Origin of the sequence: Microbispora sp. H10885, assembly GCF_014161415.1 — a bacterium.
Taxonomy (GTDB): domain Bacteria; phylum Actinomycetota; class Actinomycetes; order Streptosporangiales; family Streptosporangiaceae; genus Microbispora; species Microbispora triticiradicis.
Genome location: NZ_JABBWY010000006.1, coordinates 173,015 through 229,660 on the forward strand (window position 1 = coordinate 173,015; position 56,646 = coordinate 229,660).

The window sequence follows — 56,646 nt, forward strand, 5'->3', positions numbered from 1 at the left end:
CCGGCCCCCCGGACCGTACGCTGGCCCCTGGCCGGGGAGGGAGTCCATGGCGGGGGCGGGCGTGATCAACGAGTACGTCGCGGCGCTGGGGCGTGCGCTGCGCGGGCCGTCCGGCGTGCGGCGCGACCTGCTGGCCGAGGCGCGCGACGGCCTGCTGGACGCCGCCGAGGCCTACGAGTCCGGGGGCCTGCCGCGGGCCGAGGCCGAGCGGCGGGCCATCGCCGACTTCGGCACGGTGGACGAGATCGCGCCCGGTTTCCAGCGGGAGCTCGCGGTGAGCCAGGGCAGGCGGACCGCGGCGCTGCTGTTCCTGAGCGTGCCGCTGACCGCGTTCCTGTGGGCGGTGATCTGGCGGATCTTCCCCGAGACCGCGCGGATCGAGCAGGTCAAGCCGGGGTGGTTCGGCCTGCTGGCCAGGGCGGTGGACCTGCTGCAGCTCGGCGTGGGGGTCGTGGGCGGGCTCACCCTGCTCGCGCTCGGCCGCGGCCTGCGGCGGATCCGCCGCCCCGCGCTGGTCACCCGGCGGCTGGGGCTGTTCGTCTGGGTGCAGACGCCGCTGGTCGCGGCGATGGGCCTGACGCTGGCCGCGGCCGCCCGGGGCCCGGTGGGGTTCGGGAGCTATCTGCCGGGCCTGGCCGTGTCGGCCATCAGTTATCTCTTCGCCGGATCCGCCCTGTTCAGCGCGGCCCGCTGCCTGCGCTGCACGACGGCGGTCACCGCGCTCAGCGCAGCGGATCGAGAACGCTCCCTATCGCGCTGGTGAACGAGCGCCAGGCCGACCGCTCCCCCGCCAGCGCCTTACGCCCCGCGTCGGTGAGCCGGTAGGTCCGCCGCCTGCGCCCGCCGTCGGCGGCCCACTCCCCGGCGAGCAGCCCGGCCCGCTCCAGGCGCCGCAGCGCCGGGTAGACCGTCCCGGTCGGCACGTCGAGCGCGCCGCCGCTGCGCTCGCGCAGCGCCTCGATGATCGCGTAGCCGTGCAGCGGCTCGCGCTCCAGCACGGAGAGCAGCAGGGCGTCCATGTGGCCCCGGAGCGCGTCGGCGTTCACGATCGCAGCCTATCCAGGTTCGTCACGGCCCCAGTCTATATGTAGGCTGTCTATATGTAGGCTGCCTACACTTCCCCCTGGGAGAATCATGGATGTCGTCGATCTCGCCCGGCTGCAGTTCGCCGTGACGGGAAATCTACATTTCCTGTTCGTCGTGCTGACACTCGGACTGGCCCCCCTGGTGGCGATCATGCACACCCGCCTCGCCATCAGCGGGAATCCCCTGTACGAGCGGATGACCCGCTTCTGGGGACAGATCTACGTGATCAACTACGCGCTCGGCATCTTCACGGGCCTGGTGATGGAGTTCCAGTTCGGGCTGAACTGGAGTGGGCTGACGTCCTACGCGGGTGACGTGTTCGGCACGCCGCTCGCCCTGGAGACGCTGCTCGCCTTCTTCCTGGAGTCCACGTTCCTCGGATTGTGGATCTTCGGCTGGCACCGCCTGCCGCGCGGGCTCCACGTGGCGTGCATCTGGCTGGTGACGCTGACGGCGTACGCCTCGGCCCTGTTCATCATGGTCGCCAACTCGTTCCTGCAGCACCCGGCGGGCGCGGCCGAGGAGGGCGGGCGGCTGGTGCTGCGCGACTTCGGCGCGCTGTTCACCAATCCCAGCCTCGTCGCCGCCCTCCCCCACGTGCTGGGCGCGGGAGTGTGGGCGGGAGGCTCCGTCGTCATGGGCGCCAGCGCCTATCACCTGTTCCGGCGCACCGCCGAGCGGGAGTTCTTCACCCGCTCGCTGCGCATCGGCGTGCTCACCGCGTTCGTCGGCTCGTTCGTCACGGTCTGGTTTGGCTACACCCAGTTCGAACAGGTGCAACTCGTCCAGCCCGGCAAGTTCAAGGGCGTGATCCCGGCGCTGGGCATCAGCCTGATGATGGGCCTCGGCCAGCTGGTCCTGCTGGTCGTGTGGGCCGCGCTGCCGCTGCTGTTCCGCGACCGGCTGGTCCGCTGGCGCTGGACCCACCCGGTGCTGATGGTCATCGCCCCGGCCCCGTTCGGCCTGGTGATCGCCGGCTGGCTCACGCGCGAGGTGGGCCGCCAGCCCTGGCTGGTGTACGGCAAGCTCTCCGTGGCCGACGCCCTCACCCCCGGGCTGACCCCGGCGGCGATCACAGCCTCCTTCACCGCGTTCGCCGGCGTGCTCGGCCTGCTCGCCGTCGTGGACTGGGCCCTGATCATCCGCGCCGTACGGCGGGGCCCCGGGGAGGTCGCCCTCGGCGCTCCCGACCACTCCGCCGATCCCTCTCCCGCCCCCGCCCACTCGTTCTGAGGACCCCGCAATGGAGATTGTCTGGTTCGCGACGTTCGCCGTCCTGCTGGCCGGTTACTTCGCCCTGGAGGGCTTCGACATCGGGCTCGGCGTCCTGCTGCCCGTTCTGGGGCGCTCCCCCGCCGCCCGGGACCGCCTCGTCGGCGCGATGGCCCCGTTCGTGCTCGCCAACGAGGTGTGGCTGATCGCGCTCGCCGGAGTGCTGTTCGGTGCGTTTCCGGCGTTGGAGGGCCCGGTCCTGAGCAGCCTCTATCCCCTGGTCGCCGTCGTGCTGCTGGCCTGGATCGTGCGTGACGCGGGGCTGTGGTTCCGCCGCAGGGCCGGCGGCGCCCGCTGGCGGCTGGTGTGGGACGGCGCGGTGTGCGCGGGCTCCGCCGGGCTGGCCCTCGGCTGGGGAGCCGTGCTGACGGCCGTCGCACGCGGACTGCCCGCCTCGTCCCTCGACCCGCTCGGCCTCGCAGGAGGCGTCGCGCTGCTGGCGCTGCTCGCCTGGCACGGGCGGACGTTCGCGGCCTGGCGGCTCGACGGCGCGCGGGGCGGTTCGCTGCTGCTGTCGGCCTGCGCCGCCGCGCTTCCCGCGGTGCTGGTGGCGGCGGGGGCGGCCGGGCGGATGCTCGGCGACGCCGCCCCGGATCAGACACTGACGGTGCTGGGTGTCATGGTGGTGCCGTTCGTCCCGTTCCTCGTGGGCGCGCAAGTATGGGTGTGGCGCACCTTCTCGAAGGGCGCCCTGCCGACGTTCTTCTAGATGGGTGACCGGTGCACAAGGATCTCCTTCGGCTGGCCCGCGCCGAGCGGAGCGTCCGTCTCCACCTCGTCTGCTGCCTGGCGGCGGCGGTGGCGGCCGGGCTGCTCGTGCTCGTGCAGGCGGAACTGCTCGCCGGGGTGCTGTCGGGCCGCTTCGCCGTCGCCGCGCTGCTCCCCCTGGCGCTGGTGGTCGCGGCGCGCGGGCTGTTCGGCTGGGCACAGGGGGTTCTCGCGGGCCGCGCGGCCACCGCGCTGAAGTCGGCCCTGCGGCGGCTGCTGCTCGGACGCGTGCAGGATCTCGGGCCGTCGTACCGGTCGGGTGAGGTGGTCACGCTCGCGGGGCGGGGGCTCGACGCGCTCGATCCGTACCTGACCGGCTATCTCCCGTCGGCCGCCGTGGCCGGGGTCGTGCCGTTCGCGGTCGTGGTCCGGCTGTTCGCCGCCGATCTCGCCACGGCGGTGATCGTGGTGCTCACGCTGCCGCTGATCCCGGTGTTCGGGGCGCTCGTCGGGTGGACCACCAGGGCGGTGACCGAACGCCAGTGGCGCGCCCTGGCCCGCCTCGGCGGCCACTTCCTCGACGTGGTGCGCGGCCTGCCGACGCTGCGCGCCTTCGACCGGGCCCGTTACCAGGCGTCGGTGATCCGCGAGGTCGCCGAGGCGCACCGCGCCGCGACCATGCGCACGCTGCGGGTGGCCTTCCTGTCGTCGCTGGTGCTCGAACTCGTGGCGTCGCTGTCGCTCGCCCTGGTGGCGGTGCCCGTGGGCCTGCGGCTGCTGTCGGGCTCGCTCGACCTGCGCACGGCGCTGCTCGTGCTGCTGCTGGCGCCGGAGGCGTACCTGCCGCTGCGCGCGATGGGCACCCGGTTCCACGCCGCCATGGAGGGCGTCGCCGCCGCCGACGAGGCGTTCGCCGTGATCGCGCCCCCCGGACGGCCCGGCGAGACGGACGACACCGGCCGCGCAGCCGTACGGGAGGACGCGCCCGCCGGGGAGCCCCCGGTGACGGCGGAAGCCGCCGCGCCCGCGACGGAGACGCGTGCGGAGCACGCCGCGCCGGCCGCGACGAGACGGGCGAGGGGCACCGCTCCGCCCGGCGGGCCGGAGCCTCCCGAGATCCGGCTGGAGAACGTGACCGTGCGCTATCCGGGACGGGCCGAGGCCGCGCTCGACCGGGTCACGCTGGTCGTCGAGCCGGGTGAGCGGGTGGCGATCGCTGGCCCGAGCGGCGCGGGGAAGAGCACGCTGCTGCACCTGTTGCTCGGGTTCGTGACCCCCGACGAGGGACGGGTGATCGTCGGCGGGGAGGACCTCACGAGCCTCGACCTCGGCGAGTGGCGGCGGCGGCTCGCGTTCGTGCCGCAGCGCCCGCACCTGTTCGCGGACTCGGTGGCCCGAAACATCTCGCTCGGCTCGGCCGCCACGGCCGAGGAGATCCGGGCCGCCGCCGAGGCGGCCCAGGTGGCGGAGTTCGCCGAGTCCCTGCCCCAGGGGTACGACACCCCGCTCGGCGAGCGGGGGGCGAACCTGTCGGCGGGTCAGCGCCAGCGGGTCGCGCTGGCCAGGGCCTTCTGCCGCACCGGCACCGAGGTGCTGCTGCTGGACGAGCCCACGGCCCGGCTCGACGGCAGGAGCGAGGCGGCCGTCGTGGCGGCCACCCGAGGGCTGGCGCGGGGCCGTACGGCGATCATCGTCGCGCACCGCCCCGCGATGATCGAGCTGGCCGACCGGGTCGTCCGCCTCGACGGCGGCGCCCTCGTCGTCCCCGCCTCAGGGCCCGCGCCTGAGCCGGGCGAGCGCGAACCGCGCGACGAGGCCGCGCTCGCCCGCCCGCGCGCGAGACGCGGGGACGCGACGGAACCGGCGGAGCGACGCGGGGAGGCGGGATGAGCCGCACGAGGACGGACGGCCCGTCGCCGCTGTCGGTGGTCGCCGTCGCCGGGACCGGGCGGCGGCTGGTGCTCGCCGCGGTCGCCGGGTCGGCCGCCGACCTCGCGGGGGTGGCGCTCATCGCGTCGGCCGCCTGGCTGATCACCAGGGCCGCCGAGCAGCCGCCGCTGGCGGCCCTGTCGGTCGCCATCGTGGCGGTGCGGGCGTTCGCCACCACCCGGGGGGTGTTCCGCTACGGTGAGCGGCTGGCCGGGCACGACGTCGCGCTGCGCGCCCAGGCCGGCACCCGGGAGCGCCTCTACCGGGCGCTGATCCCCGCCGGGCCGCTGCCGCAGCGCGGCGCCGACCTGCTCAGCCGCATGGTGGACGACACCGACGCCGTGCAGGACCTGCTCGTGCGCTGCCTGCTCCCGGCCGTCGCCGCCCTGGTCACCGGGCTCACCGCCGTCGTGATCGCGGGCTTCCTGCTGCCGGTCGCCGCGCCGGTGCTCGCCGCCGGTCTGCTCGCCGCCGGACTGGCCCTGCCGGCCGGCACGGCCGCCGCCGCGCGCCGCTGGTCGGCGCGGATCGCCCCGGCCCGCGCCGACCTCGCCGCCCGGGTGGCCGACCTGGTGCACGGCGCGGCCGACCTCGCCGCGTACGGCGCGCGGGACGAGGCCCTGTCGGCCGCGATGGACGCCGACGGGCGTCTCTCCCGCCTCGAACGGGGACAGGCCCGGATCAACGCCGCGGCGCTCGGGATCGGCGTGCTGGCCCAGGGGCTGACCGTCGCGGCGGTGGTCTGGGTGGCCCAGGGCGCCGGACTGGACCGGGTCGCGACGGCGGTACTCGCCCTGACCTCGCTGGTGGCCTTCGAGCCCGCGCTCGCGCTGGGCGCCGCGGGCGAGCGGTTCGCGGCGGTGCTCGCGGCGTTGCGCAGACTGCGGGAGACGGCCGCCACTCCCCCGGCGGTCCGCGAGCCGGACGAGCCGGCGCCGCCGCCGGAGCCGCCGCTGACGGTCGAGGTGGAGGACCTGGTGGTGCGGCACGGCGGGCGCGAGCCCGCGCTGAACGGCGTGAGCCTGACGCTGACGCCGGGCCGCCGGGTCGCGGTGGTCGGGCCGAGCGGCGCCGGGAAGAGCACGCTGCTGTCCGCGCTGATGCGCACGGTGGAGATCGAGTCGGGGGCGATCCGCCTCAACGGAACGGATGTGCGCCGCCTGTCGTCCGACGACGTGCGGGCGCGCGTCACCGGCCTCACCCAGGACCCGTACGTGTTCCAGGCCTCGTTCACGGACAACCTGCGCCTCGCCGGGCCGAGCGCCTCCACCGGCGAGATCGAGGCGGCCGTACGCCGGGCCCGCCTGGACGCGTGGGCGGGCCGCACCGGGTGGGACACGGTGCTCGGCGAGGACGGACGCACGGTCTCCGGCGGCCAGCTTCAGCGGCTCGCGCTGGCCCGGGCCCTGCTGTACGACCCGCCCGTGCTGCTGCTGGACGAACCGGCCGAGGCGCTGGACGAGGAGACGGCCGACCTGCTCACGGCCGACCTGCTGGACGCCACCAGGGGCCGCACGACGCTGCTGGTCACCCACCGGCTGCGCGGCCTGGAGCAGGTCGACGAGATCGTGGTGCTGGAGGGCGGCCGGGTCACCCAGCGCGGCACCCACGCCGACCTCGTCGGCGCGCCCGGCTACTACCGGGACCTGTGGGAGTCGGAGGCGCTGACCCGGCGCCGCGCCTGAACGCCGATCGCCGGCGGGCCATCCCCCCGGAGGCCCGCCGGCGACGATCGTGGACGCCGTCAGTTCGTCGGCGAGTTCTCGGCGAGCGTGGCGGTGATGGTGTTCTCCTTGCCGTCGCGGGTGAAGGTGACGGTCACCTTGTCGCCGGGACGGGAGCTCCGGATGATGCCGAGGACGGCCTCGGCGCTGTCCACCAGCTTGTCGTTGATCTTGGTGATCAGGTCGCCCTCCTTGAGGCCGGCCTTCTCCGCGGGGCCGCCCGCCGTGATCGAGCTGACCACCGCACCCGGCGCGCCGCCGACCGAGTCGGCCACGCTCACGCCGAAGAACGCGTGGGTCGCCTTGCCCGTCTTGATCAGCTGTTCGGAGACCAGCTTCGCGGTGTTGATGGGGATCGCGAAGCCGACGCCGATGTTGCCGGAGCTGGAGCCCGAGGTGGCGATCGCGGTGTTGACGCCGACGACCTCGCCGGCCGCGTTGACCAGCGCGCCGCCCGAGTTGCCGGGGTTGATGGCGGCGTCCGTCTGGATCATGCCGCCGATCGTCGTGCCCTGGCTCTGCTGCTGCTGTTCCTGCTGTCCCATCCCCCAGGGGAACTGCGGCTGCTGCTGCTCCTCGGGGCTCTCGGTCAGCGTGCGGTCGAGCGCGCTCACGATGCCGGAGGTGACCGATCCCTCCAGGCCGAGCGGGCTGCCGATCGCGAGCACCGCGTCGCCGACCTGGAGCCTGTCGCTGTCGCCGAGCGAGGCCGGGGTGAGCCCGGAGACGCCCTGCGCCTGGATGACCGCGAGGTCGGTGGTGGGGTCGGTGCCCTTGACGACGGCGTCCGCCGTCTTGCCGTCGCTGAACTTGACCCTGACCGTGCCGCCGCCCGCTCCGCCGGCCGTCACCACGTGGTTGTTGGTCAGGATCAGGCCGTCGGCGGACAGGATGACACCCGAACCCTCGCCGCCGCCCGCGGAGGTCTTCACCTCGATCGACACGACCGAGGGCATGATCGCCTTGGCCACCGCCGCGATGGTGTTGCCGGAGGAGTTGGAGACCCCCTTGACCACCGGACTCGCGATCACAGGCCGGTCGCCGTTCACGCCGTTGGCGACGAGGGCCCCGGTGACCCCGCCGCCCAGCGCCACGGCCACAAGGGCGAGGCCCGCGCCCGCCTTCTGGCGAGCGGTCAACGTGCCCTTCCGCACCGGAGGCGCCGGGAACTGTGCCGTGTCATAAGGACCGCTCCCGTGCGAGCCGTACGCCTGGTAGGCCCCGGTGTACTGCCCGTGCTGCGGCGGAGTGCTGCCGAACTGGCTCCAGCCGTGGCTGGGAAGCACATCGGTGTTCTCGTTGCCGGGAACGTGCTCAGGTGAGCTCATCGCCATCCCCCTCAATGGATCCGCCGGTCATCCCGGCTCTCCGCCGGTACAGGTAATACGATGACGCATAGGCGATAAGGTCACGTTAAGCGATCAGCGACGGGGTTCCCCGAGCGCCCTACGCGTACTTTATGCGAGGCCGCCGGATGCTCACGGCTCAGGCCGTACGCTGCCGGTACTCGTCCCTGAGCAGCCGTTTGTAGAGCTTGCCGCTGGCCTGGCGGGGCAGTTCGCCGCGGAAGTCGACCGACTTCGGGCACTTGTAGTGCGCCAGGCGCTCCCGGCAGTAGGCGATGAGCTCCGCCTCCAGGGCCGGACCGGCCTCCGCCGGGTCGAGCGGCTGCACGACGGCCTTCACCTGCTCGCCCATCTCCGGATCCGGCACCCCGAAGACGGCCACGTCGGCCACCTTGGGATGCACCGCCAGCACGTTCTCCGCCTCCTGCGGATAGATGTTCACACCGCCGGAGATGATCATGTAGGAGCGCCGGTCGGTGAGGTAGAGGAAGCCGTCCTCGTCCACGTACCCGATGTCGCCCAGGGTGGTCCAGCCGCGGCCCTTGGGGTCCCGCGCCGACGCGGTCTTCTCCGGGTCGCCGTGATACTCGAACTGCGGCCCCTTGGAGAAATAGACGGTGCCGCGCTCGCCCGGCGGCAGTTCGTCGCCGTCCTCGTCGCAGACGTGGGGGATCCCGAGCAGCGGGCGGCCGACCGTGCCCCGGTGCGCGAGCCAGTCCTCCGGCGAGGCGTACAGGAAGCAGTTGCCCTCCGTCCCCGCGTAGTACTCGTGGATGATCGGGCCCCACCACTCCATCATCCGCTCCTTGACCTCGACGGGGCAGGGCGCGGCGGAGTGGACCGCGCAGCGCAGCGACGACAGGTCGTAGCGCTCGCGCACCTCCCGCGGCAGCTTGAGCATCTTGACGAACATGGTGGGCACCCACTGCGCGTGGGTGACCCGGTGCCGCTCGACGAGCGCCAGCGCCTCCTCCGGGTCGAACCGCTCCATCACGACGACGGTCGCGCCGAGGCGCAGGAAGGTCAGGCAGTACCGCAGCGGGGCGGCGTGGTAGAGCGGCGCGGGCGACAGGTACACGCTGTCGGCCGCCGGCGCGAACAGGCGCTCGACCAGCCGGAGCAGGACTCCGGGCGCGTCCAGCGGCGCCAGGCTGATCGGCGGTTTCACCCCCTTGGGCCGGCCCGTCGTGCCGGAGGAGTACAGCATGTCGATGCCCTGGCACTCGTCCTCGACCGGCGTCGCGGGCTGCCCGGCCACGGCCTCCTCGTACGACGCGAAGCCCGGGGCGACGCCGTCGAGCATGAGCCGCACCTCGACGCGGGGCGTGGCCTCGGTGACGGCGCTCGCGACCTCGGCGAGCCGCGCCGAGGAGATGAAGACCCGCGCCCCGCAGTTGTCGACGATGTACGACAGCTCGTCGGCCTGGAGGCGGGAGTTGATGGCCGTGTAGTACAGCCCGGAACGGTGCGCGGCCCACGCGATCACCAGGAAGAGCGGATGGTTCTCCAGCATGAAGGCGAGGTGGTCGCCGGGGCGCAGGCCGGCGGCCCGCAGCAGGTGCGCCAGGCGGTTGGACTCCTCGTCGAGCTCCCGATAGGTGATCACCCGGCCGGAGCCCGCCATGATCACTGCCGGTTTGTCCGGCGCCGTCGCCGCCATCGCCCCAGGGTGCATGACCGAAAGTTACTCGGTCCGCCACCGGCGCGGTAGGCGCGAGTTCCCGATGGTGCCCGCTCAGCGCTCCAGCGTCCGGTAGGGGTCGCGCAGCGGCCTGGCCCGCTCGGCGTACGCGGCCTTGATCTCCGTCATCTTCGGCCCCGGGGAGTAGAAGCGGCCCTTCGTCTCGCCGTACGGCTGGAGCCATCCGGTGGCCGCCAGTTCACGCAGGTCGCGGGCGGCCTGGCCCTGGCTCAGCCCCTCGTCGGCCTGGTACATCCCACGGCGCAGCCGCCGGGAGACGAACACCTGGTAGAGCGCCGAGACCGTGCGCGGGTGCAGGCCCTGCTCCCCGGTCCGCTCCTCCAGCAGCATCCACACCTCGCCCGCCTCCGCGAGCCGGCGCCCCACCCGCTGTGCCTGCATGTGGTGGCAGCGCAGCACGAACCGCACCCACGAAAGGGTGTCACCGTGCGGGCTCCACCGGCCGCGTCCAACCAGGCCGAGCACGTCGTAGTAGTCGTAGGTGGTGCGGCCCTCGCCCAGCCACTCCTCGATCGAGGCGAACTCCGGCGTGGTGATCTGGTCGCGGCCGAGCACGAGCGTCTGCAGCGCCCGCGACATGCGCCCGTTGCCGTCCCGCCAAGGGTGGATCTTGACGAGGTTGAGGTGGGCCATCGCTCCGCGCACGTAGCCGGCGGCGTCGAGATCGCCCTCGTTGAGCCACTCGACCAGTTCCGCGAGCAGGCCGGGCACCTGCTCGTGGTCCGGGCCCTCGTAGACCACCTCGCCGGTGGCCGAGTCCCGCACGTAGATCCCTCCGGGCCGGACCGTGCCCGGGGTCTTGTTCACGTGGTGGCCGATCATCATGAAGTTCAGCGCGTGCAGCAGGCCGGCGTCGTAGCGGAAGGCCCATGCCCGCGAGAGGGCGCCGATGTAGGTGAGCGCCTGCTGGTACCCGGAGATCTCGCGGGCGACGGCGGCCGGCGTCTCCAGGGGGTCCTCCCCCGACATGATCGACTCGATGTCCTCGACGCTGGCGTGGTAGCCCTCGATGGAGTTCGACCCTTGGATCGCCCGCGCCTGCAACTGCCGCCGCAGCAGGCCGTCCCAGCGGTGCGCCTCGGCCAGCCGGTATTTCAGGTCGCGCCGCATCTCCTCGATCTCGGCGAGCACCTTCTCGTCCGCGGCCTCCAGCGCCGGTGTGCCGTACAACATGGGGCCATGACAGCACGAACGAATCATCCAGTCAAGCGACTGGATGATTCGTCCATTTATGTGCGCATCAGGCCACGGAGACGACCGAGCCCTTGAACGTCTCCTCGATGTACTTCTTCACCTCGGGCCCGGTCAGCAGCCCGACCAGCGTCTTCACCCGCGGGTCGCTCTCGTGCCCCTGCGCGACCACCAGGCCGTTGGCGTACGGGTTGCCCTCGGCCTTCTCCAGCACCAGCGCGTCGGAGGACGGGTCGAGGTCGGCCTCCAGGGCGTAGTTGCCGTTGATCACGGCGGCGTCCACGTCGTCGAGCGAGCGCGGGAGCTGCGCGGCCTCCAGCGGGCGGAAGGTCAGGTTCTTCGGGTTGCCGGCCACGTCGCGCTCGGTCGCGGCGGTGCCCGCGCCGTCCTTCAGCGTGACCACGCCGTTGTCGGCGAGCAGCTTGAGCGCCCGGCCGAGGTTGGTGGCGTCGTTGGGCACCGCGACCGTGCCGCCCTGCGGCAGCGAGGCGAGGTCCTTGACCTTCCGCGAATACAGGCCGAGCGGCTCCAGGTGCACCGGGGCGACGAAGCTCAGCTTGGTGCCCTTGGACGCGTTGAAGTCGTACAGGTAGGGCTTGTGCTGGAAGTAGTTGGCGTCGAGCCGGCCGTCCTGGAGCTGCAGGTTGGGCTGGACGTAGTCGCTGAACTCGACGAGCTCCAGCTTCAGCCCCTTGGCGGCGGCCAGGTTGTCGGCCACGTACTTCAGGATCTGCGCGTGCGGCACCGGGCTCACGCCGACCTTCAGCGGGGCGTCCGCCGCCGCCGAGCCGGTGGCGGTCGCCGTGCCCGGCGACGAGGATCCGCAGGCGGACAGCACGAGCGCGACCACGGCGGCGATGACGAGGCCGAGCGTTCTACGCATGGGAAAGGACTCCTTCTATGGGTTAACGGTGGGAAAGCCGGCGGGCGACGGCGTCGCCGAGGGTCTGCGCGAGCTGCACCACGACGACCAGGACGACCACGGTGACGACCATGAGCGTGGTCTCGAACCGCTGGTATCCGTAGCGGACGGCGAGGTCGCCGAGGCCACCGCCGCCGATAACTCCGGCCATCGCGGAGTAGGAGATGAGGGTGACCACGGTGACGGTCAGCCCGGCGACCAGGCCGGGCAGCGCCTCGGGCAGCAGGACCCGCGTCACGATCGTCACCCGGCCCGCCCCCATCGCCTCGGCCGCCTGCACGACGTCGCGGCCCACCTCGCGCAGCGCCGTCTCGACCAGCCGGGCGAAGAAGGGCGCCGCGCCGATCGTGAGCGGGACCACCGCTGCGGTGGTCCCGATCGTCGTGCCGGTGAGCACGCGCGTCAGCGGAATGACCGCGATCATGAGGACGATGAACGGCAGTGACCGCCCGACGTTGACGACCAGGCCGAGCACGCGCCGCACGGCGGGGGCGGGGAACAGCCCGCCGCGGTCCGTCCCGGCGAGGCAGACGCCGAGCGGGAGCCCGAACAGCACGGTGAACAGCGTGGACCAGCCCACCATCACGGCGGTCTGCCCGGTGGCCTCCCACAGCAGGGGGCTCATCTCCGACCAGGTCACGCGGCCTCCTCGACCAGCAGGCCGCGCTCACGCAGGCCGGCGAGGGCGGCCGCCGCACCGGCTCCGGTGATCCGCAGCCGCAGCCGGCCCGCCGGAGCCCCCGCCACCTGCTCAACCGAGCCGCCCACGACGGCGACGTCCACGTCGTACGTGCGCGCGAGACGCGACAGCAGGGTCTCGTCCGCGGCGAGGGCGACCGTCACGGTGCCGGGCTCGGCGGGCGGCAGCGGGAACAGCTCGGCCGCCAGCCTCGATCCGGGGGTGGCGAGCAGGCCGGGAAGGGAGCCCGCCTCCGCGATCCGCCCGTCACTCATGATCGCCGCGGAGTCGCAGACGGCCTTGATGACGTCCATCTCATGGGTGATGAGCAGGATCGTCAGCCCCAGCTCCCGGTTGAGCCGCCGGAGCAGGGCCAGGATCGACTGGGTCGTGGCGGGGTCGAGCGCGGAGGTGGCCTCGTCCGACAGCAGCACGGACGGCTCGCCCGCGAGCGCCCGTGCGATGCCGACCCGCTGCTTCTGCCCGCCGGACAGCTGCGCGGGGTAGGCCGCCGCGCGGTCCGCCAGGCCCACGAGGTCGAGCAGCTCCGCGACCCGCCGGGCCCGGGCGGCCCGGCCGACGCCCATGACCTCCAGCGGGAAGGCCACGTTGCCCGCCACCGTGCGCGACGACAGCAGCGCGAAGTGCTGGTGGATCATGCCGATGCGCTGCCGGGCGCGGCGCAGATCGGCCGCGCCGAGGGTGGTCAGCTCGCGTCCGTCGACGGTCACCACGCCCTCGTCGGGGCGTTCGAGCAGGTTGACGCAGCGCAGCAGGGTGCTCTTGCCGGCGCCGCTGCGTCCGAGCACGCCGAAGACCTTTCCCCTGCCGACGTGCAGGTCGACGCCGTCGAGCGCGACGACGTCGCCGTAGGCCTTGCGCAGGCCGGTAACCGTGATCACTTGCTGTCTCCGGAGAACGCGTACGGCTGCTGCGCGCCGGTCGGGAAGGGCGGGCGCCCGATCCGGAGCGGGGCCGGATCGGAGGGCGAGGAGAGCGTCATCGGGTGTGCGCCTTCGCGGGAGGGGCGGGAAGACCAGGGGCTCAGCCCGTTGGACACTCGCGTCGAGGCGGGTTCATCAGGTTCGGTACGCTCACGACCAGCTGAAACCACCTGTGAGCCTTCCGGTATTCCAGACCTGGAATGTGCCCTTTGTCACATGACAAGGCCCGCGCCCCGGAACGGGGACGCGGGCCTTGCTCGGGAACCCCCGGCGCAGGAACCTCCGGGCGCAGGAACCTCCGGGCGGCGCCGCCGCGCTCACCGGCAGCGCTCCCGGCGGCCGATGCCGCTGCCGGCCTTGCGGCGGCCCTGCGGCGGCCCGGCGACGGCCCGGCGACGGTCAGCCGGCGGTCAGGCGACGGCCTGCCGCGTGACCGTCGCGGGGGTCAGCGCCAGGTCGAGGACCTCGCGGACGTCGCTCACCGCGTGGACGGTGAGGTCGGCCAGCACCTCGGCCGGCACGTCGTCCAGGTCGGGCTCGTTGCGCGCGGGGATGAGCACGGTGGTGATCCCGGCCCGGTGGGCGGCCAGCAGCTTCTGCTTGACCCCGCCGATCGGCAGCACCCTGCCGGTCAGGGAGACCTCGCCGGTCATCGCCACGTCGCCGCGGACCGGGCGGCCCGAGAGCAGGGAGGCCAGGGCCGTGGTCATCGTGACACCCGCCGACGGGCCGTCCTTCGGCACCGCGCCCGCGGGCACGTGGATGTGCACCGACCGGTCCCTGAGCGACCCGACCGGCAGCTCCAGCTCCGCGCCGCGTGACCGCAGGAAGGACAGCGCGATCTGCGCCGACTCCTTCATCACGTCACCGAGCTGCCCGGTGAGCGTGACGCCGGTCGCCCCGGTCTCGGGGTCGGCCAGCGACGCCTCGACGTAGAGGACGTCGCCGCCCGCGCCGGTCACCGCGAGGCCCGTGGCCACGCCCGGCACCGCCGTACGCTGGCGCGCCTCCGGCAGGGACGACTCGGGCACGTGCCGCGGCCGGCCCAGGTAGGCGACCAGGTCATCGGGGGCGACCGTCACCGGGAGCTCCGTCTCGCCGAGGGCGACCTTCGCCGTCACCCGGCGCAGGACGCGGGCGATCGACCGCTCCAGTGACCGGACGCCGGCCTCGCGGGTGTACTCGCCCGCCAGGCGGCGCAGCGCCGCCTCCTCCACCGTCACGTCGGCGGTGGTGAGGCCCGCCTTCTCCAGCTGGCGCGGCAGCAGGTGGTCGCGGGCGATGGCGACCTTCTCGTCCTCGGTGTAGCCGTCCAGCGTGACGAGCTCCATCCGGTCGAGCAGCGGTCCGGGCACCTGCTCCAGGACGTTGGCCGTCGCGAGGAACAGCACGTCGCTGAGGTCGAGCTCGACCTCCAGGTAGTGGTCGCGGAAGGTGTGGTTCTGCGCCGGGTCGAGCACCTCCAGCAGCGCGGCCGTCGGGTCGCCCCGGTAGTCCGCGCCGACCTTGTCGATCTCGTCCAGGAGCACGACGGGGTTCATCGAGCCCGCCTCGCGGATCGCCCGGACGATGCGGCCCGGCAGCGCCCCGACGTACGTGCGCCGGTGGCCGCGGATCTCCGCCTCGTCGCGCACGCCGCCCAGGGCGACCCGGACGAACTTCCTGCCCATGGCGCGGGCGACCGACTCGCCGAGAGAGGTCTTGCCGACCCCGGGAGGGCCGGCCAGCGCGAGCACGGCGCCGCTGCGGCGCCCGCCGACCACGCCGAGGCCCTGGTCGGCCCGGCGCTTGCGGACCGCGAGGTACTCCACGATGCGGTCCTTCACGTCGTCGAGGCCGGTGTGGTCGGCGTCGAGCACCGCGCGGGCGCCCGCGATGTCGTAGGAGTCGGTCGTGTGGACGTTCCACGGAACGTCCAGCACCGTGTCGAGCCAGGTGCGGATCCAGCCGGTCTCGGGCGACTGGTCGGAGGTGCGCTCCAGCTTGGCGACCTCCTTGAGCGCCGCCTCCCGGACCTTCTCGGGCAGGTCGGCGGCCTCGATGCGGGCCCGGTAGTCCTCCTCCTCGTCGGAGGGGTCGCCGCTCAGCTCGCCCAGCTCCTTGCGTACGGCGGCGAGCTGCTGGCGCAACAGGAACTCGCGCTGCTGCTTCTCCATGCCCTCCTGGACGTCCTTGCGGATGGTCTCCGCGACGTCCATCTCGGCGAGGTGGTCGCGGGCCCACCCGACGAGCTTGTCGAGACGCTCCGCGGGGTCGGCGATCTCCAGCAGCAGCAGCTTCTGCTGGATGGTCAGCCAGGGGGCGTACCCCGAGCTGTCGGCGAGGACGGCGGGGTCGGTGATCTGGTTGACGGCGTCGACGACCTGCCACGCGCCCCGCTTCTGCAGGATCGTGGTGGTCAGGGCCTTGTACTCCTTGGCCAGTTCACCGGCCCTCGGCCCGGCGGCGACCGGCTCCAGCACCGTCGCCTCGACCCACAGCGCCGCGCCGGGGCCGGTGGTGCCGGTGCCGACGCGCATGCGGTGCACGCCGCGCACGACGGCCGCGGGCTCGCCGCCCGGCAGCCGTCCGACCTGTTCCACGACGGCGCTCACCCCCACCGGGCCGTAGCGGCCGTCGACGCGGGGCACCAGCAGGACCGTGCTCTCTCCACCGGCCCGGGCGGCGTCGATGGCCGCGCGGACCTCGGAGGCCGACAGGTCAAGGGGAACGACCATGCCGGGCAGGACGACCTCGTCGTCGAGCGGGAGGACGGGAAGGACCTGGGACATCAGCACTCCAATGGGTTGAGTTATGCCGACTCAACTAACAGGAGCCCGCCCCTGTTCCCTGTTCTGCGTCAGTTCGCTGTGAGCGATCGTAATCGTGTAATCGCCGCATGATCCCCCCGTTGCCGTGACGCGTCCACACCTCCGGATGGCGCATGATGGCGTGCATGGAATCCGGGCATATCCGACTCCGCTCGGCGACGGGCCGGTGGGTGCTGCTCACCACGGTCCTCGGGTCGTCCCTGGCGACCCTCGACGGCACCGTGGTCAACGTGGCCCTCCCCGCCCTCGGGCGCGACCTCGACGCCGGGATGTCCGGCCTGCAGTGGACCGTGAACGGCTACACGCTCACGATGGCCGCGCTGATCCTCCTGGGCGGGTCGCTGGGCGACCGGCTCGGCCGGCGCAAGATCTTCGTCGTCGGGGTGGTGTGGTTCGCCCTGGCCTCCGCCCTCTGCGGGGTCGCGCCGAACGCCCCCGTGCTCGTGCTCGCCCGTGCGCTCCAGGGCATCGGGGCGGCCCTGCTGATCCCCGGCAGCCTCGCGATCATCCAGGCGAGCTACGCGCCGGACGACCGGCCCCGCGCCGTCGGCGCCTGGTCGGGGCTGGGCGGCGTGGCCGCCGCCGTCGGGCCGTTGCTCGGCGGGTGGCTCGTCGAGGCGGCCGGCTGGCGGTGGGTGTTCCTGCTCAACCTGCCGCTCGCGGCCGTCGTGGTCGGCGTCGCCGCCCGGCACGTGCCCGAGACCAGGGACGCCGGGCCGCACGGCCGCTTCGACGTGCTCGGGACCGTCCTCGCCGCCCCCGCGCTGGCCGGCCTGACGTACGGCCTGATCCTGGCGGGCGACGGGCTGGTGCCGCTGGCCGCCGGAATCGCCCTGTCCATCTGCTTCGTGGTGGTGGAGATCCGGCGCTCCCCCCGATCGCTCGTCCCCGTGGGGGTGTTCGCCTCGCGGGAGTTCACCGCCGTCAACGTCGTCACGCTGGTCATGTACGCGGCGATGGGACTGGTGTTCTTCCTGCTGGTCGTCCAGCTCCAGGTGTCGGCCGGGATGTCACCCATCGCCGCCGGGTCGGCGATGCTCCCGGTCACCATCCTCATGCTGCTGCTGTCGTCCCGGGCCGGCGACCTGGCGGGGAGGATCGGCCCGCGCCTGCCCATGACGGGAGGGATCCTGCTGTGCGCGGCCGGGCTGCTGCTCATGAGCCGCATCGGCCCCGGCGCGTCCTACCTGGCCGACGTGCTGCCCGCGGCGTGCGTCTTCGGGCTCGGCCTGTCCGCCGCCGTCGCCCCGCTCACCGCGACGGTGCTCGCCACGGCGGAGGAGCGGTACGCGGGCGTCGCGAGCGGGGTCAACAACGCCCTGGCCAGGACGGGCGGGCTGCTGGCCGTCGCCGCGGTGCCGCCGCTGGTGGGGCTGACGGGCGACGCCTACGAGTCGCCCGCCGCGTTCACCCGGGGGTTCCACACGTCGATGCTGGTCTGCGCGGTCATGATGGCCGTCGCGGCGGTCGTCGCCTTCGTCACGATCAGGACGAACGTCCTCGCCGCCCAGGCGGGCGGGCCGCCCCCGCCCGAACTCCCCGGCGAGGCTTCGCCGCTCGGCTCCCGCCCTCCGGCGAGTTCGGGCACCTGACCCGGGGGTTCACGCGCCCCCGCGCCCCGTGCGCGGGTGGCCGGAGAAGGTCGTGGAGCGGCCGCGCGCTCAGCCGAGAAGCGTCTTCAGGTCCTCGCGGAGCGCGGCGGCGTCGCGGAAGTGGACGGCGGCGAGCCCCGCCCCCTCGGCCGCCGCGACGTTCTCCAGCCGGTCGTCCACGAAGACGAGGTCGCCGGGGGCGACCCCGAGCCAGGCCACGGTCTCGTGGAAGATCTCCGCCTCCGGCTTCACCAGGCCCATGCGGCCGCTGTAGAAACGCGGGCCGATCGGCCGCATGAACGGCAGCGCGTCGATGCCCTCGGCGACGCAGACCGGCATGTTGGACAGCAGCGCCATCGGCACCCCGACCTTGGCCAGCTCGTCGACGATCGCCACCGTCTCCTCGTTGGGCCGCGACCAGCTCGCCACGTCGAGGGCGACGACCTCGTCCAGGCCGGCGCCGTCCATCGGCCTGCCGTACACGTGGGACCAGTACGCGGCCGGGTCGAGCGAACCCCGGTCGAAGTCGAGCCGCACCTCCCAGTAGCGGTCCTGGAACCCGGGCTCGGCCCCTGTGACGTACGAGGCCAGGCGGGCGACGTCCTCGGGGGCCTGGGGGAGGGAGACGACGTTGCCGTAGTCGAAAAGCACAGTCTTCATGGTCGTACGATCATAACGCGTGTGCGCGACTCAGGTCACGAAGGGCTTCAGATACTCGTTGGCGCCCCCGCAGCGCAGGTAGTTGCGCACGGTGTGGAAGTCGAGCCAGTCGATGTCGCAGGAGACGTCCCGCTCGACCCCGTCGAAGCACGACGCCAGCGCGGCCGGGATCGCGGCGATGTCGTCCTTGTCGGCGATGTTGATCCAGCGGCGCACGCCCGGCGGGCGCGCTCCCCGGCCCCGGACCGGCACGGGGGCGAGCCGGTCGAACACGACGCGGCGCATGCCGAGCGGGCTGCCCAGCGTGACCAGCAGGTCGACGGACAGGTCGGGATGGGCCCACAGCGCCTCGTACGTGACCACGCTGCCGAGGGAGTGCGCGACGACCGCCCGGGGCCGGCGCCGGCGGATGACGTCGGCCACCGTGTCGCGGGCCCGTACGCGCGGGGCGCCGCCGCCGAGGTAGGTGGCCACCTCCGGGCAGAAGTCCTGCGCGAAGCGCACCGCCGCGGGGCCGAGCCTCGCCAGCAGCCACTCGGCCAGCAGGTGCGCGACGCCGGTCAGCGACTCCCCCGCCGCGTCCCGGAACGGGCCGCCGAGCTGGGCGGCCCAGTCGGCGAAGACCAGCTTCGATGGTGTGCCCATCTGCCGGACCGGCCGGGGCGGGCCGCTGTGGAGATGGTGGGCGTAGTAGGCGATCTCGGTGAAGTAGTCGCCGGCGCCACCCGTCCGGCCGTCCAGTCCCTGGTGCAGGTAGGCGTTCCACTTGGCGCGCACGGCCGCGGCGGCGCCGTCCGCCGATCCGCCGGCGTCCTCGTAGTAGTGGTACTTGCCTATGCCGTGCACGCCGACGATCGAGGTCATGCTCCCGCCCCACAATGTCGCCCGGTTTCCGGAGGTCCCGGTTTTCCGGACGTCACTGTGCACGAGGCGCTGGACCGTGACAACCACAAGCCGCGTTTACGGCGATAAATGACGCGCGCCGGTGGTATCTACATGGATAAGTTGTTCGTCCGGTCCATCAATCCCCCCCGTTCGCCCCGTCCGTCCGACCGAAGAGGACTCGCCATGCCAGGCCCGTTGCACGTCCGCGGCTCGATCGTCGTGCCCGAGGCCGAGCTGACCTGGCGTTTCTCCCGCTCGTCCGGCCCGGGCGGCCAGGGCGTCAACACCACCGACAGCCGGGTCGAGCTGGGCTTCGACGTCGCGCGCACGACCGCCCTCGGCCCGGCGCTCCGGGCGCGCGCGCTCGAACGGCTCGCCCCCCGGCTGGTCGACGGTGTGATCACGGTGACGGCCTCGGAGCACCGGTCGCAGTTGCGCAACCGCGAGGCGGCGCGGGAACGGCTGGCCGCGCTGCTCCGCGACGCGATCGCGCCGCCGCCCAAGCGGCGCCGTTCCACCAAGCCCTCCAGGGGCGCGGTCGAGCGCCGCCTGGCGGCCAAGAAACAGCGCTCCGACCTCAAGCGCCTGCGCCGTACTTCGGACTGAGCCGACCGGCGGGCACCCGGCCGGGGCCACGGCGCCGGCCGCGTCTCTACCGGTGCCCTCGGGGCGTCTCCGCCGTACGGGCGAGGTGGGCGGCGATGGCCTCCTCCCAGGAGCGCAGGAACGCGGGGTAGCCGTCCGCGAACCCGGCCAGTTCGGCCTCGGCCGCGACGGTCAGCGGAGTGAGGTCGTAGGTGACCGTCACGTCGCTGTGCCCGCTCCCGTCCGGCGCGAGCACGACGCCGACCGTCCCGGCGTGGACTCCCTCGCGCACCCGGGCGTAGGAGACCGACGAGCCGGGCTCGTGGGGGTCATGGGCGCGGTGCAGGACGATCCAGGTGGTGGCCGCGCCGTCCGCGCCGGTCTGGAAGACCGTTCCCGGCGCCGTGTCGTCCGCGACCCCCTCGGGGAAGCGCGGCTCCCAGCCCTCGACCCACTCCCGTTCGCCGTACGGCGTGAAGAGCCGGAACGCCTCGGCCGGCGGGAGCGCGACCCGCAGGCCGCCGGTGAGGCGGCGGCGCCGCGGCGCGGCGCTCACCTCTCCTCCAGCAGGTGGGCGTCGGCGGCCGTGAGCGTCAGGCCGTAGACCTCTCTGAGCTGCTCGATCTTGGTGAGGGTCTCCGGCCCGAACGGCGGCCTGCCCTCGAAGGCGTGCAGGACGATCCCCTCCACGAGGTCTCCGAGGGAGATGTCCAGGTATTCGGCCAGGCCCTTGAGTACCTTCAGCGTGTTGCGCTCGATGCGGAGGCCGGTCTGGGCCCGCTCTACTGTTACCATGGTAACAAGTTACCACCCAGACAAGATCAGACCCTCCGGTCCTCCATCTCCCAGATGTGGTCGATCACGTGCCAGACGATCCGGCGGGCGGCGTAGCGGGCCGGCCATCCGCCCTCGGCGAGCGGCCCGCCGTCCGACGGCCGCGACAGGACGCGGGCGATGTCGTCGCGCATGGCGGTCAGGCCGGCCGCGTCCTTGAACGGCTTGTGCCGTACGCCGATCTTCCTGGCGTAGGCCCGCTCGGCCTCGCGGACGTGGGCCACCATCTTGTCCCGGTCCCTGCCGCCGCCCCTCGGGCCCTTGCGCAGTTCCTCCGGGGACGCCGCGGCCACCTCGGCGAGAACCTCCCACGCCGCCCGGGCGAGGGCGACCGTACGGGCGGCCTCCGGCGCGTCCACCGGCTCCCGGTCGAGGCCGGGGATCGCGGAGATCGCGCCGAAGTCCGTGGTCCTGTCGCCCTTGACCCGCTCGACGACCTCCGGGTCCCCCGGCGCGAACTCCAGCCCGGCCCGCTCGGCGATCACGCGGTAGCGCGGCGCGTAGTCCGCGAGGGTCCCGATCGCGGCCTCCTCGGTCCTGCCGATGCGGCACCAGCCCGGCCAGTCGGCCGAGCAGGCGAAGACCCTCTTGGGCCCGATCTCCAGATAGACACGGTGGTTCATGGGGCCAGCATGGCAGCCATACCTGCCGGCCTCTGTCAGGTTCTCCCGGCCGGCTCAGACGAGGTCGATGAGGTCGGCCACGGAGTTGACCACCTGGGTCGGCCGGAACGGGTACCGGTCGATCTGGTCCTTCTGCGTGACGCCGGTGAGCACCAGGATCGTGTTCAGGCCCGCCTCGATGCCGCAGACCACGTCGGTGTCCATGCGGTCGCCGATCATGGCGGTGCTCTCGCTGTGCGCGTCGATCTGGTTGAGCGCGCTGCGCATCATCATCGGGTTCGGCTTGCCGACGAAGTACGGCTCGACCCCGGTCGCCTTGGTGATCATCGCCGCGACCGCGCCGCAGGCCGGGAGCGAGCCCTCGTTGGAGGGGCCGATGGGGTCGGGGTTGGTCGCGATGAACCGGGCGCCGTTGTCGATCAGCCGGATCGCCCGGGTTATCGACGTGAAGCTGTAGGTGCGGGTCTCGCCCAGCACCACGTAGTCGGGGTCGAGGTCGGTCAGCACGTAGCCGACCTCGTGCAGGGCCGTGGTCAGCCCCGCCTCGCCGATGACGTACGCCGAGCCCTCGGGCCGCTGGTCGGCCAGGAACTTGGCGGTGGCCAGCGCGGAGGTCCAGATCGACTCGGCGGGCACGTCCAGCCCCGCCGCGCGCAGCCGTACGGACAGGTCGCGGGCGGTGTAGATCGAGTTGTTGGTGAGGACGAGGAACCTCTTCCCCGACTCCTTCAGCCGCCTGATGAACTCGTCGGCCCCCGGCACCGGCTGGCCCTCGTGGACCAGCACGCCATCCATATCAGACAACCACGACTCAATGGGCTTTCGCTCGCTCATGCGTCCAAGCATGGCAGGTGGCGGGGCATCGAAGCACATTTCACCAGACAGCCGGAAATATCCGGATGCGACCTCAGGTTGGGCCGAACATGAGCGAGCGAAACAGGCAGGACGGCACACACGGCCTGACCGGCCCACGCGGTCCCGAAGCGCGAGGCGAGGGAGTGGCATGAGCGGCGAGGACGAGATCCGCGGCGTGCCGCGCGGAACGGCCGGAGTGCCGCTGTCGATCCTGGAGCTCGCGACCGTCGGCGAGGGCCAGACGGCCACCGAGTCGCTGCGCGACGCCACCGAGCTGGCCCGGCGGGCCGAGGAATGGGGTTATCACCGCATCTGGGTCGCCGAGCACCACGGCATGCCCGGGGTGGCGAGCTCCTCCCCGGCCGTGCTCATCGCGCATCTCGCGGCGGCCACCCGGACGATCCGGATCGGGTCGGGCGGCGTGATGCTGCCCAACCACGCCCCGCTGGTGATCGCCGAACAGTTCGGCACGCTGCACGCGCTGCACCCCGGCCGCATCGACCTCGGCCTCGGCCGCGCCCCGGGCACCGACATGGCGACGGCGAACGCCCTGCGCCGCTCCGCCGAGGTGGACCCCGACGACTTCCCCCGGCAGGTGGCCGAGCTGACCGGGTTCCTCGACGGCTCGTTCCCGCCCGGCCACCAGTACGAGAGGATCCGGGCCGTGCCGGGCGGCCCCGACTCGGCGGCCACGGGCCGGCCGCCGATCTGGCTGCTCGGCTCCAGCGGGTTCAGCGCCAGGCTGGCCGGCCTGCTGGGGCTGCCGTTCGCCTTCGCCCACCACTTCAGCGCGGCCAACACCGAGCCCGCGCTCGACCTCTACCGTTCCTCCTTCCGCCCCTCCGAGGTGCTCGACCGCCCGTACGCGCTGATCGGGGTGGCGGCGGTCGCCGCCGACACCGAGGAGGAGGCGCTGCGCCAGGTCATGCCGGGCGCGCTGTCGTGGCTGCGGATGCGCCACGGCCGGCCCGGCCGGATGCCGACCCCCGAGGAGGCGCTGGCCTATCCGTACACCCCGATCGAGCGGGAGTTCGTCCGCGACCGGCTGTCGACCGTCGTGCACGGCGACGCCGAGACCGTGCGGGCCGGGCTGGAGGAGCTGCGCAAGCGCACCGGGGCCGACGAGCTCATGATCACCACGATGGTCCACGGCGCCCCGGCCCGGCTGCGCTCCCACGAACTCGTCGCCCGCGCGTACGGCATGGTCTAGCGCCCGCTACGGGGCGAGGGCGTCGAGGGCCTCCTCCGCGCGGCGCAGGGACTCTCCGGGGTCGGCCTCGGGGTCACCGATCTCGGGGTCGAAGTTGAGGTCGTGGAACACCTCGGTCACGCCCCTGGCCGCGAGCTCCTCCACGTCCCGCCGGATCTTGTCGTACGACCCGGTCAGCGGGCTCTCGTCCGCCGGGCGGACGCGGGTGACGCCGCGCACGACGAACCGCAGCGCGTCCGGGTCGCGTCCGGCCCCCCGGGCCGCCTCCTTCACGATGGCGATCTGCTGGTCGATGGTGCCGAGGTCGGCGCGGCTGGAGCTGATCCAGCCGTCGGCGATCCGCCCGGCGCGCTCCAGCGCCACCCGCGCGGTGCCGCCCAGCAGGACGGGCGGCGGCGTGGCGGGCCGGGGGTCCTGGTGGGAGCGCGGCACCTCGTAGAACTCGCCCCTGTGCTCGACGACGTCCTCGGTCCACAGCCGCCGCAGCAGGCCGACGTACTCCTCCGCGCGCCTGCCCCGCCGCTCCATCGGCACGCCGGACGCGGTGAACTCCTCCGGCAGCCAGCCCAGCCCGAGGCCCACGTCGAGCCTGCCGCCGGACACCTGCTGCAGGGTCGCGAGCTGCTTGGCCAGCAGCACCGGGCTGACGAACGGCAGGTTGAGCACGGCCACGCCGAGCCGCACCCGCTCGGTGATCCCCGCCAGGTACGCGAGCGCGACGACCGGGTCCTGCACACTGCGGTAGACGGGCCCCATCGCGTGGCCCTCCGGGTAGAGCAGCCGCTGGAACGCCCACACCCCGTGGTAGCCGAGCTCGTCGGCGCGGCGCGCGATCCGCCTCATGTTCTCCGGCGTCGCCCACGAGCCCGACACCGGCACGGCAAATCCAATCCTCATACCCGCACACTAGGGTGTCCGCCGTGGACGATCATCGCTTACAGGCCGGCGAGCTGGCCCGGCTGGCGGGGCGCGACGGGCCGGTGACGGTGCTCAAGCGGACCACGGTTCTCGAGCAGACCAAGGTGCTCGTGGTCCGGGCCGGCGACGTGGTCGTCAAGGCGCATCCGCCCGGCACCGACGAGAGGGCCCTGCGCGCCCGGCTCGACGCGGCCGGCGCCCTCGACGGCATCATGCTCGCCCCGCTCGGCCTCGAACGGCTGGACGGCCGCCTGGTGACGATCTGGCCCGCCGGCGAGCCGCTGACCATGGACGACGTGGAGGCGGGGACGACGCCGTGGGAGGAGGGCGGCCGGCTGCTCGCGCTGCTGCACGCCCGGCCGGTCCCCGCGGGCCTGCCGCCCGCCGGGGGCCCGTCGCGGCTGCCTCGGGCCATGGCCGACCTGGCGTCGGCCGGCGTTCCCGCCCCCGTCGCCGCTCCGATCCTGGAGGCGTACGCGACGCTGCCGCCGGTCCGGGAGGGCGGCGCGCTGACCCACGGCGACTGGCACCTCGGCCAGATCGTCCGGCACGGCGGCGGCTGGCTGCTGATCGACCCCGACGACCTCGGAGCGGGCGACCCGGCCTGGGACCTGGCCCGCCCCGCCGCCTGGTTCGCCGCCGGGCTGCTCGCCACGGACGACTGGGAGCGGCTGCTCACGGCCTACCTCTCGGCGGGCGGGACCGCGGTGTCCGCGGACGACCCGTGGCGGGAACTCGACGCGCCGGCCCGGGCGTTGACCGTTCAGCTGGCCGCGACGGCGGTGGCCGCGGGGGCGAGAGCCGGGAAACCACCCGACGACGCCGCCGAGGCCCTGGTGTCCGCCTGCGAAAGGATCGTCGCGGCCGCCCGTGCCGGGACCTGAATGAGGGAGAGTTCGTACATGCAGTGCCCCAAGTGCCGTGGCCGGATGCGGACGTTCGACCGCAACGGGGTCCACATCGAGCAGTGTGACAACTGCCGCGGCGTCTTCCTGGACTACGGCGAGCTGGAGACGCTGACGCGCATGGAGGCCCAGTGGGCCCAGCAGACCTACGCTCCCCCGCCGCCGGCGCACGGAGGCCCCGCCTGGGGCGGCCACCACGGTGGTCACCACGGCCACCACGGCCACCGCCGTGACAGCTGGGTCGGCATGCTGTTCTCCAGCTGAGCACCACCCCGTCGCGAACGAGGCCGCGACCCGGTCACCCGGGCCGCGGCCTCGTTCGCGTCCTCCGTACGGTCACATCGGGAACGCGTCGGGGTCGACGTCGCTCGTGCTGGCGTTCCCGCCGAACACGGTGTTGAGGGTGAGGGTCCAGTTGTCCCAGCTCACCCGGCCCGCCGAGTAGACGGTGCGGAACCGCAGCGGATCGTCGAACTTGGAGAAGCCGCAGTCCCTGGTGAACGCGCGGGCGCCCCTGTCGTAGTCGGCCCCGGTCGTGAAGTAGACGCGGTAGGTCCCGTCCCGGACGTTCGCGAGCTTCGCGTTCGCCCCCTTGCGCACATAGAAGCTGACGGCCTTCCGCCCTCCGCGTACGAGGGTGACGACGCCGTCGTGCGATCCGCCGTTCTTCACGGTCAGGGCGCCCCGGCCGCCGCGGATCGCCGACAGCAGCACCGTGCCGTTGCCGAGGCGGCGGGTGTGCCGGGCGGGCGGCTTGAGCGCGACCACCGGGTAGTCCCCGGCCTTCGCCAGGTCGTCCGCGGACGCCCGGAAGGTCGTGAAGTCGCCCGACGCCCCCAGCTTGGCCAGCACGGCCGTGCCGTTGCACAGGGCGTGCGACGACACGTCCTGGTCCAGTGCGCCGAGCCTGCCGTTGAGAGCGCGCAGCGCCGCCACGTAGTCGGTGTGCTCGGGGGCGACGTCCTGGGGAGGCCGCAGGGCCCCGAGCCGCGCAACCGCGGACTCCAGGGCGCTCTCCGCCCGCCCGATGCGCTGGTGGAGGGACTTGAAGGTCCGCGCCTTCGCGATGGCGGCGAGGGTCGTGCCCGCGGGGCGGGTGGCGGCGAGCGCGCTCCGGTAGGCCTCCGGGGTCATCGCCGCCGGTTCCGTGGAGGAGGCGGCGGCCGACGGCCCCGCCGTCCCGCCGGATGCGTTCCCGCCCGTTGCGCCGGGCCGCGCCGTGCAGGCGGCGAGCGCGCAGGTCGCGGCCAGCACCGCGACGACGCCGGGAACGGGGCGTGTGAGGGTCCGGGGGAAGATCACCCGAGACACTGTCGGCCTGTCGGCGGACCCTGTCAACACGATTCAGGGCATAGGTCGCCAACCGAGACCTCCGGCGCCCATCCGGCGGGGTGAGAGAGCTGACGGACGACGGTGCGGCACGGCCGCGCCCGCCCACCCCAGCGGTCCCTTGAGGTGACAAAGGCCCTACCCGGTTACTCGCGTCCGGGCTCTTGTCGCTAAGGTGAACCTGACCTAACTTAGGTAAGGCTTACCGACTATCCGGAGGGCGATGTGTTCGCGAGCTACCTCATCGGCCTTCGCGAGGGCTTGGAGGCGACCCTGGTCGTCTCCATCCTGGTGGCCTTCCTCGTGAAGAGCGGCAAGGGCGACCGCCTGCCGCTGGTCTGGGCCGGTGTCGGAGCCGCCGTGGCGCTCTCCGTGGCGTTCGGGGCGTTGCTGACCTTCACCGCGGCCAACCTCGGCTCGCGGCAGCACGAGATGTTCGACGCCTTCGCCTCGCTGGCCGCGACCGTCTTCGTCACCTTCATGATCTTCTGGATGCGCACGGCGGCCCGCCGGATGTCGGGCGACCTGCGCGAGAAGCTCGGCGACGCCCTGCGGCTCGGTTCCGCGGCCGTGGTCGTGGTGGCCTTCCTGTCGGTCGCCCGCGAGGGGCTGGAGACCGCCCTGCTGTGGTTCGCCGCCGTCCAGGGCGCGACCACCAGCGCGAGCCCGCTCACCGGCATCACGCTCGGCCTGCTGACCTCCGTCGCGCTGGGCTACGGGCTGTACCGCAGCGCGGTGCGGATCAACCTCACCAAGTTCTTCACCTGGACCGGCCTGCTGCTGATCCTGGTCGCCGCCGGGATCTTCAAGTACGGCGTGCACGACCTGCAGGAGGCGGGCCTGCTGCCCGGTCTGAGCACGTACGCCTTCGACATCAGCGGCCTGCTCGACCCCGGCGCCTGGTACTCGACGCTGCTGAGCGGCATGTTCAACATCACCGCGCAGCCGAGCGTGCTGGAGACCGTCGCCTGGGTCGCCTACGCCGTGCCCGTCCTCGTCCTGTTCCTGCGGCGGCCCTCGGTCAAGGCGCCCGCCGGCACCGCCCCCCAGTCTCAGCAGCCCCAGTCTCCCCAGCCCGCTTCGTGACCGGAGTCCACCCGATGCGCACCCCCACTGTCCTGGCCGTCGCGACCATGGCCCTGGCAGGCCTCACCGCCTGCTCGTCCACCGGCTCCGGCGCCGGTGCCGGCACCGAGGCGACCGCGGCCGGCTCCGGCGCGATCGCCGTGGCCGCCACCGACACCGAGTGCAAGGTGGCGAAGTCCGACCTCGCGGCCGGCACCTCGACCTTCGCCATCACCAACAGCGGCACGAAGGTCACCGAGTTCTATGTGTACGCGCCGGGCGACCGGGTGATGGGCGAGGTGGAGAACATCGTGCCCGGGCTGACCCGCGAGGTCGTGATGGAGCTCCCCGCCGGCATGTACGAGACCGCGTGCAAGCCCGGGATGACCGGCAAGGGCATCCGCGGCCCGCTCAAGGTCAGCGGCGAGCACAAGCCGCTGAGCGGCGACGCCGGGCTCGCCGAGGCCGTGGCCAGCTACAAGCGCTACATCAAGAGCCAGTCCGACACGCTGCTCGACAAGACCAGGGAGTTCACCGAGGCGGTCAAGGCCGGCGACGTGGCCGGGGCCAAGGAGCTCTACCCGGTCGCCCGCACCTACTGGGAGCGGATCGAGCCCGTCGCCGAGGTCTTCGGCGACCTCGACCCGGCCATCGACGCGCGGGAGAACGACGTGCCGGACGGCGAGGAGTGGACCGGCTTCCACCGCATCGAGAAGGACCTGTGGGTCAAGAAGGACGTCGGCGGAGACGGCCCGATCGCCGACAAGCTGATGACCGACGTGAACACGATCGTGACGAAGGCCGCGGCGGTCGACCTCTCCCCCGTGCAGCTCGCCAACGGCGCCAAGGGGCTGCTGGACGAGGTGGCCACCGGCAAGATCACCGGCGAGGAGGACCGCTACTCGCACACCGACCTGTGGGACTTCGACGCCAACCTGCAGGGCTCGAAGGCGGCCGTACAGGCGCTGCGCCCGGTCCTGGAGGAGCGCGACGCCGATCTGGTCAAGACGCTCGACGCGAAGTTCGCCGACGCGGAGGCGGCGCTCGGCCGGCACCGTGACGGCGACGGGTGGAAGCTGCACACCGAGCTGTCCAAGGACGACCTGCGGGCGCTGTCCGACGCGATCAACGCGCTGGCCGAGCCGATCAGCAGGGTCGCGGCGGTGGTGGTCAAGTGAGCCCGGAAGGCGCTCCGGCAGGCGGTTCGGAAGGTTCGGCGAGGCGGGAACACACTGTGAGGGAGGCACCGTGAGCGAGGGCTTGAGCCGCAGGCGGCTGTTCGGCCTCGGCGCGGCGGGGGTGGCCGCCGTCGGGGCGGGTGCGCTCGCCACCCGCTCCCTCGCGGAGCAGCCGGTCGCGTACGCCTCCGCCGCCTCCGACGCCGTCCCCTTCTACGGCGCCCACCAGGCCGGCATCACCACACCGGCCCAGGACCGGCTCCACTTCGTGGCCTTCGACGTGATCACGAAGGACCGGGGCGAGCTGGTGGAACTGCTCCAGGAGTGGACGGCGGCCGCGGCCCGGATGACCCAGGGCAGGGACGCCGGCACCTTCGGCGCCGTGGGCGGCGCGCCGGAGGCGCCGCCGGACGACACCGGCGAGGCCCTCGGCCTGCCCGCGTCCGGCCTGACGCTGACCGTCGGCTTCGGCCCCTCGCTGTTCGACGACCGGTTCGGCCTCGCCGGCCGCAGGCCCGCGGCGCTGGCCGACCTGCCCGCCTTCCCGGGCGAGGACCTCCAGCCCGAGATCTCGGGCGGGGACATCTGCGTGCAGGCGTGCGCGCACGACCCCCAGGTGGCGGTGCACGCGATCCGCAACCTCGCCCGCATCGGCTTCGGCAAGGTCTCCGTGCGCTACTCGCAGCTCGGCTTCGGCCGCACCTCCTCCACCTCCCGGGCCCAGGCGACGCCGCGCAACCTGATGGGCTTCAAGGACGGCACCAACAACCTCAAGCTGGAGGACACCTCCATGCTGCGCGACCACCTGTGGGCCGCGCCCGGCGACGGACCGGCCTGGATGGACGGCGGCGCCTACCTCGTCACCCGCAAGATCAGGATGCACATCGAGACCTGGGACCGCGCCCCGCTGGCCGAGCAGGAGGCCATCTTCGGCCGGGACAAGGGCAAGGGCGCGCCGCTCACCGGCAAGGACGAGTTCGACGCGCCGGACTTCGCCGCGAAGGGCCCGGACGGGCAGCCGGCGATCGCCGGCGACGCGCACGTACGGCTCGCGCACCCCGACGCGCACGGCGGCGCCCGGCTGCTGCGGCGCGGCTACAACTTCGTGGACGGCTCCGACGGCCTCGGACGGCTCGACGCCGGCCTCTTCTTCATCGCCTACCAGCGCGACCCGCGCAAGCAGTTCGTGCCGATCCAGCGCATGCTGTCGCAGAAGGACTCGCTGAACGAGTACATCAAGCACGTTTCCAGCGGCCTGTTCGCCTGTCCGCCCGGGGTGGTCGACGGCGGCGACTACTGGGGCCGCACGCTGTTCACCTGAGCACTTGTCCTTGAAATAGCGCTTTGTCCATTTTCGAGGCAACTGAATTCCGGCTGGAGAGACCCCGATCGTCGCTTCGATGAATTCACCGTGAACATGCGCGGAATTCCTCGGGATCCATCTTTCCTTCCGCCCGCGAATTTCCCTTTTCTCCCATAATTCGGGTACGGGGAATTCAGAGCCACGGGGCGAAGGAAACCGGGAATGAAGCGTTGGATCGGGGTCGGGCTGGCGCTGCTGCTGGGTGTGGCCGTCGTCCTCGCCCTCGTGCTCGGCGACGACCGGGGCGACGGTGACGGGCAGGGCGACGGGCGCGGCGACGGACAGGGAGCGCTCACGACGGTCCGCGGCGTCATCGGCTCGGAGAAGAAACCCTTCTTCGACGACGCCGCGGTCAGGGCGGCGTTCGCCAGGCACGGGCTGCGGGTCGAGGTCGACACCGCGGGTTCCCGCGAGATCGCGTCCACCGTGGACCTGCGCCCGTACGACTTCGCCTTCCCCTCCAGCGTCCCGGCGGCGGAGAAGATCCGGCAGACGCGCAAGATCTCCCGGACGTACTCGCCGTTCTACTCGCCGATGGCCGTCGCGACCTTCCAGCCGATCGTGGACGTGCTGGCGAAGGCGGGGGTGGTGCGCGACTCGGGCTCGGGCTACCAGGTCCTCGACCTGCGGCGGTTTCTCGACCTCGTCGCCCGGGGCACCCGCTGGGACGCGCTGCCCGGAAACACCGCCTACCGGGCGCGCAAGCGGGTCCTGCTGACCACCACCGACGTCCGCACGTCGAACTCCGCCGCCATGTACCTCGCGGCGACCAGCTACGTGGCCAACGGCGACGACGTCGTCAGCTCCCGGGAGCAGGTCGCGGCCGCGGCCGCGAAGATCGCGCCGCTCTTCCTCGACCAGGGTTACTCCGAGTCGAGCACCGAGGCGCCCTTCGAGGACTATCTCGCGCTCGGGATCGGCAAGACCCCGATGGTGGTGATCTACGAGGCGCAGTACGCCGCGCGGCTGTTCGCGGGCGGCGGGGCCGTCCGCCCCGACATGCGGCTGATCTACCCCGCGCCGACCGTGCTGAGCAAGCACACGCTCGTGCCGCTCACGGCCCGGGCCGCCGAGGTCGGGCGGCTGCTGCAGGAGGACCCGGAGTTCGCCCGCCTCGCCGCGAGGCACGGCTTCCGCACCGCCGATCCCGGGGTGTTCGCGGGCCTGGCGGCCAAGGCGAAGGCGCCGGTCCCCGGAAGCCTGGTCGACGTGGTCGAGCCGCCCGCCTACGACCGTCTGGAGGAGCTCGTCGCGACCATCGAGCGGCGCTATCTGGCCGGTGCGAAGCCGTCGTCCTGACCCCCCTTGTCCAGGAAGACAGTTTCCAGGAAGAGTCCCAGGAAGAGAGGACATCCGTGTCCGAAGATCTCGTGCTGACCCCGCCCGCCCCGGTGGCTGCGGTGCCGGTCGAGAAGGCGGCCACCATGCTGCCGCTCCCCGGCGAGCGCGCCGGCGAGCTCGCCCGGAAGGCGGCCGGCTTCGCCGACGAGCTCGGCACGCTCGACCACCGGTCGCCGGAGTTCACCAGGAAGGTGCACGACATCACCTCGATGGGCGACTCGGAGATCCGCGCCTCGTCCCAGGTGGCCAACCGGATGCTCAGGCGCCCGGTGGCGGCGCTGGCCTCGGCCAAGGGTGAGGGCGCCGACGGTCAGGCGCGGGTCGCCGGGCAGCTCGTGGCGCTGCGCCGGACGATCGTCGACCTCGACCCGAAGCAGGCGACCGCGGGCACCCGGCGGCTGCTGGGCGTCATCCCGTTCGGCGACCGGCTGCGCGACTACTTCGCCAGGTACCGCAGCGCGCAGAAGCATATCGACGACATCATCCGGGCGCTGAAGTCCGGGCAGGACGAGCTGCGCAAGGACAACGCGGCGATCGAGGGCGAGAAGGCGAACCTCTGGGAGTCGATGACGAAGCTCCAGGAGTACGCCGTGCTGGCGGCGGCGCTCGACTCGGCCCTCCAGGAGCGGATCGACCGGATCGAGCTCACCGACCCGGAGAAGGCGAACGCCCTGCGGTCGGACGCGCTCTTCGGGGTGCGCCAGAAGCACCAGGACCTGCTGACCCAGCTCGCCGTGTCGGCCCAGGGCTACCTCGCGCTCGACCTGGTGCGCAAGAACAACCTGGAGCTGATCAAGGGGGTGGAGCGGGCGACCACCACGACGATCGCGGCGCTGCGCACGGCCGTCACCGTGGCCCAGGCCCTGGCCGGCCAGAAGCTCGTGCTCGACCAGATCACGGCGCTGAACGCCACCACCTCCGACCTGATCCTCGCGACCAGCGAGATGCTGCGCACCCAGGCCGGGGACATCCAGACCCAGGCCGCCGCCACGACCGTGAGCATGGAGACGCTGAGCAAGGCGTTCGACAACGTCTACTCGACGATGGACATGATCGACGGCTTCCGGGCCAAGGCCGTGGAGAGCATGGCCGTCACCGTCGGCAACCTCACCGTGGAGCTCGACCACGCCCGGGTCTACCTGGAGCGGTCCCGCCGCGCCGACGAGGCCGCGTCATGAGGCGAGCGCTCACGGCCGCCCTGGCCCTGCTGCTGGCCGCCACGGGCGCCTGCTCGGGCGGCGGAGCCGAGTCCCCGCCGGACGACCCCGCCGTACTGCGCGTCCTGGCGGGCAGCGAGATCAAGGACCTGGAGCCGCTGCTCGCCAAGGCGGCCGGAGCGGCGGGCGTGAAGGTGTCGCTCTCCTACACCGGCACCCTGGACGGCGCCGAGCAGGTGGCGAGCGGCGCCGCGGACGGCCGCTACGACGCCGTCTGGTTCTCCTCCAACCGCTATCTGTCCCTGATCGACGGGGCGACCGCGCGCCTGTCCACCCAGACCAAGATCATGGTGTCCCCGGTCGTCCTCGGCCTCACCCGCGCCAAGGCCCGCGAGCTGCACTGGGACACCGGCGAGGTCACCTGGACCGACATCGCCGAAGCCGCCGCCGGACACCGCTTCACCTTCGGCATGACCAACCCCGCGTCGTCCAACTCCGGTTTCTCCGCCCTGGTCGGGGTGGCGGCGGCGCTGTCGGACGCGGGCGAGGCGCTCGACCAGGCCCAGATCACGGCCGTCACCCCCAAGCTGACCGGGTTCTTCGCCGCCCAGACCCTCACCGCCGGCTCCTCCGGCTGGCTCGCCGACGCCTTCCGCCGGCGCGCTGACGTGGACGGGCTGATCAACTACGAGTCCGTGCTGCTCGGCCTGCGCTCCGCCGGAGGCGAGCCGCTCACACTGGTCTACCCGGCGGACGGCGTCGTCACCGCGGACTACCCGCTCACGCTGCTCGCGTCCTCGCCGAAGAAGGCGCAGTACGGCAAGCTGGCGGCCTGGCTGCGCACCCCGGCGGCGCAGCGCGAGATCATGACGACCACGGCCCGCCGGCCCATCGTGCCCGAGGTGCCGCCCGACGCCAGGTTCGGCACGGCCCCGCTGCTGGAGCTGCCCTTCCCCAACCGGCGCAGCGCCGCCGACGCGCTGATCAGCGCGTACCTGAACAAGGTGCGCCGCCCGTCGCGCACGCTGTTCGTACTGGACACCTCCGGGTCGATGGAGGGCGACCGCATCGCGGCGCTCAGGGCGGCGCTCGCCACGCTGACCGGCGCGGACACCTCCGTGTCGGGGCGGTTCTCCCGGTTCCGCGACCGGGAGACGGTCACCCTGCTGCCGTTCAACACCGGGACCGGCCCGGGGAGCACGTTCACCGTGCCGGAGGGCGACCCCGCACCGGTCCTGGCCCGGATCCGGGCGTACGGCGACGGCCTGGAGGCCGGGGGCGGCACCGCCATCTACGACGGCCTGCGCGCGGCGTACCAGACGCTCGGGAGCGAGCAGGACGGCGGAAGCTTCACCTCGGTGGTCCTGATGACCGACGGCGAGAACACCGACGGCTCCTCCTACGAGGACTTCGCCGCCTTCCACCGGACGCTGAACACCCACGTCCCCACGTTCGTCGTGCTGTTCGGCGACAGCGACGTCTCCGAGATGCGCCAGGTCTCCGATCTGACCGGCGGCGCGGTGTTCGACGCCCGGCAGGCCTCCCTCGCCTCGGCGTTCAAGGAGATCCGTGGCTACCAGTGACCGCGTCCTCGCCTACCTCGGCTCGCTGCGGAACATCGTCGGCTCCGCGCTCGCGCTCGGCGGTCTCGCGCTGCACTTCCTCGGACTCGCCGGGTCGCTGTGGCCGGTGGTCGTCGCCGGGCTGTACGGCGTGGGCGCCCTGCTCACCCCGCCCGACCGGGTCCGGCTGACGATCTCCAACGCCGAGGTGGAGACGCGCGCGCTGCGGGCCGACCTGGACGCCCTCGTGGCGAAGGTGACGACCGCCCGCTTCCCCGAGGACGTGGTGGCGAAGGTCGGCGACCTCGCCGGGATCCTGCGTGAGGTGCTGGCCAGGGCGGAGGCGCTCACCTCCGCCCCCGACCACCTGCACGTCGTCTCGCAGGCCGTCCGCGACTACCTGCCCACCAGCCTGGAGGCGTACGCGAACCTGCCCAGGTCGTACGCGCTGACCCGGCGGGGGTCGCGTGAGCGCAGCGCGCACGAGGAGCTGATGGCCCAGCTCGGCCTGCTGGAGTCGGGGCTGTCGGCCGTCGCGGAGGCCGTCTACCAGGGGGACGAGCAGGCCCTCAGGGACCAGGGCCGGTTCCTGCGGGACCGCTTCGGGGGTTCTTCACTCGACTTGTAGAGCGGGAGGGCCGGCGGTCACAGGCGCGACTCGTACACCGCCCTGGCCTTCTCGACGAGGTCGAGATGATCGCGGAGCTGGGCCCTGGTGTGCAGCCGGGCCCGGTCCCTGATCAGCTCGTCGAGCAGGTCGAGCCAGCGCAGGCACCATCGGACGTCCTCGGGGCGGGCCACGTGCCGTCCCCGCACGTCGAGATGGACCGGGCTCGTGTGGGCGTACGCCCGGCCGCCGGGTGACCGCGGATGGGCGCCGCCGCGGGCGACCGCGACCACGTAGACCGGCGCGTCCACCGTCAGGGACACGGTGATCTCGGGACCCGGTCCCTCGGCCGTCACGCCGTCCGCGGTGCGGATCTCCAGGTGCTCCACCTCCGGCCCGACAACCCGCGCCCGGACCGTGACCGTCTCGCCGCCGTCCAGGTTGAGCGTCTCCCCCGGGCCCAGGCCGTCCACCGTGAGCTCCAGCCAGGGGCCGGTGGTGGCGAACGTGTGGCCCCGCCGTACGGCCTCGGCGAACGACTCGGCGCCGAGCGGGCCGTCCACGCGGGCGTAGACGCGTTCCCAGCCCGGCGGGCTGGAGACCGTGTCCTGGCGGGTGAACGACAGCATGGCGTCGGTCCCGGCGAGCGCGGCGAGGCGGTTGCCCGCGCCGAGCAGCCTCCGGTAGACCTCGGCGGTCCCCGGCGTGGCCGACAGGTCGCTGAAGTGCAGCACCTCCATCCCGTCGACCAGGCCGAGCGCGGCGTCCACCACCAGGGCGCGGCCGGAGCAGTTCCTGGCGCCGCCCGCGACGACGTCCTCGGGCGAGGAGACCGGCCCGTGGAAGGGGTGGGCGTACCCCAGCACGGCGCGCGGCTCCCGCAGGTCGCCGCAGACGGTCCCGTTGGGCGGCCAGTCGGCGTCCGCGCCGAAGCCGGTGTGGCAGACGGCGGGCGGCGCGGCGATCCCGAACACGTGGACGTGGCCGAAGAGGTCGTTGCGGTACTCCACGCCCATCCGGGCCACGTGCCCGGCGTCCGACCACGGCAGGTCGCGACCGGCCCAGTGCCGCAACGCCTCCAGGTCGTAGACCCGGTCGCCCGCGACGTTCCCGGCGACGAGGTTCAGCACGTGCAGGTCCTCGCCGTGCTGCGCCGCCGCCGCCTCGAAAGGGGCCGCGACCAGGTCACCCGCCCAGTTCAGGTGGACGTGCAGGTCCGCGCCGTACCAGCCCCGGGCGGCGGCGTCGTACAGCCGTTGCGGCGTCAGCCCGACCAGCGTCTCCTCCCCCTCCCTCGGGACCACCGTGGTCTCGGCCACGCCGTACTCCATGCCGCGGGTCACCCTGATCGCGACGGGCTCGGCGGGGACGGCGAGCACGAGGTCGTCGCCGTGGAAGAACGGCACGTCGTCGTTGTCCCGCCGCTCCGGCGCGCCGTCCGGGTACCACCCCTGGCCGTCCCGGGACGTCACGCTCCAGCGGCAGGGGAAGCCCGCGCGCAGGCGCAGCCGCGCGGCCCGCGCCGACCGGGTGAGCCCGGACAGGTCCACCGCCTCGCCGTCCACGGTCAGCGTGGTCGCGGTCGTGACGTCGAGGAGCCGGGCGCCGCCCGCGGCGATCGCGTACGGCACGCCGCCGGCCGTCACCTCCACCCGGCCCGGCAGTGCGGAGTCGACCAGCAGGACGATGGGGACGGCCCCCGGGGACAGCAGCGGCCGGGCCGGGCCGTGCTCCAGGCGATGGCCGTCCGGGGTCAGTCGCAGCACCACCAGGCCCCGGGGGACCTCTCCGCCCAGCGCGTCCCGGAAGGCCGCGTCGAGGTCGGGCCCGTAAGCCATCCGCCCGGCCACCGGGGGAAACCGGAGGAACGGCATCATCCGGACGTATCCCAGCGGCGGCTCACCCCAGGTGATCCCGTGCGCGGACAGCAGCGCGCCGTACTCCCGCAGCGCCCGCTCCACCTGTGGCGGCGTCATCGGGTCGTGGGTCATTCGCACCTCCCCGTAGTCGAATGCGGCCACATCGTGGCACGGTTTCGACCGGAGAAAACGTGCAATTGCACGTGCCCGGGCCCACGGGTAGCGATCTGTCTCACCCGGGGGAAAGGTGATGACCCGAGTGCCCCCAGGATTCCACCGGCGTTCCGTACCCGCCCCTCCGGAGGCACACGCGGCGGGCCCCGGCGGCGCCCGTGCGTCAGGCGGGCGAGGCCCGTGCGTCAGGCGGGCGGAGGCTCCGCGGCGGTGCCCGCGCCGGACGCCGGGCTCTTCCCGGCGTCCGGGCCGGTGGCGTCCCCGGTGGCGCCCCCGGTGGTGCCCGACGCGTCGGGAGCGGCGGGCAGGAAGGCCGCGAGAATGCGGTCGGCGGCGAGGGCCGGGGTGAGGGTGCCGTCGAGGACCTGTCGCTCGATCTCCGGCGCGAGCGGCGCGACCGTCTCCCGCAGCATGGCCATGAGGCGGTCGGTGACCAGCGCCCACGTCCACTCGACCTGCTGGCGGCTGCGCCGGCCGGCGAGGTCGGCGCCCTCCTGGTGACGCACCACGTGCGCCCACAGCTCCTCCAGGCCCGCGCCGGTGAGCCCGCTGCAGGTCAGCACCGGCGTGGCCGAACGCAGCAGCCGGAGCGCCCCCGACAGCTCCCGCGCGGCCCGGCGCGCGGCCATCTCGTGCTCACCGTCGGCCTTGTTGACCGCGATCACGTCCGCGAGCTCCAGCACGCCCTTCTTGATCCCCTGGAGCTGGTCTCCCGTACGGGCGAGGGTGAGCAGCAGGAACGTGTCGACCATGTCGGCGACCGTGGTCTCCGACTGGCCGACGCCGACGGTCTCGACGAGCACGACGTCGTAGCCGGCCGCCTCCACGACGACGACGGCCTCCCTCGTGGCCTTCGCCACGCCGCCGAGCGTCCCGGCGGTCGGGGACGGCCGGATGAAGGCGTCCGGGTCGGCCGACAGCTTGGCCATCCGGGTCTTGTCCCCCAGGATGCTGCCGCCCGAGCGCCGCGACGAGGGGTCGACGGCCAGCACGGCCACCCGATGCCCCTGGCCGGTGAGATAGGTGCCGAGGGCCTCGATGAAGGTCGACTTGCCGACCCCCGGCACCCCCGACACCCCGACCCTGCGGGCCTTCCCGGCGTACGGGGTGAGCTCGACCAGCAGCCGCTGCGCCAGCTCCCGGTGATCGGCCCTGGTCGACTCCACCAGCGTGATCGCCCGGGCGGTCCACCGCCGGTCGCCCGACAGCACGCCCTCGACGTAGTCCTCGACCACCGGTGCGGTCACTTGTGGCCCAGCCGTGCGGACAGCTCGCCCAGCAGCTCCAGCGCGGCGTCGGCGATCACCGTGCCGGGCAGGAAGATCGACGAGGCGCCCGCGGCCCGGAGCTCCGCCACGTCGCCGGGCGGGATCACCCCGCCGACCACGATCATGATGTCTGCCGCGCCGAGCCCGGCGAGCGCCTCGCGCAGCGCGGGCACCAGCGTCAGGTGCCCGGCCGCGAGCGAGGAGACCCCGACCACGTGGACGTCCGCCTCGACGGCCTGCCGGGCGACCTCCTCGGGCGTCTGGAACAGCGGGCCGACGTCGACGTCGAAGCCGAGGTCGGCGAAGGCGCTCGCGATCACCTTCTGGCCCCGGTCGTGGCCGTCCTGGCCCATCTTCGCGACGAGGATCCGGGGCCTGCGGCCCTCCGCCTTCTCGAACTGCGCGCTCGCCTCGCGGACCTGGTCCGCGGCGCCGCCCACCTCCGCCCGGTACACCCCCGATATCGTACGGATCTGGGCGGCGTGCCGTCCGAAGACCTTCTCCAGCGCGTCGGAGATCTCCCCGACGGTCGCCTTGGCCCTGGCCGCGTTCACCGCCAGCTCCAGCAGGTTCTCCCCGCTCGCCGCGCCCTTGGTCAGCGCCTCCAGCGCCCCGGCGACCGCGTCGGCCGAGCGCTCCTCGCGGAGCCTGCGCAGCTTCTCGATCTGCTGGTCGCGCACCGCCGTGTTGTCGACCTTCAGCACCTCGATCGGCTCGTCGGCCTCGAGGCGGTACTTGTTGACGCCGATCACCGGCTGGCCGCCGGAGTCGATGCGGGCCTGCGTGCGGGCGGCCGCCTCCTCGATGCGCATCTTGGGCAGCCCCTGGTCGATGGCCCTCGCCATGCCGCCGGCCTGCTCGACCTCCTGGATGTGCTTCCACGCCGCCCGGGCCAGCTCGCGGGTCAGCCACTCCACGTAGTGGGAGCCGCCCCACGGGTCGATCACCCGGCCGGTGCCCGACTCCTGCTGGAGCAGAAGCTGGGTGTTGCGCGCGATCCGCGCCGAGAAGTCGGTCGGCAGCGCGAGCGCCTCGTCCAGCGCGTTCGTGTGCAGCGACTGGGTGTGCCCCTGGGTGGCCGCCATCGCCTCCACACAGGTCCGTACGACGTTGTTGAACACGTCCTGCGCGGTCAGCGACCAGCCCGACGTCTGGCTGTGCGTGCGCAGCGACAGCGACTTGGGGTTCTCCGGCCCGAAGCCCTTCACCAGGCGGGCCCACAGCAGCCGGGCGGCGCGGAGCTTGGCCACCTCCATGAAGAAGTTCATGCCGATGCACCAGAAGAACGACAGCCGCGGCGCGAACTCGTCGATGCCGAGCCCGGCCCCGACGCCCGCCCGCAGATACTCCAGGCCGTCGGCCAGCGTGTACGCGAGCTCCAGGTCGCAGGTCGCCCCGGCCTCCTGAATGTGGTAGCCGGAGATCGAGATGGAGTTGAACTTCGGCATGTTCCGGGAGGTGTACTCGAAGATGTCGGAGATGATCCGCATCGACGGGCCCGGCGGGTAGATGTAGGTGTTGCGGACCATGAACTCCTTGAGGATGTCGTTCTGGATGGTCCCCGCCAGCTTGTCGGGCGTGACCCCCTGCTCCTCGGCGGCGACGATGTAGAGCGCCAGGATCGGCAGCACCGCCCCGTTCATGGTCATCGACACGCTCATCCGGTCGAGCGGGATCCCCTCGAACAGCTGCCGCATGTCGTAGATCGAGTCGATCGCCACGCCCGCCATGCCGACGTCGCCCGCGACGCGCGGGTGGTCGGAGTCGTAGCCCCGGTGGGTCGCGAGGTCGAAGGCGACCGACAGGCCCTTCTGCCCGGCGGCGAGGTTGCGCCGGTAGAACGCGTTGGACGCCTCCGCGGTGGAGAACCCGGCGTACTGCCGGATGGTCCACGGCTGCGTGACGTACATCGTGGGATACGGGCCGCGCAGGAACGGCGCGAGACCGGGATAGGTCCGCGGGGCGCCGTCCGCCCCGAGGTCGGCGGCCGTGTAGAACGGCTTCACCGCGATGCCCTCGGGGGTCTCCCACGCCGGCCCGCCGCCGGGGACCTCCGGCGCGGCGGCGCCCGATCCCAGATCTATCTCCGAGAAATCCGGAATCATCGGCTCACTCCCAGGTCGTCGAACGTCGCGCGGAGCACCCCGAGCGCGTCGCATCCGGCGTACACATTGGCGTCCACCCCTTCATACTCGCCCTTCCCCGCCAGCCACACCTTCCGCGCCCCCGCCTCCCGGAGCGCCGCCGCGACCGCCGCCGCGTGCTCGCCGTACAGGCGGTCGCTGGAGCACAGGCAGGCCACGGGGGCGCCGGACTCGCGGAACGCCGCGGCGATCGCGGCCGGGTCGGTGCCCGGCCCGCCGGCGACCGTCGCGATGCCGCCCGCGGCGAACAGGTTGGCCGCGAACGTCGCCCTCGCGGTGTGCGCGGCGATCGGCCCGATGGTGGCGAGGAACACCGTGGGCCGGCTCGGCTGCGCGTCGGCGAGGTCGCGCAGCGCCTCGAACTCCTCGGCGTGGCGCACCAGCGGCAGCCCGTCGCCGGGCGTACGGGCGAGGCCGGGGCCCGGCCTCCGGGTGACCGGTCTCTCCCCCAGGTCGGGGAACTCGCTGACCCCGGTGATCGGGTCCCGCCGGTGGGCGATGTTCACCGCCCGCGCGGCGCGCGTCTCCGCCAGTCGCTCCGGGACCAGCCGCTCCAGCGCCGCGGCCATCCCACCGGACCGCTCGATCTCCTGGAACCACTCCCAGGCCCGGCGGGCGAGGTCGTCGGTGAGCCGCTCCACGTACCACGAGCCCCCGGCGGGGTCGGCGACCCGGGCGACGCCGGCCTCCTCCACCAGCAGCGCCTGGGTGTTGCGCGCGATGCGCCGGGCGAACGCGTCGGGCAGCCCGAGGCAGGCGTCGAACGGCTGCACGGTCACCGCGTCGGCCCCGCCCGTCCCGGCCGCGAAACAGGCCAGGGTCGTGCGCAGCATGTTCACCCAGGGGTCCCGCACCGTCATCATCGCCGAGGACGTGACGGCGTGCTGAAGCTGGCGCCCCGGCCCTCCGGCGACCTCGGCCACCCGCGCCCACATCCGCCGCGCCGCCCGCAGCTTGGCGATCGTGAGGAACTGGTCGGCGGTCGCGGCGTACCGGAACTCGATCTGGCCCAGCGCCTGCTCTACCGTCAGTCCCGCGCCGGTCAGCGCCCGCAGATAGGCCACGCCCGTCGCGATCGAGCAGCCGAGCTCGTCGGCGTCCGCGCCGCCCGCGTCGTGGTACGGCAGCGCGTCGACGGTGATCGCCCGCAGGCCGGGGTGATCCGCCGCGCAGCGGCGGGCGAGCGTCACCGCGTCGTCCAGGACGGCCGGCGCGCCGGTGCGGGCCGCCAGCCCGATCGGGTCGGCGCCGAGGTTCCCGCCGGGCAGCGCCACGTCCCCGGCGAGGCGCAGGAACGCCTCCGCCGCCTCCGCCGTACGGGGCCCGGCGTCGAGGACGACCGGGGCGAGGTCGAGCAGGACGCCGTCCAGCACGGCCGGCAGCGCGGCGGGGTCGATCGAGGTCAGGTCGAGCCAGAGGGAGGTGACGCCGTTCTCCAGGTCGGCGTGGATCGCCTCGCGGGTGACGGCCGGGTCGGGGTCGGCGTGCCGCTGCCGCACGTCCCACAGGCCGGGTCCGCGGACTACGCGCGGCGCGTCGGGCAGGTCGCTCGCGTCGTACAGCGCGGCGATCCGGACACCGTCATAGGAGATGGTCGACAGGGCGTCCTCGGCCGCGTCGTCCGTCCCCTCCCAGCCGGTTTTGCGCAGCACCCCGAGCGCGAGCGCGCGCCACCGTTCCCGCGTTGCCTGCGGAAATCCTGCGGTGGGATCGGCGAGGTCGTCGAGTTCAACAGGCGGCACCGTCATGAACCGGATGCTATGGGCATTCTCGCGTCGGCGGGGCAACTGGCCCCGAGTCTGGGGTCCCCGGGTCCCGAATCTGGGGACGGCGAGCGTCGCCCGGACGCCTCACGGAGGCGTGCCCGGCACCGGCGACGCGGGAGAGAGCCGGACTCCGTGTGGCGACGGCGCCCGCGGATGTCGTACGCAGGACGCCTAGGATCGGGCGGCATGGCGCTGCGACCTGTCATGGTGAACATCAAGGCCGTCGATCACGCGGCGGTCGGCCGGTTCTGGGCGGAGGCGCTCGGCTGGACCGCTCACAGCGGAGGATCCGGCGTGACCACCTACGCCGCGCCCGCCGGCGACCTCGTCTGGCCGCACCCGGTCGCCGTGTGCGTCGACGTCGTCACCGTCCCGGAACCCAAGACGACGGCGAAGAACCGGGTGCACCTCGATCTCGCCACCACCTCGGCGGCCCATCAGGCGGACCTGGTCGCGCGCCTGGTGGATCTCGGTGCGACGCCGGCGGATGTCGGCCAGGGCGAAGTGCCGTGGACGGTTCTGGCCGACCCGGAGGGCAACGAGTTCTGCGTGCTGGAGCCCCGGGAGAGGTACCGGGACACCGGCCCGATCGCCGCGGTGGTGGTCGACTGCGCGGACCCGCGGGCCATGGCCCGGTTCTGGGGCGCGGCTCTGGACTGGACCCTGCACGAGGTGACCGGCGACCAGGCGACGCTGCGCTCCGCCAAGGGCGTCGGCCCATATCTGGAGTTCCTCCGCACGCCCGGCGTGAAGACCGTGCCGGACCGCGTCCATCTCGACCTGCTGCCGTACCCCGGTGACGACAAAGCGGCGGAGGTGGCCCGGCTGCGGGCCCTCGGCGCCACCGACCTCGACCTCGGCCAGGGCGACGTCCCGTGGACGTGCCTGGCCGACCCGGAGGGCCACGAGTTCTGCGTCCTCGCCCTCTCCTGACGCGGAGCCTGGACGACACTCTCTGATGTGCGGGCGGGAGGTGCCGCACGCGCCCCGCCCGGACCGCGGACAACGGCTACCGCGGGTACGGGCTGGTGAATCGGCTCATTGGCGAAGCGCTACTCGGTGAACAGCTCGTGGGCCGAGGTGACGGTGACGGCCCGGCGTACCCAGGTCCGCAACTGGTCCAGGTCCTGGCAGCGGCGGATCCGCTCGCGTACGTCGTCGGGAATCTCCAGGCCCCGGGTCTCCAGCACGCTGAGGATCGCATCGATCTCGCCTTCGGCGCGTCCCTCCACCAGTCCCTCCGCGCGGCCCTTCGTGCGGCCTTCCGTGTGGCCTTTGGCGAGCCAGTGGGAAAAGTACTTCTCGCCGAGGTGCTCGAAGTCCTGAATGGTGGTCACCATCTCCTCCAGACGCTTGACGGTAACTGCGGGTAGCGAACTGAACACGTAGTCCAAATATACCGTCGCCCGGTCCTCGTCAAGCGTCGCGAGCCCGGCCAGCAAGGCCTCCAGGGCGGGCCCGTCCTCTGCTTCCTCGGGGTGGGCCACGACCGACATGACCGCGAGTTCCGGGCAGGTTCGCGCGGCCTCGGGGTCGGTGACGAGCGGGATGTCGCCGGGCTCGATCGCCAGCGGGGTGATGACGCCGCCCGGGCCCAGGCCGATGGCCTGCCGGCACCAGCGGGCCACGGCCCGGTCGGGACAGATGACCAGCAGCGCGGTGTCGCACTTGTAACGGGAGCGCAGCGTCGTGACGTAGACCGGCCAGCTGAACCGCTTGCCCCGGTCGTGGCCGCGCTGCACCTCCACGATCACGGCCAGCGTCGCCGCTCCGGCCTCGTCGCGGACCACGACGACCGAGTCGGCGCGGCGTTCGACCGGCACCGGCTGGGTGCTGTCCACCGATTCCACCCGGGCGGCCGTGAAGGGCGGGATCGGGACCCCGGTCGCGACATGGAGGAGCTCCAGCGCGGTTTCCGGCCGGTTGTGGATGAGAGCGATGGGCATCTCGTGGTCGAGTCCAGGCATGGCCGGGATATTACTATGAGTTGCCCATTGATTACTTTGAGTTCTGCGAACCTGTGTGGGGGCTTCCTGAGCGTGCGTCTCTCGGAGTGATCAAGGTGGCGGGAAGCGCTCCCCGGCGTCAGGAATGGGGGGTCCGGCTTCTGGGCCTGACCTCCGGTTGCCTGTGCCTTCTTTCGTACATGGCGGCCTGCAGCCGGGCGACGTCTTCGAGGTCCTTGGGGCGGCGGGGCATCCCGGGAACCCAGACCGGCATCATCCGCTTGATCTCGATCTGCGCGGCGGGACTGATGATCGGGCATCGCAACCGGCCCAGCCGGCCGGGCTCTGCGTCGAGCATTCCCTCCGGCCAGGGCTCCCCCTTCCACGGGCCGCCTGCGACCACCACCCGGCCGTCTCCGTCCGTCGCCAGAAGTGCGAAGCTCAGTTCCACGTCCCCGCGGCCGAAGTCCAGTTGCTGCTCGGGCGGCGGGCCGGGTATCGGTTCGTAACCGCGCCCCGTCAGCTTCGCGGCCAGGCCGGGCGCGTCCTCCGCCCAGACGAACCAGTCGACGTCCCTGTGGTCGCGGGTGATCTCACCGAGGTAGAAGTCCATCGCCCAGCCACCGCGCAGCCAGACCTGGACACCGATCTCCCCCGCCAGGCCGATCACCTCGTCGATCGCGTGCAGGTGCCGAGCCGCGCGTTCTTCATCCACGTATGGGACGCTACGCCACGATCTTTACGCTTGGGCACCCCCGGGCGTGCGGGTCAGTCCCCGCCGGATTCGAGATAACCGGTCAGGTAGGTCAGCGCCGCGGCGGCGTCACCGCCGGGGCCGTGCGGCCGGCGCAGGTCGTCGACGAAGGCGGCGATGTCGGCGAGCCGCCACCGGAGAGGATAGAGAGCGAGGCCGGCCGCCGTGACGGCCCGGCCGGTGAGGCGGGTGTAGCGAGCGAGCACGTCGCCGCCGTCGCCGGTCTCGTCCTCGCCGAGCATGCGGGCGAGGGCCGGGGTGAGCATCCACAGGTCCCGCTCCGGAGGAGCGACCAGCACGGTGTCCCAGTCGACGAGTCGCGGACCGGCCGGGGTACGCAGGATGTTGCCGGGGTGCGGTTCGCCGTGTGTGACGACCCACGGCGTTCCAGAGTCGCGCACCTGCTCGACGCGTGAATCGAACTCGGCGAGCGACCTCCGTACCTGCCCGGCATGGGCGGTCAGCAGCGCACGGGCCGGCTCGGCGTACGGCCCGCCGGTCCACTCGCGATCGAGGTCCCGCAGCGCCTCCACCAGCCCGTCCCGGCCGGGCAGCGCCAGGTCGGACCGGGGCGCGACGTCCGCCACGAGCGGGGTCGCCTCGTGCAGCGCGGCCAGCAGGCCGGCCAGCTCGGCGCGGTCCTCGGGCCGGTGCGCGCCGAAGTGCCCGGCGGCGCCCTCCACCATCGGGAACACCGACAGGGCGTACCGCGAGGTCAACCGCCGAACCAGGGCGCCGGTCGCGGCCGGGATCGGCGCGAGCACGAAGTCGAGCGCCGCGTCCCGGCGCAGTGCCAGCGCGACGCCGAACGCCCGCTCGATGCCGTGGAAGGCGTTATCGCGTCCGGCGCCCCCGGCGCCGAGGTCGTCCACCTTGACGAACCACGCCTGCCCCCGCCGATCCACCACCGACCAGTGATGGCTGCCCGCGCCCACCGGGAGGTACTCGGCTGAGCGGGGCTCCATGCCCCAGCCCTCGGCCAGCGCGATCGTGAGCTCGGCCTCCGCCAGGTCGGCCGGTCTGTCCCTCATACGGCGAAAGTGTGGCCGATCCCGGGGCCCGGACGCGGATCGTTTCCCGCATGGCGGGATCGGCGGCCGTGCGCGCGCCGAGGCCGGATCCGGGGTCAGGACTTGGCGGCGAAGGCCGCGTCCCAGGTCTGCTTGCCGACGATCCCGTCGACGTCGAGGTGCTTGTCCTTCTGGAACCGGCGGCACGCCTCCTGGGAGTCCGGCCCGTACGCGCCGTCGACCGTGATGTCGTAGCCGAGCGTCTTCATCCGTGACTGCCAGGCACGGACGTCGTCACCCTGCATCACGGGGGGATACTTCAGCAGCCGCCCGGGCCACTTCTGGGTGGGCTGCGGTCCGGGCTTGGGATCGGGCAGGCTGGTGCCGCCGGGGCGGGGGGCGCCCTTCTTGACCCAGGCGTACAGGGCGTCGCCGGGGCAGTCGGTGGAGTAGCCGTCGCGGTGGCCCTTGATCTCCTTGCCCGCGCCGCCCTTCGCACGGAGGTACTCCACCGCGTCGAGGATGGCGTGCAGGATCCCGTCGGTGGGCTGGACCAGCCCGGCGTTGCCGACCAGGCCGAGCACGGCGTAGTGGCCGGAGTTGAGGCCGGGGCCGTTGGCGGCGGGCAGGTGACCCGGCCCGCGGCCGACGAACACCTTCCGGTGCGGGCACGCGACCATCGAGTAGCCGATGTCGAGCCAGCCGTTGCCGTCCATGTGGAAGTTCTGGATCGACTTGACCATGGCCACGCACTTGGCGTGGTCGCGGACGATGCCGGGGTCCACACGTCCGCCGGTGTAGTGGACCTTGACGCCCCGGGTGGAGGCCAGCGAGGAGTACGAGCCCCTGGGCGAGCGCGCCCCCCAGTCGGCGCGGGACACGAGATCGATGGCCACAGTTCTCTCCGTAGAAGCCGTACAACTGGACACCGAGGGTAGCGGTAACTCCTCAGCAACCACTGCCTTTTGCCGATAAGAAACCGCTTAAACGGCAAGCAAACTGAATAGAGTGATAAATCCGTCGACAATCCATGTCGAACGTCGAGATCATGACCGTATGTCCGTTGTCAGGGAGGTCGACTTCACTCCGCCGTCCATGCCCACGCCCCCGCCGCCGTCCGGGCCTTCCGGACCCTCCGGACCGTTGGGGCCGTCCTCCGGACCGCCGGCTCTGCCGATGCGGATCTGGCTCGACGACGCCGACAGCCCGGCCGACGTGATCGACGCCCTCGCGCTGTCGCCGTTCGCCACCGGGGAGCAGCCCTGGTCGCGTACGACCAACCTCAGCCGGGTCCGCGCCGACGCCCCCCTCGCGGCCGAGGGTGGCCGCCTGCTGCGCGTGGCACAGCACACCGACGGGTACGAGACCCGGCTGTTCGCCGGTGAGGGGTGGACGCTGCGGGTGGTCCGCAACCTCAACCGGTCGGCGATGCTCACCGCCACGGCCGTCAGCGAGGAGCTCGCCGGCACGGTCCTGGAGCAGGCGACCAAGGGCGCGGAGGAGGAGCCGCCGGGCGGCGACCACGTGCGGATGGGCTTCTGGTGGAGCTCGGGCCACGGCCCCCGCCGCTCCGCCAAGCCGATCACCACCTCGTCCTGGCAGGACATCAGGCGGAACTACCCGGCGGCGGCCGCCGGTCGCCTCGACGCGCTCATGGCGGTCGACTCCCACGACGTGGCCGGCCGGCTGATCCTCCTGCACGGCCCGCCGGGGACCGGCAAGACGACGCTGCTCCGTACGCTGGCGCGCGAGTGGGCGTCGTGGTGCCAGGTCGACTGCGTGCTCGACCCCGAACTGCTCTTCAACGACCCCGGCTACCTGATGGACGTCGCCGTCGGCTGGGACGGCCCGGACGACGACGACGAGGAGCCGCGCTGGCGGCTGCTCGTCCTGGAGGACTGCGACGAGCTGATCCGCGCCGAGGCCAAGCAGTCGACGGGTCAGGGCCTCTCGCGCCTGCTCAACCTGACCGACGGGCTGCTCGGCCAGGGCCGGGACGTGCTCGTGGCCATCACGACGAACGAGGACCTCAGCCGGCTCCACCCGGCCGTCGTACGGCCCGGCCGGTGCCTCGCCCAGATCGAGGTCGGCCGGTTCGACCGGCCGCAGGCGGCGGAGTGGCTGGACGGCGCGGCGGCGACTCCCCCGGACGGCGCCACGCTCGCCGAGCTCTTCGCCCTGCGGGACGGCCGTCCGGCGCCCCTCCCCGAGCCGCCCGCCACCACCGGGCAGTACCTCTGAACGACAGGTCCCCGGCCCGCCGGAGCCGGGGACCTGCGTCCGCCGGCGAATCGATCACGGACGCCGCTCGGGGCGCCGAGGCCGCTCAGCCGAGGCCTCTCAGCCGACGTGATCAGGCGCGGGTCGGGCACGCGACCGCACCATCGGGACACCCCCGCGCGCTCTCACCGGCAGGGAGCATCTCGGCATACATTTCGATTTCGGCCACCTCCGCGCGAATCGCCGCAATGGCAAGGCCCACCACCCGCCGCCATTCCCCGCACCCGCCGGTATCCGCTTTTTTCAGCTTTGACGCATCCGGCCCACCAGGGGTTTTGATCGTCGCGGCGAATTCCTTGCGCTGCATCTGAATGAAGATCGGGTAGGCACGAGTTCATCGCGTCAGAGCGATCACGGGATTTCCCAGAAACAGCTCGATCTGATGCGCCATGTCCAGATCGCATGCTGTATGCGCATTCTCGGGAGAATTCGTGCGCGTTCTTTCTCGCAAAGCGTCCCTGGCCGCCTGCGCCCTCACCGTGGCGGCCCTGACCGGAGCCCCGGCCCAGGCCTCGGCCACATCCGGGCAGGCCGCGGCCGGGTCCGCCAAGGGCGTCCCGGCCGCCGCGTCTCCGGCCCGGAGCGCGAACTGGGGCACGCCCTGCGGACCGCCGTTCGTGCAGGACGACAAGCTCCTCGGACCGCTGGTCCTGCCGCGCACTTCCCCGCTGAGCGAGATCCTGGCCGGCTACCGGCGGTACGGCGGCCTCATTCCGGCCGACTTCCTGCGCCGTTATCTGAACCCGGCCACCAACTTCTACCGCTTCCCTCCGGACTCCGGCTTCGCGCACGCGGACGGGTTCAGCAACGCCCGCGTGCTCGTCACACAGGTCAAACTGCCGATCGGCTACAAGGTGGACCGCTTCGGCGGGGAGACCGGCGCGTTCCTCGCCCCCTACGGCACGCCGTTCCCCGCCCGGGCGCTGCCGCCGAGCAACCTCAACAACGCGCCCAACGACCCCCACCTGTGCAACTACCACGTCTACCGGGTGATCCGGCCGTTCTACGTCGACGGCGGCCCGGCGGCCCCGGCCTTCCAGCAGCCCGGCCAGGGCGAGCAGTTCCACACGATCGCCCGGTACATCCCCGGCGCGCCGGCCAACCCCGACGGCGAGGTCTCCATCGGCTGGCTGGTCGGAAACGGCTACCTCCTCCCTCTCAACTGACGGCCCCGTCATCCGTCGGCGGTGAGGCGCAGGACCAGGCCGGCCACCTCGTCCGGGCGAGACAGGAACGGGTGGTGGCCCGCGTCGATCTCCACCACCCTGCCCGCCCGCGACGGCCTCCTCGTCGCAGTCCTGCAGGAACGCCTCCGTCGCCGTCTCCGGGCGCACGCCGAACGTCCCGTCGGAGCCGAAGTCGAGGTAGGGCGAGGGCCCGCCGTCCCCGAAGGACGACAGGCTCTCGCCCGGCTCGGGCAGGAAGCTCGTCACGAACAGCAGGTGCCGCACCGAGGGCAGCCCCGCGGCGGCCTCGGCCACGACGACGCCCCCATAGCTGTGCGCCACCACCACGACCGGACCGGCGACGGACGCGAGATGCGCGCGAACCGCCGCCACGTCGTCGGGCAGCGACGGCCCGTCGGCGCCCGGGAGCCGCCCGCCCTCATGGCCCTCTCCGCAGCTCGGCAGGGGCGGCGCGCCGCTGGGGACTCCCTCGGACTCCAGGATCGCGGCGGTGCGGTGCCACCACCACGCTCCGTCCCGTACGCAGGCTCCGTGGACGAACACGACACGCACGACGGCCTCCTCCGACGACGGTAGGCTTATAAGCGTAATGCCTGTTACGTGAAAGGCGGCCGCGATGCCCCGGCGTCCCCAGCCGGAGATCAGGGCCAGGCTGCTCGCCGCCTGCGCCGACCACCTCCTCGCCCACGGCCTGCCCGCGAGCCTGGCCTCCCTCGCCACGAGTGCCGGCACCTCGCCGCGCATGCTGATCTACCACTTCGGCACCCGGGAACGGTTGCTGCGCGAGGCGCTCCAGCAGGCGAGGACCCGTCAGCTCGCGTTCTTCCGGAAGGCCCTCGCGCCACGGGACGAGCCGTACGCGCGGACGCTGGAGCGGGCCTGGCGCACGCTGACCGGCCCGGAAGGCGCGCCGTTCCTCCGGCTGTTCGGCATGGTGCACGGCACGCCCGAGGGGGCCGCCCTGTGGCCGGACTTCCGCGAGGCCGCCACCACGGACTGGCTCGGCGTGCTGGAGGAGGGCCTGCGGCCCGAGCACGGCGAGGCGGCCCCCGCCCTGGCGACCGCGACGCTGGCGGTCGTACGCGGGCTGCTCCTGGACCGCGACGCCACGGGAGACGACGGCCGCACGGCCGCCGCCTTCACCGCGTTCCTGCGCCTGCTCGGCCCGGACGGAGCACGGCGCGCGATGCCGTAGCGTCCGTGTGTCGGATACGTAAACCATCCGATGCGCCAGGTCAGGGCGGAAACCACAATCGGCGAGGTGGTCACCCTGCTGTATGCCGAGCGGAGCCCCAGTTGAGCCTCGTCGTCCTGCACCGATGGTCCGTCGGCGGGCAGGAGGACGGGACGGCGAAGTACCTGGACCCGTTCGCGCCCGGCGGTGAGCGGGAATGGCCCTACACCCGCTGGACCTCCGAGGAGCGGGAGATCGGCTTCCCGGCCACGCAGCTCGTGCCGTCGTGGACGGCCGCCGCGCCCCCCGGCGCGTGGCTGGAGATCGAGATGCGGGCCCGGACCGTGAGCGGCGCCCTGACCAAGTGGTACGTCATGGGCCGGTGGGCCGAGAGCGACGCCGACATCCACCGCACGTCCCTGCCGGGCCAGGGGGACGCCGACGGCGACGTGGCGGTGGACACCCTCGTCGCGGCCCGGCCCGTCACGTCGTACCGGGTGCGGGTCACCCTGTACGGCGGCGGCGGCCACGTGCGGTCGCTCTCCGTGATGGCCTCCTCCGTACGGCCGGGCACGAGGGGCGGCGCCGCGCCGGGAACCACGGGAGCACCAGGCGCGCGGGGGGTCGAACTGGACGTGCCGTGCCGGTCGCAGAAGGCGCACCTCGGGCACTACCCGCAGTGGGACGGCGGCGGGGAGTCGTGGTGCAGCCCCGCCGCGTTCACCATGGTGCTCGGCTACTGGGGACGCGGGCCCGCCCCGGCGGACCTCGCCTGGGTGGCCCCCGGTGATCCGTGCCCGGCCGTTGACCACGCCGCCAGGGACATGTACGACCACAGCTACCAGGGCACCGGCAACTGGCCGTTCGGCGTCGCGTACGCGGGCCGCTACGGGCTGGACGGCTTCGTCACGCGGCTGCGCTCGCTGGGCGAACTGGAGCGTTTCATCGCCGCCGGAATCCCGGTGATCACCTCACAGGCGTTCCGCGAGCACGAGCTTCCCGGCGCCGGATACTCCACGAGCGGCCACATCATGGTCGTCACGGGGTTCACGGCGGAGGGCGACGTGATCGCGAACGACCCCGCCGCGCCGGACGACGACGGCGTACGGCGGATCTACCCGCGCGCCGCCTTCGAGAGCGTCTGGCTGCGCGGCACGAGCAGCGGGGGGATCGTGCACATCGTCCACCCGCCGGGTACGACTCTTCCGGACTCGGGGGGGAACTGGTGACGATTCGGGCCGTGGACGTCGCGCGGGTGGACGACCGCCCGCTGTGGGTGGAGATCTCGGGCGACGAGGTCTGGTGGGACGAGCCCCGGCCGCACGAGGGCGGCCGGCGCTGCGTGGTGCGGCGGACGGCCGGCGGCGCGATCGAGGACGTGCTGCCGCAGGGCTGGAACGCCCGGAACCGGGTGATGGAGTACGGCGGGCGGTCCTGGCGCGCGCACGAGGGCCGGCTGGTGTTCACCGACTGGGCGGACGGCCGGATCCACCTGTGCTCCCCCGGCGGGGAACCGGTCCCGCTCACCCCCGAGGGCCCCGCCCGCTACGCCGACCTGGTGGTGCGCGGCGACGAGGTCTGGTGCGTGCGGGAGCAGGGCGGCCCCCGGAGCGCGGACCGCGACATCGTGGTGGTGCCGCTCGACGGCTCCCCTCTCCGCGGCGTGGTCGCGTCCCACCGCTTCCTGATGAACCCCCGGGTGTCGCCGGACGGCCGCACGCTCGCCTACATCGGCTGGAACCACCCCGACATGCCCTGGGACGCCACCGAACTGTGCGTGGCGCCCGTCGCCGGCGGCCCGCACCGGGTGCTGCTGTCCGGCGTGTCCACCTGCCAGGCCGAGTGGCGCGACGACGAGAGCCTTTACGTCGTGACCGACCCCACCGGCTGGTGGAACATCCACCTCGTGGGGCTGGACGGCACGACGTGCGACCTCACCCCCGTCCCCCTGGAGTTCGGCGACGCCACCTGGAAGATCGGCGGCACGTTCTTCGCCGTCGCCGGCGGGCGGATCGCCGCCGTGTACGGCACCGCCGACGAACGGCGGCTCGGCGTGCTCGACCGGCCCCTGCCGAACGGCTCGGGCGGCGCCGCCATCCGCGACGTCGGCGGCGGCTACACCTTCTGGGCGCCCACCCTGTCGGCCCAGGGCTCCCACGTCGTCGGCGTCGCGGCCTCGCCGCACCGGCCGTACGAAGTGGTGCGGGTCGACCTGGACACCGGGCGGCACGAGGTGCTCTCCCCCGGCAAACCGGTGCCCGGCGACGCCGAACTGCCCACGCCCGAGGCCGTGACCGTCGACGGCGTCCACGCCCACGTGTACGCCCCGCCCGGCGGCGGGCCCGCGCCGTACGTGTTGTTCGTCCACGGCGGGCCGACCGGGTCGGCGGCGCCGGTGCTCGACCTGGAGATCGCCTACTTCACCAGCAGGGGCATCGGCGTCGCCGAGGTCAACTACGGCGGCTCGACCGGATACGGCCGGGCCTACCGCGAGCGCCTGCGGCACAACTGGGGGGTCGTCGACGTCCGCGACTGCGAGACCGTGGCGCGGTGGCTGCTGCGCACCGGGCGGGCGGAGAAGGTGGCGATCAGGGGCGGCAGCGCGGGCGGCTGGACCTCGATGGCCGCCCTCGTCCACAGCGACGTCTTCTGCGGGGCGGTGTCCCACTACGGCATCTCCGACCCCGAGCGCTGGGCGGCGCAGACGCACGACCTGGAGTCGCACTACCTCGACGGGCTGATCGGCCCGCTGCCCGAGACCCGCGACCGGTACCTCGACCGGTCGCCGGAACGGCACGCCGCGCGGGCGTCGGGCCCGGCGCTGCTCCTGCACGGGCTGGAGGACAAGGTGGTCGATCCCGCCGAGTCCGAGCGCTTCGCCGCCGCGCTCGCCCGGCACGGCCACCGGTGGGCGTACCTCACCTTCGAGGGGGAACAGCACGGATGGCGGCGGGAGGACACCATCGTCCGGGCGCTGGAGGCGGAGCTCGCGTTCTACGGGATAGTCTTCGGCTTTCCCACGCCCGAGGTCCCACCGCTGACGCTGCACGACGGGGAGGCACATTGAGCGAGGTCGCGGCGATCTGTTCCGAACTGCTGAGGATCGACACCACCAACGACGGGTCGGGCGACGGCCCGGGCGAACGGCGGGCCGCCGAATACGTGGCGTCCCTGCTCGCCGAGGCCGGGATCGAACCGGTGGTGTTCGAGTCGGCGCCGCGCCGCACCAGCGTGGTCGCCCGCATCCCCGGCGACAGCCCCGACGCGCTGCTCCTGCACGGGCACCTCGACGTCGTGCCCGCCGACCCCGCCGAATGGCGTACGCACCCGTTCTCCGGGGAGATCGAGGACGGCTGCGTACACGGCCGGGGCGCGGTCGACATGAAGGGCACGCTCGCGATGACCCTCGCGTGGGCCCGCGAGAACGCGCGCCGGGGCGTGCGGCCCCGGCGCGACCTGGTGCTGGCGTTCCTCGCCGACGAGGAGGCCACCGGGGAGTACGGCGCGGGGCACGCGGTGGAGCGGCACCGCGACCTGTTCGAGGGCTGCACCGAGGCGATCAGCGAGTCCGGCGGTTTCTCCTGGTACGAGGGCGATGTCCGCGTCTATCCGGTGGCCGTCGGGGAGCGCGGCACCGCGTGGATGCGGCTGACCGCCCGCGGCGTGCCGGGGCACGGGTCCAAGCCCGCCGTGGACAACCCCGTCGCCGAGCTGGCCGCCGCCGTCGCCCGCATCGCCGCCCACGACTGGCCCGTACGGCTCACGCCCGAGGTGGCCCGGCTGATCGAGGAGCTGTCGCGGGCACTCGGCCGGCCGATCGACGTCGACCGGCTGGACGAGGAGATCGAGCGGTTGCCCCGCGCGGCCGCCCTGTTCAAGGGCGTGCTGCGCAACTCGGCCAACCCGACGATGCTGAACGCGGGATACAAGGTCAACGTCATCCCCGGTACGGCAGAGGCCCACGTCGACGGCCGTTTCCTGCCGGGACAGCGCGACGAGTTCCTGGAGACCGTCGACCGGCTGCTCGGCCCGAAGGTCTCCCGCGAGTTCGTCAGCTTCGAGGAGGCCGTCTCCTCCCCCGCCGACGGCCTGTTCGACGAGCTCACCGCCGCCCTGCTCGCCGAGGACCCCGCCGGCAGGCCCGTGCCGTACGTGATGACCGGCGGCACCGACGCCAAGTGGTTCGCCAGGATCGGCATCCGGGGATACGGCTTCGCGCCGCTGCTGCTGCCGCCCGGCCTCGACTACTTCGGCATGTTCCACGGGCTGGACGAGCGGGTCCCCGTCGAGGGCCTGGAGTTCGGCGTCCGCGTCCTCGACCGCCTGCTGACGGCGTGAAATAAGGTGTGCCCGGCCGTGGATCGATGAGACATTCGGAAGATGGGGATCGATCGCGAGGCGTGGGCCGACCGTCTGTTCGGCCCACGGGAGGACCTGCGGGATGGTGTGCTGGACGACGTGCCGGACGAGCCGCTCGACGTCGTCGTCTCGCTGACCGAGTTGCTCGGCGCCGCCGGGGAACTCGTGGGCAGATACTCCACTCCGCAGCTCGCGGATGGTCTGTGGTATCTGGCGGCCGACTCCGGGCTGTTCCGGCAGCTCTACAACCCTGCCGTGCCCGAGGACCCGCGAGCCGAATGCGCCGCCGCGATCCGGGAGCTGCACAAGCGGCTGTTCGAACCCCTCTGCGAGAACGCGCTGAGCCACGGCGACCACGGCGCGGCCGTGGAGGAACGCCTCAACAGCATCTGTTACATGTGGTGGGACGTCTTCCCCACCTGGGGCAGCCCGGACGACTCCGCCGCCCACGGGGTCGACGAGGTGCTGCTCGACGTCATGCGCGGCACCCTCTCGAGTGAGAACGTCGCCTGCGTGGAGAGCGGTCTGCACGGGCTCGGTCACTGGCACACCAGTTACCCGGACCTGGTCGAGAGCACGATCGACGCGTTCCTGCGTATGCGGCCGGAGATCGGCGTGGCCCTGCGCGACTACGCGCACGCCGCCAGGCGCGGCAGGGTGCTGTGAGCCACCGCACCGGTGCCCCGGCCGTCCCCTGAGCGGCCGGGACGCCTCGAGGTCACCCCTGGTGGAAGGTCATGTCCACGCCTGAGACGGTGTGGCGGACATGGGCGAACCCGTCCAGGTCGGCGTGCGCGCCGACCGCCTCGCTGAGGCACACCGCCTGCTGCGGGGCGAGGTCCTGCGCCATCTTGGAGGCCAGGTTCACCGGTGCGCCGGCCACGTCCCAGACGCCGGCCGGCGTCCGCCCGGCCAGCACCGGACCGGTGTCCACCCCGATCCGGCAGGTCATCCCGGCCTCCGCCAGGGCGGTCCGCAGATCGCGGGCGAAACGCACCGCTGGACCGGGCTCGTCGAACAGGTAGATGGCCAGCGGGCCGGCCACCTTGATCTCGACGGCGCCCTCCGGCGGCAGGAGGCGCCGCCCGGTCTCGCGCATCAGGGCCGACAGGTCCAGCCCCCGCAGGATCGCGACCTCGGATCCGCCGTGCCCGTCCACGACGCCGTCAACGGCCTGGTGCACGGCTTCGTCCACGGCGCGGTCGCCGGCGTCCGCCTCGCCGCGCTCGACCAGGACCACCGTCCGCTCGCGCAGGTGCCGCTCGGCGAGCGTCTGAGCGAGCCCGGCGTTCCCCGGATCGCGCTCCAGGCGCAGCAGGTCCTCGTAGAAGGCGGCGGAGTACGGGATCGGATACCACGCCCTGTCACCCAACGTCCCGTTACCGGACGCGGTCTCGGCGGCGGCGCGCGGGCCGTCGAGCACCCGGTAGACGGCCCGCAGCGGGCCACCGGGGACACCCGGCACGTCCTTCCTGCGCAGGACGAAGGAGTGGCCTTCCGGCAGCCGCTCGGCGACCGCCTCGGTCACCGCGATCTCGCCGCCTTCGGTGTGGCTCTCCGCGAGGACCTCGACGGCGTCGGCCTCCGCGCCGTACAGGCCGCCGTCCAGGTCGTAGAAGCTTCCGTGGTGGACGCCGACGCCGATCCGGACCCGGCAGCGGCGGACGATCTCGTCCTGCGTCCGCAACAGGGCCGACAGCAGCACGTCGGCGCCGGTCGAGGCCGGATGGAACATCTGCGCGT

The 56,646-nt window shown here is 72.9% G+C and carries 51 protein-coding genes and 1 pseudogene (1 of these 52 running past the window's edge); 25 read left to right on the plus strand and 27 right to left on the minus strand.

The features are described from left to right. Window positions 1-46 precede the first annotated feature (46 nt). The gene (locus tag HHX37_RS17445; protein ID WP_182886093.1) at window positions 47-763 is read left to right on the plus strand and encodes a permease prefix domain 1-containing protein; all 717 of its coding nucleotides are present in this window, start codon (window positions 47-49) and stop codon (window positions 761-763) included. Here HHX37_RS17445 and HHX37_RS17450 read toward each other — a convergent pair. Next, window positions 723-1,046, minus strand: a complete 324-nt coding sequence (locus HHX37_RS17450) for a helix-turn-helix transcriptional regulator (protein WP_182875297.1) — start codon at window positions 1,044-1,046, stop codon at window positions 723-725. The two genes, HHX37_RS17445 and HHX37_RS17450, sit on opposite strands and share 41 nt — an antisense overlap. A gap of 88 nt (window positions 1,047-1,134) precedes the next feature. On the opposite strand from HHX37_RS17450, the gene HHX37_RS17455 reads away from it, so the two are divergent. Genes HHX37_RS17455 through cydC form a run of 4 tightly spaced genes read left to right on the plus strand, consistent with a single transcriptional unit; the run spans window position 1,135 to window position 6,680 of the window. Continuing rightward, window positions 1,135-2,319, plus strand: a complete 1,185-nt coding sequence (locus tag HHX37_RS17455) for a cytochrome ubiquinol oxidase subunit I (RefSeq protein ID WP_182886094.1) — start codon at window positions 1,135-1,137, stop codon at window positions 2,317-2,319. A gap of 10 nt (window positions 2,320-2,329) precedes the next feature. Continuing rightward, entirely contained in the window at window positions 2,330-3,067 is a 738-nt protein-coding gene (locus HHX37_RS17460) for a cytochrome d ubiquinol oxidase subunit II (protein ID WP_182886095.1), read from the plus strand. 11 nt (window positions 3,068-3,078) lie between these two features. Continuing rightward, a complete protein-coding gene (cydD, locus tag HHX37_RS17465) occupies window positions 3,079-4,956 on the plus strand; it encodes a thiol reductant ABC exporter subunit CydD (RefSeq protein ID WP_182886096.1) in 1,878 nt (625 codons plus the stop codon). Beyond that, window positions 4,953-6,680, plus strand: a complete 1,728-nt coding sequence (gene cydC, locus HHX37_RS17470) for a thiol reductant ABC exporter subunit CydC (protein WP_182886097.1) — start codon at window positions 4,953-4,955, stop codon at window positions 6,678-6,680. The genes cydD and cydC overlap by 4 nt, the downstream gene beginning before the upstream one ends. A gap of 59 nt (window positions 6,681-6,739) precedes the next feature. On the opposite strand, the gene HHX37_RS17475 is transcribed toward cydC, so the two are convergent. From HHX37_RS17475 to lon, 7 genes are all read right to left on the minus strand, one after another. Beyond that, window positions 6,740-8,047 carry a S1C family serine protease gene (locus tag HHX37_RS17475; protein WP_182880607.1) on the minus strand — a complete coding sequence of 436 codons (1,308 nt, stop codon included), beginning with the start codon at window positions 8,045-8,047 and terminating at the stop codon, window positions 6,740-6,742. Window positions 8,048-8,204: 157 nt separating this feature from the next. Next, window positions 8,205-9,740, minus strand: a complete 1,536-nt coding sequence (locus HHX37_RS17480) for an acyl-CoA synthetase (protein ID WP_182886098.1) — start codon at window positions 9,738-9,740, stop codon at window positions 8,205-8,207. A 60-nt stretch (window positions 9,741-9,800) separates the two neighbouring features. Then, window positions 9,801-10,940 carry a Fic family protein gene (locus HHX37_RS17485; RefSeq protein WP_182886099.1) on the minus strand — a complete coding sequence of 380 codons (1,140 nt, stop codon included), beginning with the start codon at window positions 10,938-10,940 and terminating at the stop codon, window positions 9,801-9,803. A gap of 67 nt (window positions 10,941-11,007) precedes the next feature. Beyond that, window positions 11,008-11,841: a MetQ/NlpA family ABC transporter substrate-binding protein gene (locus tag HHX37_RS17490; protein ID WP_182886100.1), complete on the minus strand. Its 834-nt coding sequence runs from the start codon at window positions 11,839-11,841 to the stop codon at window positions 11,008-11,010. Window positions 11,842-11,863: 22 nt separating this feature from the next. Then, window positions 11,864-12,505: a methionine ABC transporter permease gene (locus tag HHX37_RS17495; RefSeq protein ID WP_138461220.1), complete on the minus strand. Its 642-nt coding sequence runs from the start codon at window positions 12,503-12,505 to the stop codon at window positions 11,864-11,866. Window positions 12,506-12,516: 11 nt separating this feature from the next. Continuing rightward, window positions 12,517-13,461, minus strand: coding sequence for a methionine ABC transporter ATP-binding protein (locus HHX37_RS17500; protein WP_182886101.1), 945 nt, complete (start codon window positions 13,459-13,461; stop codon window positions 12,517-12,519). 452 nt (window positions 13,462-13,913) lie between these two features. Further along, complete coding sequence (gene lon / locus HHX37_RS17505; RefSeq protein WP_182880612.1) at window positions 13,914-16,274, minus strand: endopeptidase La; 2,361 nt, start codon at window positions 16,272-16,274, stop codon at window positions 13,914-13,916. A gap of 164 nt (window positions 16,275-16,438) precedes the next feature. Here lon and HHX37_RS17510 point away from each other — a divergent pair, with 164 nt between their 5' ends. Next, the gene (locus HHX37_RS17510; protein ID WP_259403486.1) at window positions 16,439-17,905 is read left to right on the plus strand and encodes an MFS transporter; all 1,467 of its coding nucleotides are present in this window, start codon (window positions 16,439-16,441) and stop codon (window positions 17,903-17,905) included. Window positions 17,906-17,974: 69 nt separating this feature from the next. Here HHX37_RS17510 and HHX37_RS17515 read toward each other — a convergent pair whose 3' ends face one another. Together HHX37_RS17515 and HHX37_RS17520 are read right to left on the minus strand one after the other, a co-directional pair. After that, entirely contained in the window at window positions 17,975-18,565 is a 591-nt protein-coding gene (locus HHX37_RS17515) for an HAD-IA family hydrolase (protein ID WP_182880614.1), read from the minus strand. 30 nt (window positions 18,566-18,595) lie between these two features. Then, window positions 18,596-19,429 carry a hypothetical protein gene (locus HHX37_RS17520; protein WP_182886102.1) on the minus strand — a complete coding sequence of 278 codons (834 nt, stop codon included), beginning with the start codon at window positions 19,427-19,429 and terminating at the stop codon, window positions 18,596-18,598. A gap of 204 nt (window positions 19,430-19,633) precedes the next feature. On the opposite strand from HHX37_RS17520, the gene arfB reads away from it, so the two are divergent. Beyond that, the gene (arfB, locus tag HHX37_RS17525; protein ID WP_182880616.1) at window positions 19,634-20,056 is read left to right on the plus strand and encodes an alternative ribosome rescue aminoacyl-tRNA hydrolase ArfB; all 423 of its coding nucleotides are present in this window, start codon (window positions 19,634-19,636) and stop codon (window positions 20,054-20,056) included. A gap of 46 nt (window positions 20,057-20,102) precedes the next feature. On the opposite strand, the gene HHX37_RS17530 is transcribed toward arfB, so the two are convergent. From HHX37_RS17530 to HHX37_RS17545, 4 genes are read right to left on the minus strand one after another with little or no spacing between them, the layout of a single operon-like run. Beyond that, window positions 20,103-20,591: an SRPBCC family protein gene (locus HHX37_RS17530; protein WP_117410505.1), complete on the minus strand. Its 489-nt coding sequence runs from the start codon at window positions 20,589-20,591 to the stop codon at window positions 20,103-20,105. Further along, a complete protein-coding gene (locus HHX37_RS17535) occupies window positions 20,588-20,830 on the minus strand; it encodes a hypothetical protein (protein ID WP_138461077.1) in 243 nt (80 codons plus the stop codon). The genes HHX37_RS17530 and HHX37_RS17535 overlap by 4 nt, the downstream gene beginning before the upstream one ends. Before the next feature lie 26 nt (window positions 20,831-20,856). Further along, entirely contained in the window at window positions 20,857-21,492 is a 636-nt protein-coding gene (locus HHX37_RS17540) for a hypothetical protein (protein ID WP_182886103.1), read from the minus strand. Between the two features lie 54 nt (window positions 21,493-21,546). After that, entirely contained in the window at window positions 21,547-22,326 is a 780-nt protein-coding gene (locus tag HHX37_RS17545; RefSeq protein WP_182874644.1) for an HAD-IIA family hydrolase, read from the minus strand. Between the two features lie 169 nt (window positions 22,327-22,495). Between HHX37_RS17545 and HHX37_RS17550 the strand changes: the two genes are divergently transcribed. Next, window positions 22,496-23,557 (plus strand): LLM class flavin-dependent oxidoreductase, encoded by a 1,062-nt coding sequence (locus tag HHX37_RS17550; protein WP_182880620.1) that lies wholly within the window; start codon window positions 22,496-22,498, stop codon window positions 23,555-23,557. A 6-nt stretch (window positions 23,558-23,563) separates the two neighbouring features. On the opposite strand, the gene HHX37_RS17555 is transcribed toward HHX37_RS17550, so the two are convergent. After that, window positions 23,564-24,454 (minus strand): TIGR03619 family F420-dependent LLM class oxidoreductase, encoded by an 891-nt coding sequence (locus tag HHX37_RS17555; RefSeq protein ID WP_182886104.1) that lies wholly within the window; start codon window positions 24,452-24,454, stop codon window positions 23,564-23,566. A 23-nt stretch (window positions 24,455-24,477) separates the two neighbouring features. Between HHX37_RS17555 and HHX37_RS17560 the strand changes: the two genes are divergently transcribed. Further along, window positions 24,478-25,359, plus strand: coding sequence for a phosphotransferase family protein (locus HHX37_RS17560; protein ID WP_182886105.1), 882 nt, complete (start codon window positions 24,478-24,480; stop codon window positions 25,357-25,359). An 18-nt stretch (window positions 25,360-25,377) separates the two neighbouring features. After that, window positions 25,378-25,644 carry a zf-TFIIB domain-containing protein gene (locus HHX37_RS17565; RefSeq protein ID WP_117410188.1) on the plus strand — a complete coding sequence of 89 codons (267 nt, stop codon included), beginning with the start codon at window positions 25,378-25,380 and terminating at the stop codon, window positions 25,642-25,644. A gap of 72 nt (window positions 25,645-25,716) precedes the next feature. On the opposite strand, the gene HHX37_RS17570 is transcribed toward HHX37_RS17565, so the two are convergent. Next, window positions 25,717-26,682, minus strand: a complete 966-nt coding sequence (locus HHX37_RS17570; protein WP_182886106.1) for a hypothetical protein — start codon at window positions 26,680-26,682, stop codon at window positions 25,717-25,719. Between the two features lie 252 nt (window positions 26,683-26,934). On the opposite strand from HHX37_RS17570, the gene efeU reads away from it, so the two are divergent. The 7 genes from efeU to HHX37_RS17605 all read left to right on the plus strand — a co-directional run bounded on the left by efeU (window position 26,935) and on the right by HHX37_RS17605 (window position 35,003). Then, on the plus strand, window positions 26,935-27,795 hold the full coding sequence (gene efeU, locus HHX37_RS17575; protein WP_182880623.1) for an iron uptake transporter permease EfeU: 861 nt from the start codon (window positions 26,935-26,937) through the stop codon (window positions 27,793-27,795). A gap of 14 nt (window positions 27,796-27,809) precedes the next feature. Beyond that, window positions 27,810-28,952: an iron uptake system protein EfeO gene (efeO, locus tag HHX37_RS17580; protein ID WP_182886107.1), complete on the plus strand. Its 1,143-nt coding sequence runs from the start codon at window positions 27,810-27,812 to the stop codon at window positions 28,950-28,952. A gap of 70 nt (window positions 28,953-29,022) precedes the next feature. Next, window positions 29,023-30,273, plus strand: coding sequence for an iron uptake transporter deferrochelatase/peroxidase subunit (efeB, locus tag HHX37_RS17585; RefSeq protein WP_310738054.1), 1,251 nt, complete (start codon window positions 29,023-29,025; stop codon window positions 30,271-30,273). Window positions 30,274-30,477: 204 nt separating this feature from the next. Then, window positions 30,478-31,614 carry a hypothetical protein gene (locus HHX37_RS17590; protein WP_182886108.1) on the plus strand — a complete coding sequence of 379 codons (1,137 nt, stop codon included), beginning with the start codon at window positions 30,478-30,480 and terminating at the stop codon, window positions 31,612-31,614. A 56-nt stretch (window positions 31,615-31,670) separates the two neighbouring features. Further along, window positions 31,671-32,834 (plus strand): toxic anion resistance protein, encoded by a 1,164-nt coding sequence (locus HHX37_RS17595; protein WP_310740417.1) that lies wholly within the window; start codon window positions 31,671-31,673, stop codon window positions 32,832-32,834. Next, complete coding sequence (locus HHX37_RS17600) at window positions 32,831-34,396, plus strand: VWA domain-containing protein (RefSeq protein WP_182886109.1); 1,566 nt, start codon at window positions 32,831-32,833, stop codon at window positions 34,394-34,396. Before HHX37_RS17595 ends, HHX37_RS17600 begins: the two co-directional genes overlap by 4 nt. Continuing rightward, window positions 34,383-35,003, plus strand: a complete 621-nt coding sequence (locus tag HHX37_RS17605; RefSeq protein ID WP_182880627.1) for a hypothetical protein — start codon at window positions 34,383-34,385, stop codon at window positions 35,001-35,003. Before HHX37_RS17600 ends, HHX37_RS17605 begins: the two co-directional genes overlap by 14 nt. A 17-nt stretch (window positions 35,004-35,020) precedes the next feature. On the opposite strand, the gene HHX37_RS17610 is transcribed toward HHX37_RS17605, so the two are convergent. The 4 genes from HHX37_RS17610 to HHX37_RS17625 form a co-directional block, all read right to left on the minus strand. Continuing rightward, entirely contained in the window at window positions 35,021-36,973 is a 1,953-nt protein-coding gene (locus HHX37_RS17610; protein ID WP_310740418.1) for a CehA/McbA family metallohydrolase, read from the minus strand. A 227-nt stretch (window positions 36,974-37,200) separates the two neighbouring features. Further along, on the minus strand, window positions 37,201-38,262 hold the full coding sequence (gene meaB / locus HHX37_RS17615; protein ID WP_182886110.1) for a methylmalonyl Co-A mutase-associated GTPase MeaB: 1,062 nt from the start codon (window positions 38,260-38,262) through the stop codon (window positions 37,201-37,203). Further along, window positions 38,259-40,388 (minus strand): methylmalonyl-CoA mutase, encoded by a 2,130-nt coding sequence (gene scpA / locus HHX37_RS17620; protein ID WP_138461086.1) that lies wholly within the window; start codon window positions 40,386-40,388, stop codon window positions 38,259-38,261. Before scpA ends, meaB begins: the two co-directional genes overlap by 4 nt. Beyond that, window positions 40,385-42,175, minus strand: a complete 1,791-nt coding sequence (locus HHX37_RS17625; RefSeq protein WP_182886111.1) for a methylmalonyl-CoA mutase family protein — start codon at window positions 42,173-42,175, stop codon at window positions 40,385-40,387. Before HHX37_RS17625 ends, scpA begins: the two co-directional genes overlap by 4 nt. A gap of 204 nt (window positions 42,176-42,379) precedes the next feature. Between HHX37_RS17625 and HHX37_RS17630 the strand changes: the two genes are divergently transcribed. Next, a complete protein-coding gene (locus HHX37_RS17630; RefSeq protein ID WP_182886112.1) occupies window positions 42,380-43,126 on the plus strand; it encodes a VOC family protein in 747 nt (248 codons plus the stop codon). Between the two features lie 119 nt (window positions 43,127-43,245). Here HHX37_RS17630 and HHX37_RS17635 read toward each other — a convergent pair whose 3' ends face one another. The 4 genes from HHX37_RS17635 to HHX37_RS37765 form a co-directional block, all read right to left on the minus strand. Continuing rightward, a complete protein-coding gene (locus HHX37_RS17635) occupies window positions 43,246-44,160 on the minus strand; it encodes a hypothetical protein (RefSeq protein ID WP_182886113.1) in 915 nt (304 codons plus the stop codon). Window positions 44,161-44,278: 118 nt separating this feature from the next. Further along, a complete protein-coding gene (locus HHX37_RS17640) occupies window positions 44,279-44,854 on the minus strand; it encodes a nucleotidyltransferase domain-containing protein (protein ID WP_182880633.1) in 576 nt (191 codons plus the stop codon). 53 nt (window positions 44,855-44,907) lie between these two features. Then, on the minus strand, window positions 44,908-45,924 hold the full coding sequence (locus HHX37_RS17645) for a phosphotransferase (protein ID WP_220502942.1): 1,017 nt from the start codon (window positions 45,922-45,924) through the stop codon (window positions 44,908-44,910). A 95-nt stretch (window positions 45,925-46,019) separates the two neighbouring features. Next, a complete protein-coding gene (locus HHX37_RS37765) occupies window positions 46,020-46,799 on the minus strand; it encodes an N-acetylmuramoyl-L-alanine amidase (RefSeq protein WP_182886114.1) in 780 nt (259 codons plus the stop codon). 280 nt (window positions 46,800-47,079) lie between these two features. On the opposite strand from HHX37_RS37765, the gene HHX37_RS17655 reads away from it, so the two are divergent. Further along, window positions 47,080-48,144: a DUF5925 domain-containing protein gene (locus HHX37_RS17655; RefSeq protein ID WP_111701548.1), complete on the plus strand. Its 1,065-nt coding sequence runs from the start codon at window positions 47,080-47,082 to the stop codon at window positions 48,142-48,144. A 112-nt stretch (window positions 48,145-48,256) separates the two neighbouring features. On the opposite strand, the gene HHX37_RS17660 is transcribed toward HHX37_RS17655, so the two are convergent. After that, window positions 48,257-48,490 (minus strand): hypothetical protein, encoded by a 234-nt coding sequence (locus HHX37_RS17660; RefSeq protein ID WP_182886115.1) that lies wholly within the window; start codon window positions 48,488-48,490, stop codon window positions 48,257-48,259. Between the two features lie 124 nt (window positions 48,491-48,614). Here HHX37_RS17660 and HHX37_RS17665 point away from each other — a divergent pair, with 124 nt between their 5' ends. Next, on the plus strand, window positions 48,615-49,349 hold the full coding sequence (locus HHX37_RS17665; RefSeq protein WP_182886116.1) for a TNT domain-containing protein: 735 nt from the start codon (window positions 48,615-48,617) through the stop codon (window positions 49,347-49,349). A gap of 150 nt (window positions 49,350-49,499) precedes the next feature. On the opposite strand, the pseudogene HHX37_RS38235 reads toward HHX37_RS17665, so the two are convergent. Then, window positions 49,500-50,102 (minus strand): annotated as a pseudogene (locus HHX37_RS38235) (alpha/beta fold hydrolase); the annotation flags it as partial. On the opposite strand from HHX37_RS38235, the gene HHX37_RS36805 reads away from it, so the two are divergent. The 5 genes from HHX37_RS36805 (at window position 49,987) to HHX37_RS17695 (ending at window position 55,569) form a co-directional block, all read left to right on the plus strand. After that, complete coding sequence (locus HHX37_RS36805; protein ID WP_182886117.1) at window positions 49,987-50,565, plus strand: TetR/AcrR family transcriptional regulator; 579 nt, start codon at window positions 49,987-49,989, stop codon at window positions 50,563-50,565. The pseudogene HHX37_RS38235 and the gene HHX37_RS36805 sit on opposite strands and share 116 nt — an antisense overlap. 101 nt (window positions 50,566-50,666) lie before the next feature. Further along, the gene (locus HHX37_RS17680; protein ID WP_259406536.1) at window positions 50,667-51,773 is read left to right on the plus strand and encodes a C39 family peptidase; all 1,107 of its coding nucleotides are present in this window, start codon (window positions 50,667-50,669) and stop codon (window positions 51,771-51,773) included. Continuing rightward, window positions 51,770-53,611, plus strand: coding sequence for a S9 family peptidase (locus HHX37_RS17685; RefSeq protein ID WP_310740419.1), 1,842 nt, complete (start codon window positions 51,770-51,772; stop codon window positions 53,609-53,611). The genes HHX37_RS17680 and HHX37_RS17685 overlap by 4 nt, the downstream gene beginning before the upstream one ends. Further along, the gene (locus HHX37_RS17690; RefSeq protein ID WP_182886276.1) at window positions 53,608-54,882 is read left to right on the plus strand and encodes a M20/M25/M40 family metallo-hydrolase; all 1,275 of its coding nucleotides are present in this window, start codon (window positions 53,608-53,610) and stop codon (window positions 54,880-54,882) included. Before HHX37_RS17685 ends, HHX37_RS17690 begins: the two co-directional genes overlap by 4 nt. Before the next feature lie 42 nt (window positions 54,883-54,924). Further along, a complete protein-coding gene (locus tag HHX37_RS17695; RefSeq protein WP_182886118.1) occupies window positions 54,925-55,569 on the plus strand; it encodes a hypothetical protein in 645 nt (214 codons plus the stop codon). A gap of 52 nt (window positions 55,570-55,621) precedes the next feature. Here the strand turns inward: HHX37_RS17695 and HHX37_RS17700 are convergent, their stop codons facing one another. Next, window positions 55,622-56,646, minus strand: partial view of a family 3 adenylate cyclase gene (locus HHX37_RS17700; RefSeq protein ID WP_182886119.1) — the 3' portion only. It continues 307 nt past the right edge of the window; only the last 1,025 of its 1,332 coding nucleotides appear in the window; its start codon lies off the right edge, out of view; the stop codon is at window positions 55,622-55,624.

Excerpts from the sequence above, each read along its gene's own strand:
- HHX37_RS17600 (WP_182886109.1), top strand. The coding sequence starts at position 32,831 with ATGAGGCGAGCGCTCACGGCCGCCCTGGCCCTGCTGCTGGCCGCCACG.
- HHX37_RS17660 (WP_182886115.1), bottom strand. The coding sequence starts at position 48,490 with ATGCAGCGCAAGGAATTCGCCGCGACGATCAAAACCCCTGGTGGGCCG.
- HHX37_RS17550 (WP_182880620.1), top strand. The coding sequence starts at position 22,496 with ATGAGCGGCGAGGACGAGATCCGCGGCGTGCCGCGCGGAACGGCCGGA.
- HHX37_RS17495 (WP_138461220.1), bottom strand. The coding sequence starts at position 12,505 with ATGAGCCCCCTGCTGTGGGAGGCCACCGGGCAGACCGCCGTGATGGTG.
- HHX37_RS17555 (WP_182886104.1), bottom strand. The coding sequence starts at position 24,454 with ATGAGGATTGGATTTGCCGTGCCGGTGTCGGGCTCGTGGGCGACGCCG.
- HHX37_RS17635 (WP_182886113.1), bottom strand. The coding sequence starts at position 44,160 with ATGCCTGGACTCGACCACGAGATGCCCATCGCTCTCATCCACAACCGG.
- HHX37_RS17655 (WP_111701548.1), top strand. The coding sequence starts at position 47,080 with ATGCGGATCTGGCTCGACGACGCCGACAGCCCGGCCGACGTGATCGAC.
- HHX37_RS17475 (WP_182880607.1), bottom strand. The coding sequence starts at position 8,047 with ATGAGCTCACCTGAGCACGTTCCCGGCAACGAGAACACCGATGTGCTT.
- HHX37_RS17490 (WP_182886100.1), bottom strand. The coding sequence starts at position 11,841 with ATGCGTAGAACGCTCGGCCTCGTCATCGCCGCCGTGGTCGCGCTCGTG.
- HHX37_RS17485 (WP_182886099.1), bottom strand. The coding sequence starts at position 10,940 with ATGTTGTACGGCACACCGGCGCTGGAGGCCGCGGACGAGAAGGTGCTC.
- HHX37_RS17515 (WP_182880614.1), bottom strand. The coding sequence starts at position 18,565 with ATGAAGACTGTGCTTTTCGACTACGGCAACGTCGTCTCCCTCCCCCAG.
- HHX37_RS17695 (WP_182886118.1), top strand. The coding sequence starts at position 54,925 with ATGGGGATCGATCGCGAGGCGTGGGCCGACCGTCTGTTCGGCCCACGG.
- HHX37_RS17520 (WP_182886102.1), bottom strand. The coding sequence starts at position 19,429 with ATGACCTCGATCGTCGGCGTGCACGGCATAGGCAAGTACCACTACTAC.
- HHX37_RS17455 (WP_182886094.1), top strand. The coding sequence starts at position 1,135 with ATGGATGTCGTCGATCTCGCCCGGCTGCAGTTCGCCGTGACGGGAAAT.
- HHX37_RS17630 (WP_182886112.1), top strand. The coding sequence starts at position 42,380 with ATGGCGCTGCGACCTGTCATGGTGAACATCAAGGCCGTCGATCACGCG.
- lon (WP_182880612.1), bottom strand. The coding sequence starts at position 16,274 with ATGTCCCAGGTCCTTCCCGTCCTCCCGCTCGACGACGAGGTCGTCCTG.
- HHX37_RS17610 (WP_310740418.1), bottom strand. The coding sequence starts at position 36,973 with ATGACCCACGACCCGATGACGCCGCCACAGGTGGAGCGGGCGCTGCGG.
- HHX37_RS17480 (WP_182886098.1), bottom strand. The coding sequence starts at position 9,740 with ATGCACCCTGGGGCGATGGCGGCGACGGCGCCGGACAAACCGGCAGTG.
- HHX37_RS17565 (WP_117410188.1), top strand. The coding sequence starts at position 25,378 with ATGCAGTGCCCCAAGTGCCGTGGCCGGATGCGGACGTTCGACCGCAAC.
- HHX37_RS17460 (WP_182886095.1), top strand. The coding sequence starts at position 2,330 with ATGGAGATTGTCTGGTTCGCGACGTTCGCCGTCCTGCTGGCCGGTTAC.
- arfB (WP_182880616.1), top strand. The coding sequence starts at position 19,634 with ATGCCAGGCCCGTTGCACGTCCGCGGCTCGATCGTCGTGCCCGAGGCC.
- HHX37_RS36805 (WP_182886117.1), top strand. The coding sequence starts at position 49,987 with ATGCCCCGGCGTCCCCAGCCGGAGATCAGGGCCAGGCTGCTCGCCGCC.
- scpA (WP_138461086.1), bottom strand. The coding sequence starts at position 40,388 with ATGATTCCGGATTTCTCGGAGATAGATCTGGGATCGGGCGCCGCCGCG.
- HHX37_RS17510 (WP_259403486.1), top strand. The coding sequence starts at position 16,439 with ATGGAATCCGGGCATATCCGACTCCGCTCGGCGACGGGCCGGTGGGTG.
- HHX37_RS17535 (WP_138461077.1), bottom strand. The coding sequence starts at position 20,830 with ATGGTAACAGTAGAGCGGGCCCAGACCGGCCTCCGCATCGAGCGCAAC.
- efeO (WP_182886107.1), top strand. The coding sequence starts at position 27,810 with ATGCGCACCCCCACTGTCCTGGCCGTCGCGACCATGGCCCTGGCAGGC.
- HHX37_RS17645 (WP_220502942.1), bottom strand. The coding sequence starts at position 45,924 with ATGAGGGACAGACCGGCCGACCTGGCGGAGGCCGAGCTCACGATCGCG.
- HHX37_RS17625 (WP_182886111.1), bottom strand. The coding sequence starts at position 42,175 with ATGACGGTGCCGCCTGTTGAACTCGACGACCTCGCCGATCCCACCGCA.
- HHX37_RS17445 (WP_182886093.1), top strand. The coding sequence starts at position 47 with ATGGCGGGGGCGGGCGTGATCAACGAGTACGTCGCGGCGCTGGGGCGT.
- HHX37_RS17590 (WP_182886108.1), top strand. The coding sequence starts at position 30,478 with ATGAAGCGTTGGATCGGGGTCGGGCTGGCGCTGCTGCTGGGTGTGGCC.
- HHX37_RS17540 (WP_182886103.1), bottom strand. The coding sequence starts at position 21,492 with ATGAACCACCGTGTCTATCTGGAGATCGGGCCCAAGAGGGTCTTCGCC.
- HHX37_RS17545 (WP_182874644.1), bottom strand. The coding sequence starts at position 22,326 with ATGAGCGAGCGAAAGCCCATTGAGTCGTGGTTGTCTGATATGGATGGC.
- cydC (WP_182886097.1), top strand. The coding sequence starts at position 4,953 with ATGAGCCGCACGAGGACGGACGGCCCGTCGCCGCTGTCGGTGGTCGCC.